General features: G+C 49.1%; 59 protein-coding genes and 5 pseudogenes (2 of these 64 cut by a window edge). 26 read left to right on the top strand and 38 right to left on the bottom strand.

Going from position 1 to position 56,520, the window contains the following annotated elements:
- From traM (HMPREF1534_RS02380) to HMPREF1534_RS02465, 19 genes are all read right to left on the bottom strand, one after another.
- On the bottom strand, positions 1-377 hold the 5' portion of the coding sequence (gene traM / locus HMPREF1534_RS02380) for a conjugative transposon protein TraM (RefSeq protein WP_018452180.1). 775 nt of this gene lie to the left of the window's left edge; 377 of the gene's 1,152 nt are visible here — the first part of the coding sequence; the start codon lies at positions 375-377; its stop codon lies beyond the left edge, outside the window.
- 7 nt (positions 378-384) lie between these two features.
- Positions 385-867, bottom strand: a complete 483-nt coding sequence (locus HMPREF1534_RS02385) for a DNA N-6-adenine-methyltransferase (RefSeq protein ID WP_005944225.1) — start codon at positions 865-867, stop codon at positions 385-387.
- Between the two features lie 10 nt (positions 868-877).
- Positions 878-1,258, bottom strand: coding sequence for a hypothetical protein (locus HMPREF1534_RS02390; RefSeq protein ID WP_004301338.1), 381 nt, complete (start codon positions 1,256-1,258; stop codon positions 878-880).
- Positions 1,259-1,270: 12 nt separating this feature from the next.
- Positions 1,271-1,885, bottom strand: coding sequence for a conjugative transposon protein TraK (gene traK, locus HMPREF1534_RS02395; protein ID WP_004301339.1), 615 nt, complete (start codon positions 1,883-1,885; stop codon positions 1,271-1,273).
- A 3-nt stretch (positions 1,886-1,888) separates the two neighbouring features.
- The gene (locus HMPREF1534_RS02400) at positions 1,889-2,284 is read right to left on the bottom strand and encodes a hypothetical protein (RefSeq protein ID WP_004301340.1); all 396 of its coding nucleotides are present in this window, start codon (positions 2,282-2,284) and stop codon (positions 1,889-1,891) included.
- 41 nt (positions 2,285-2,325) lie between these two features.
- Positions 2,326-3,459 carry a hypothetical protein gene (locus tag HMPREF1534_RS02405; RefSeq protein ID WP_004301341.1) on the bottom strand — a complete coding sequence of 378 codons (1,134 nt, stop codon included), beginning with the start codon at positions 3,457-3,459 and terminating at the stop codon, positions 2,326-2,328.
- 12 nt (positions 3,460-3,471) lie between these two features.
- Positions 3,472-4,239, bottom strand: coding sequence for a DUF5045 domain-containing protein (locus HMPREF1534_RS02410; protein ID WP_004301342.1), 768 nt, complete (start codon positions 4,237-4,239; stop codon positions 3,472-3,474).
- Between the two features lie 18 nt (positions 4,240-4,257).
- A complete protein-coding gene (locus HMPREF1534_RS02415) occupies positions 4,258-4,983 on the bottom strand; it encodes a hypothetical protein (protein ID WP_004301343.1) in 726 nt (241 codons plus the stop codon).
- On the bottom strand, positions 4,980-7,526 hold the full coding sequence (locus HMPREF1534_RS02420; RefSeq protein WP_004301344.1) for a coiled-coil domain-containing protein: 2,547 nt from the start codon (positions 7,524-7,526) through the stop codon (positions 4,980-4,982). The genes HMPREF1534_RS02415 and HMPREF1534_RS02420 overlap by 4 nt, the downstream gene beginning before the upstream one ends.
- 11 nt (positions 7,527-7,537) lie before the next feature.
- Positions 7,538-10,246, bottom strand: coding sequence for a TraG/VirB4 family ATPase (locus HMPREF1534_RS02425; protein WP_005944216.1), 2,709 nt, complete (start codon positions 10,244-10,246; stop codon positions 7,538-7,540).
- 111 nt (positions 10,247-10,357) lie between these two features.
- Positions 10,358-10,654 (bottom strand): hypothetical protein, encoded by a 297-nt coding sequence (locus tag HMPREF1534_RS02430; RefSeq protein WP_005944213.1) that lies wholly within the window; start codon positions 10,652-10,654, stop codon positions 10,358-10,360.
- A gap of 15 nt (positions 10,655-10,669) precedes the next feature.
- Positions 10,670-11,047 carry a DUF4134 domain-containing protein gene (locus HMPREF1534_RS02435; protein ID WP_004301347.1) on the bottom strand — a complete coding sequence of 126 codons (378 nt, stop codon included), beginning with the start codon at positions 11,045-11,047 and terminating at the stop codon, positions 10,670-10,672.
- A 54-nt stretch (positions 11,048-11,101) separates the two neighbouring features.
- Positions 11,102-11,428 carry a DUF4134 domain-containing protein gene (locus HMPREF1534_RS20095; RefSeq protein ID WP_004301348.1) on the bottom strand — a complete coding sequence of 109 codons (327 nt, stop codon included), beginning with the start codon at positions 11,426-11,428 and terminating at the stop codon, positions 11,102-11,104.
- Between the two features lies 1 nt (position 11,429).
- Positions 11,430-11,876 (bottom strand): hypothetical protein, encoded by a 447-nt coding sequence (locus HMPREF1534_RS02445; protein WP_018452175.1) that lies wholly within the window; start codon positions 11,874-11,876, stop codon positions 11,430-11,432.
- A gap of 244 nt (positions 11,877-12,120) precedes the next feature.
- Positions 12,121-13,008: a toprim domain-containing protein gene (locus HMPREF1534_RS02450; RefSeq protein ID WP_004301350.1), complete on the bottom strand. Its 888-nt coding sequence runs from the start codon at positions 13,006-13,008 to the stop codon at positions 12,121-12,123.
- Between the two features lie 103 nt (positions 13,009-13,111).
- Positions 13,112-14,212: an AAA family ATPase gene (locus HMPREF1534_RS02455; protein WP_004301351.1), complete on the bottom strand. Its 1,101-nt coding sequence runs from the start codon at positions 14,210-14,212 to the stop codon at positions 13,112-13,114.
- A complete protein-coding gene (locus tag HMPREF1534_RS02460) occupies positions 14,190-14,564 on the bottom strand; it encodes a helix-turn-helix domain-containing protein (protein ID WP_005944205.1) in 375 nt (124 codons plus the stop codon). Before HMPREF1534_RS02460 ends, HMPREF1534_RS02455 begins: the two co-directional genes overlap by 23 nt.
- A 200-nt stretch (positions 14,565-14,764) precedes the next feature.
- Complete coding sequence (locus HMPREF1534_RS0119305; RefSeq protein WP_004301353.1) at positions 14,765-15,469, bottom strand: hypothetical protein; 705 nt, start codon at positions 15,467-15,469, stop codon at positions 14,765-14,767.
- Positions 15,470-15,668: 199 nt separating this feature from the next.
- Positions 15,669-16,814, bottom strand: a complete 1,146-nt coding sequence (locus HMPREF1534_RS02465) for a site-specific integrase (protein ID WP_004301355.1) — start codon at positions 16,812-16,814, stop codon at positions 15,669-15,671.
- Positions 16,815-17,194: 380 nt separating this feature from the next.
- Here HMPREF1534_RS02465 and HMPREF1534_RS02470 point away from each other — a divergent pair, with 380 nt between their 5' ends.
- From HMPREF1534_RS02470 to HMPREF1534_RS02490, 5 genes are all read left to right on the top strand, one after another.
- Positions 17,195-17,608 carry a dihydrofolate reductase family protein gene (locus HMPREF1534_RS02470; RefSeq protein ID WP_005944197.1) on the top strand — a complete coding sequence of 138 codons (414 nt, stop codon included), beginning with the start codon at positions 17,195-17,197 and terminating at the stop codon, positions 17,606-17,608.
- A gap of 210 nt (positions 17,609-17,818) precedes the next feature.
- Entirely contained in the window at positions 17,819-18,436 is a 618-nt protein-coding gene (locus HMPREF1534_RS02475; protein WP_005944195.1) for an RteC domain-containing protein, read from the top strand.
- A 299-nt stretch (positions 18,437-18,735) separates the two neighbouring features.
- Entirely contained in the window at positions 18,736-19,866 is a 1,131-nt protein-coding gene (locus HMPREF1534_RS02480) for an ATP-binding protein (protein ID WP_005944193.1), read from the top strand.
- Positions 19,867-19,885: 19 nt separating this feature from the next.
- Complete coding sequence (locus tag HMPREF1534_RS02485; protein WP_005944191.1) at positions 19,886-21,667, top strand: ATP-dependent nuclease; 1,782 nt, start codon at positions 19,886-19,888, stop codon at positions 21,665-21,667.
- 4 nt (positions 21,668-21,671) lie between these two features.
- Complete coding sequence (locus HMPREF1534_RS02490) at positions 21,672-23,453, top strand: UvrD-helicase domain-containing protein (protein ID WP_005944188.1); 1,782 nt, start codon at positions 21,672-21,674, stop codon at positions 23,451-23,453.
- A gap of 144 nt (positions 23,454-23,597) precedes the next feature.
- Here the strand turns inward: HMPREF1534_RS02490 and mobC are convergent, their stop codons facing one another.
- The 3 genes from mobC to mobA are packed head-to-tail and all read right to left on the bottom strand — an operon-like array spanning position 23,598 to position 27,294.
- Positions 23,598-25,607: a conjugal transfer protein MobC gene (gene mobC, locus HMPREF1534_RS02495; protein ID WP_005944186.1), complete on the bottom strand. Its 2,010-nt coding sequence runs from the start codon at positions 25,605-25,607 to the stop codon at positions 23,598-23,600.
- A 32-nt stretch (positions 25,608-25,639) separates the two neighbouring features.
- The gene (gene mobB / locus HMPREF1534_RS02500) at positions 25,640-26,890 is read right to left on the bottom strand and encodes a conjugal transfer protein MobB (RefSeq protein ID WP_005944183.1); all 1,251 of its coding nucleotides are present in this window, start codon (positions 26,888-26,890) and stop codon (positions 25,640-25,642) included.
- On the bottom strand, positions 26,869-27,294 hold the full coding sequence (gene mobA / locus HMPREF1534_RS02505; protein ID WP_005944180.1) for a conjugal transfer protein MobA: 426 nt from the start codon (positions 27,292-27,294) through the stop codon (positions 26,869-26,871). The genes mobB and mobA overlap by 22 nt, the downstream gene beginning before the upstream one ends.
- 422 nt (positions 27,295-27,716) lie before the next feature.
- Between mobA and HMPREF1534_RS02510 the strand changes: the two genes are divergently transcribed.
- The 20 genes and pseudogenes from HMPREF1534_RS02510 to HMPREF1534_RS0119295 all read left to right on the top strand — a co-directional run bounded on the left by HMPREF1534_RS02510 (position 27,717) and on the right by HMPREF1534_RS0119295 (position 44,093).
- Positions 27,717-28,766 (top strand): ParA family protein, encoded by a 1,050-nt coding sequence (locus HMPREF1534_RS02510; RefSeq protein ID WP_008765477.1) that lies wholly within the window; start codon positions 27,717-27,719, stop codon positions 28,764-28,766.
- Between the two features lie 2 nt (positions 28,767-28,768).
- Positions 28,769-29,209, top strand: coding sequence for a DUF3408 domain-containing protein (locus HMPREF1534_RS02515; RefSeq protein ID WP_005944168.1), 441 nt, complete (start codon positions 28,769-28,771; stop codon positions 29,207-29,209).
- Positions 29,210-29,211: 2 nt separating this feature from the next.
- Entirely contained in the window at positions 29,212-29,559 is a 348-nt protein-coding gene (locus HMPREF1534_RS02520; protein ID WP_005944164.1) for a DUF3408 domain-containing protein, read from the top strand.
- A 21-nt stretch (positions 29,560-29,580) separates the two neighbouring features.
- Positions 29,581-30,309, top strand: a complete 729-nt coding sequence (locus tag HMPREF1534_RS02525) for a hypothetical protein (protein WP_005944161.1) — start codon at positions 29,581-29,583, stop codon at positions 30,307-30,309.
- A 202-nt stretch (positions 30,310-30,511) separates the two neighbouring features.
- Positions 30,512-30,823, top strand: a complete 312-nt coding sequence (locus HMPREF1534_RS02530; RefSeq protein WP_005944158.1) for a DUF4134 domain-containing protein — start codon at positions 30,512-30,514, stop codon at positions 30,821-30,823.
- A gap of 11 nt (positions 30,824-30,834) precedes the next feature.
- Positions 30,835-31,167 carry a DUF4133 domain-containing protein gene (locus HMPREF1534_RS20090; RefSeq protein ID WP_005944155.1) on the top strand — a complete coding sequence of 111 codons (333 nt, stop codon included), beginning with the start codon at positions 30,835-30,837 and terminating at the stop codon, positions 31,165-31,167.
- Positions 31,164-33,674 (top strand): TraG family conjugative transposon ATPase, encoded by a 2,511-nt coding sequence (locus HMPREF1534_RS02535; protein ID WP_005944152.1) that lies wholly within the window; start codon positions 31,164-31,166, stop codon positions 33,672-33,674. The genes HMPREF1534_RS20090 and HMPREF1534_RS02535 overlap by 4 nt, the downstream gene beginning before the upstream one ends.
- 29 nt (positions 33,675-33,703) lie before the next feature.
- Positions 33,704-34,084, top strand: coding sequence for a DUF3876 domain-containing protein (locus HMPREF1534_RS02540; protein ID WP_005944150.1), 381 nt, complete (start codon positions 33,704-33,706; stop codon positions 34,082-34,084).
- 23 nt (positions 34,085-34,107) lie between these two features.
- Positions 34,108-34,320, top strand: a pseudogene (locus HMPREF1534_RS20085) (DUF4141 domain-containing protein); the annotation flags it as partial.
- Positions 34,321-34,885: 565 nt separating this feature from the next.
- The gene (locus HMPREF1534_RS02545) at positions 34,886-36,691 is read left to right on the top strand and encodes a reverse transcriptase/maturase family protein (RefSeq protein WP_025066979.1); all 1,806 of its coding nucleotides are present in this window, start codon (positions 34,886-34,888) and stop codon (positions 36,689-36,691) included.
- Positions 36,692-36,806: 115 nt separating this feature from the next.
- Positions 36,807-37,220: pseudogene (locus HMPREF1534_RS02550) on the top strand (DUF4141 domain-containing protein); the annotation flags it as partial.
- A 3-nt stretch (positions 37,221-37,223) separates the two neighbouring features.
- Positions 37,224-38,228: a conjugative transposon protein TraJ gene (gene traJ / locus HMPREF1534_RS02555; protein ID WP_005944138.1), complete on the top strand. Its 1,005-nt coding sequence runs from the start codon at positions 37,224-37,226 to the stop codon at positions 38,226-38,228.
- 31 nt (positions 38,229-38,259) lie between these two features.
- Positions 38,260-38,883 carry a conjugative transposon protein TraK gene (gene traK / locus HMPREF1534_RS02560; protein WP_004308925.1) on the top strand — a complete coding sequence of 208 codons (624 nt, stop codon included), beginning with the start codon at positions 38,260-38,262 and terminating at the stop codon, positions 38,881-38,883.
- A gap of 6 nt (positions 38,884-38,889) precedes the next feature.
- On the top strand, positions 38,890-39,210 hold the full coding sequence (locus HMPREF1534_RS02565) for a TraL conjugative transposon family protein (RefSeq protein ID WP_005944136.1): 321 nt from the start codon (positions 38,890-38,892) through the stop codon (positions 39,208-39,210).
- A complete protein-coding gene (gene traM / locus HMPREF1534_RS02570) occupies positions 39,179-40,549 on the top strand; it encodes a conjugative transposon protein TraM (RefSeq protein ID WP_005944132.1) in 1,371 nt (456 codons plus the stop codon). Before HMPREF1534_RS02565 ends, traM (HMPREF1534_RS02570) begins: the two co-directional genes overlap by 32 nt.
- Before the next feature lie 44 nt (positions 40,550-40,593).
- Positions 40,594-41,580 (top strand): conjugative transposon protein TraN, encoded by a 987-nt coding sequence (traN, locus tag HMPREF1534_RS02575; RefSeq protein ID WP_005944129.1) that lies wholly within the window; start codon positions 40,594-40,596, stop codon positions 41,578-41,580.
- 2 nt (positions 41,581-41,582) lie between these two features.
- On the top strand, positions 41,583-42,158 hold the full coding sequence (locus HMPREF1534_RS02580) for a conjugal transfer protein TraO (RefSeq protein ID WP_005944127.1): 576 nt from the start codon (positions 41,583-41,585) through the stop codon (positions 42,156-42,158).
- 8 nt (positions 42,159-42,166) lie between these two features.
- Complete coding sequence (locus tag HMPREF1534_RS02585) at positions 42,167-43,069, top strand: toprim domain-containing protein (RefSeq protein WP_025066945.1); 903 nt, start codon at positions 42,167-42,169, stop codon at positions 43,067-43,069.
- Entirely contained in the window at positions 43,066-43,569 is a 504-nt protein-coding gene (locus HMPREF1534_RS02590) for a DUF3872 domain-containing protein (protein ID WP_005944124.1), read from the top strand. The genes HMPREF1534_RS02585 and HMPREF1534_RS02590 overlap by 4 nt, the downstream gene beginning before the upstream one ends.
- On the top strand, positions 43,566-44,093 hold the full coding sequence (locus HMPREF1534_RS0119295; protein ID WP_015532448.1) for a glycoside hydrolase family protein: 528 nt from the start codon (positions 43,566-43,568) through the stop codon (positions 44,091-44,093). Before HMPREF1534_RS02590 ends, HMPREF1534_RS0119295 begins: the two co-directional genes overlap by 4 nt.
- A 63-nt stretch (positions 44,094-44,156) precedes the next feature.
- On the opposite strand, the gene HMPREF1534_RS02595 is transcribed toward HMPREF1534_RS0119295, so the two are convergent.
- The 14 genes and pseudogenes from HMPREF1534_RS02595 to HMPREF1534_RS02655 form a co-directional block, all read right to left on the bottom strand.
- Positions 44,157-44,378, bottom strand: a complete 222-nt coding sequence (locus tag HMPREF1534_RS02595; protein ID WP_005944120.1) for a DUF7688 family protein — start codon at positions 44,376-44,378, stop codon at positions 44,157-44,159.
- A 117-nt stretch (positions 44,379-44,495) separates the two neighbouring features.
- On the bottom strand, positions 44,496-44,804 hold the full coding sequence (locus tag HMPREF1534_RS02600; protein ID WP_005944119.1) for a hypothetical protein: 309 nt from the start codon (positions 44,802-44,804) through the stop codon (positions 44,496-44,498).
- Positions 44,805-44,849: 45 nt separating this feature from the next.
- A complete protein-coding gene (locus HMPREF1534_RS02605; RefSeq protein ID WP_005944117.1) occupies positions 44,850-45,095 on the bottom strand; it encodes a DUF6956 domain-containing protein in 246 nt (81 codons plus the stop codon).
- A complete protein-coding gene (locus HMPREF1534_RS02610) occupies positions 45,092-45,325 on the bottom strand; it encodes a DUF3873 domain-containing protein (protein WP_005944115.1) in 234 nt (77 codons plus the stop codon). The genes HMPREF1534_RS02605 and HMPREF1534_RS02610 overlap by 4 nt, the downstream gene beginning before the upstream one ends.
- A 20-nt stretch (positions 45,326-45,345) precedes the next feature.
- Complete coding sequence (locus tag HMPREF1534_RS02615) at positions 45,346-45,603, bottom strand: hypothetical protein (protein ID WP_005944113.1); 258 nt, start codon at positions 45,601-45,603, stop codon at positions 45,346-45,348.
- A gap of 24 nt (positions 45,604-45,627) precedes the next feature.
- Positions 45,628-46,917 (bottom strand): PcfJ domain-containing protein, encoded by a 1,290-nt coding sequence (locus tag HMPREF1534_RS02620; protein WP_005944110.1) that lies wholly within the window; start codon positions 46,915-46,917, stop codon positions 45,628-45,630.
- A gap of 2 nt (positions 46,918-46,919) precedes the next feature.
- Entirely contained in the window at positions 46,920-47,342 is a 423-nt protein-coding gene (locus tag HMPREF1534_RS02625) for a PcfK-like family protein (RefSeq protein WP_005944107.1), read from the bottom strand.
- Between the two features lie 13 nt (positions 47,343-47,355).
- Positions 47,356-47,577, bottom strand: coding sequence for a hypothetical protein (locus tag HMPREF1534_RS02630; RefSeq protein WP_005944104.1), 222 nt, complete (start codon positions 47,575-47,577; stop codon positions 47,356-47,358).
- Positions 47,578-47,588: 11 nt separating this feature from the next.
- Positions 47,589-47,803, bottom strand: a pseudogene (locus tag HMPREF1534_RS20080) (hypothetical protein).
- A 162-nt stretch (positions 47,804-47,965) separates the two neighbouring features.
- A complete protein-coding gene (locus HMPREF1534_RS20500; RefSeq protein WP_015532445.1) occupies positions 47,966-48,418 on the bottom strand; it encodes a hypothetical protein in 453 nt (150 codons plus the stop codon).
- A gap of 392 nt (positions 48,419-48,810) precedes the next feature.
- Positions 48,811-49,359: pseudogene (locus tag HMPREF1534_RS02640) on the bottom strand (alpha-L-fucosidase); the annotation flags it as partial.
- 3 nt (positions 49,360-49,362) lie between these two features.
- On the bottom strand, positions 49,363-50,799 hold the full coding sequence (locus HMPREF1534_RS02645) for a sulfatase-like hydrolase/transferase (protein ID WP_005944094.1): 1,437 nt from the start codon (positions 50,797-50,799) through the stop codon (positions 49,363-49,365).
- Between the two features lie 87 nt (positions 50,800-50,886).
- Positions 50,887-51,756, bottom strand: a complete 870-nt coding sequence (locus HMPREF1534_RS02650; protein WP_005944092.1) for a sialate O-acetylesterase — start codon at positions 51,754-51,756, stop codon at positions 50,887-50,889.
- Between the two features lie 205 nt (positions 51,757-51,961).
- A pseudogene (locus HMPREF1534_RS02655) lies at positions 51,962-53,497 on the bottom strand (RagB/SusD family nutrient uptake outer membrane protein); the annotation flags it as partial.
- Positions 53,498-53,609: 112 nt separating this feature from the next.
- Here HMPREF1534_RS02655 and HMPREF1534_RS02660 point away from each other — a divergent pair.
- Positions 53,610-55,052 carry an IS4 family transposase gene (locus tag HMPREF1534_RS02660; RefSeq protein ID WP_005936442.1) on the top strand — a complete coding sequence of 481 codons (1,443 nt, stop codon included), beginning with the start codon at positions 53,610-53,612 and terminating at the stop codon, positions 55,050-55,052.
- Between the two features lie 4 nt (positions 55,053-55,056).
- On the opposite strand, the gene HMPREF1534_RS02665 is transcribed toward HMPREF1534_RS02660, so the two are convergent.
- The gene (locus HMPREF1534_RS02665) at positions 55,057-55,602 is read right to left on the bottom strand and encodes a RagB/SusD family nutrient uptake outer membrane protein (protein ID WP_005944088.1); all 546 of its coding nucleotides are present in this window, start codon (positions 55,600-55,602) and stop codon (positions 55,057-55,059) included.
- 12 nt (positions 55,603-55,614) lie between these two features.
- A protein-coding gene (locus HMPREF1534_RS02670) for a SusC/RagA family TonB-linked outer membrane protein (RefSeq protein WP_005944085.1) crosses the window boundary here: on the bottom strand, positions 55,615-56,520 show its end. The gene runs 2,262 nt beyond the window's last position; the window shows 906 of its 3,168 coding nt (coding positions 2,263-3,168); its start codon lies beyond the right edge, outside the window — the gene reads right to left on this strand; the stop codon is at positions 55,615-55,617.

Below are 56,520 nucleotides of genomic sequence, written 5' to 3'. Positions count from 1 at the left end.
GCCGCAGCCTTTTCCTGCTGTTGCTCATCGAGCAGGGCGATGTCGTCCACCGTGTATTGCGATTCATATTCTTCCTTGTTGTCATCGGGTTCATCTCGTTCTATGTTATCCACTGCGGAGTAATCCTGTATCTTACCCCATGATTTGGCCATGTTCTCGTACTTGCTGCCTATGCCGTCACCGCCTTTAAGCCGGGCATCCGGCAAATCGGGGTTCAAAAACTCCGTTGTCTGCAGCGTCTTGTCCGGAATCTCCGCCGTTTCGGTCTGAAACAGGTCGAAGATGAAGTACGATGCAACCAGAAGCGGGATATACAGGACAGCCGGAAGCATATACTTCGGCTCCCTGAAATTGATTTTATCAAATATCTTCATCATACATCTTTTAATTGAGTTGTACATACTTGCCTTCAATGCTGCAGTTTTTCAGCACTTCTGCGTTTTCCACTCCGAATGCGATCAGGATGCTGCCGCAACCGGGAGAATCGCCGCGTGTTCCGTCCGGGCGGTAAAACCGGATGCGGTGGCGCAGGAATTTCATGCCCGTCGCTTTCTCGAAAATGACGTCCTGAAACATTTTGGAATCGCAACGGTTGAACAACAGCGCGATGCCGTTGCCGTGTTCCGCCAACTTTCGGACAAACTGTTCGATAAGGGGACGCGAGTACGGAGGATTGAGCCATACACGCCCTTCCCATTTCAGGGACAATCCGTCCATGTCCCGGTCATACATGACCTCGGCGGTCGGCCACAACGGACGGACAGGGGCGCAAGGGTCAAGGTCGAACCTGCCTAACGCTTTCAGCACCTCCTTCGGGGTGTACCATTCGTCCGACGAGCGGACTGATTTTTCAAATCGTGTATTCATAAGCACTCCTTTATTGCGGTTCATATTTCTTGTTCTCGTTCCGATTTTCCCTTATTTCACCCCCTTGCAGCCTCTTGTGTCTTTCCCGCAGCACCGAATCCTGCATTTCCGTCGCCGTGCGTGTCGGCCGGCTGTTGCGGTATGCCATCGTAATGCGATAGATGTTCCAAGTGAACCCTCCGATAGCGAAACCGAAGACGATGACCAGAAAAAGTATCCGGTGCGCGTTGGCGAATCCCTGTACCTTGGCGGCAGCCTTGTCGATACGTGTCGCTTGGGCGAACTTTCGTCCGGCGGACACCTCCCGCTCGTAACGGTCTTTGTATTTCGGATCGTTCTTGTCCGGCATCTTTTCACCGAAGAGCATCCGCCTGAATCCCTTGATATTCATAAACTCCGTTGTTTAGTAGTTGATCTTCGTTTTCTGTTCGATGTCCTTGTTCAGCAGGGTACGCCAGTTCACGATAAGCAGCCCATGCGGATTGTTCTCTGTTCGGGGTACACGCTTGAGCTGTCCTGCCGTCACCAGTTCACGCATCAGGATATTGCTCCGTCGCTCGATGCGCTGCCGTCCGTAGTAGGTGAACTCCATCTTCTCCTTGTTGAAAGCCACGCTGTCGCAATAGATGGAGAACACCGAACTCGTACCCAAAATGTTGGAGTAGAAACCCTTTTCCTTGAGCGTGTTGTATTGTGCCAACCCCGTCTCATCGACTAAATACATCGCTTTTTCCATCGTATAGCGGATATATTTGTCATCCGGCGGTAACGTGAAAAAATAATGATGAAACATCTCCACATGGCTTTTGGCTTCCACATCAAGCGTTTCGTCCATTGTCGTGCGATTCACGAGGATAGGCACGTTGCCGTCCAGCACATACACCTTCTTCTGCGCATCCGAGACCATCGTCCGGGCTGTCCAGATGCTTGACAAGCTGATGATGACACATCCCACGAGAAAAGCGGTACAGATGATGCCCACCAGTCTGATTTTGTTTTCCAAATTCTTGATGACCATCGGTTATTCCCTTTTACCGTTCAACATCTGTACATATTCCGTGTGCAGCATGGGTATGACCGCATCCCGAAGTTCCGTCAAAAGATTCTCGAACTCCGCCGAGAATATCTCCACGTAATAGCCCTGCATCTCCACATGGACAAGCACCCACCAGATTCCTCTTTTGCGCTTACCAGCGTTCCGCTGCAGCAGGGCAAGACGCAGCTTGTACGTTAGGTACGTCACTAAGGGGGCGATGTACCGGTCGTCGTACTCGAAGGCTTCGTCCAGTTCTTCATACTGCGGGTCGATGCGGTGGTTCTCCGCCACCTCGCAAACCTCTTTTCTCGCTCGTTCCTGTGCAAAGGACATAAATTTCTCATCCTTGCACCAGCTTTTGATTTTCTCTTGCAATTTCATGTTGTTATGATTTTTATTGGGTTTATATTATCTTTTGCGGATTATCTCATGATGCCGCCCAACCCTCCGGTTGCCGTCATCTTCGCCTGCTGTGCCACGCCCTCGCCGAAGTTTCGGGTAGAGAATGCCGTGTCGCCCTCCGGTATCATCCATGCCGCCAAGTCCGGAACAAGGTTCAGGCACTTGAGAGCTACAATCGAAGCCGCCATCAGGTAGCCCGCCGAGAAGAACGAGTTCTGCAGGTAGGCGGCCATCGTCTGCTCGCTGGCGGTTATCGCCGTCAGGTTCTCGATTTGGATGCACAATACAATGTCAAAGAGCAGCAGCACGTAGAAGCCCACGAAGTAGAGCATCGCCCCGTAGAAATGCACCGTCAGATAGCGTGTCAGCCACTTCGCCCAAGCACCTTCCCATTTTGGCAGGATGCTGAACGCCCACTGTATCGGCCCGAAAATCGTCAGCATTCCCAACAGGATTTGTTGGCAGTAAATCGTAGCCCACCAACCGATTCGGAACACCACGAGGGCAATCAGCATGATAATTTTGTCTATCCCCACGATGACACCTGCCGTCAAAGACGTGAACCACAACTTCGCCGCATCCTTTTCCATGTTCGTCACTTCGTCCACACCGGTCTGCTCCATTGTCGCCTCTATCAGATTGGGATCGGATGTGCCTGTGTGGGCGACATCCGCCTGTGCCTGCAGGTTCGTGTACATCGTGTCACGCACATGGATGAGCTGCTGAACTTCCTCGAACCTGTCCGATATCTGTGAAGCTTCGGCTTCATACAGGTCATGGGTGTACGAACCTATGCAGTTAGGGATGTAGGACAGGAAATCGAGAAAACACCAGTTGTTCCGGCTCCCCGCCATACCCGTGTCCGCAGGCGGATACCACCAGCAGATGATAATCGACACGGCAAGCGGCCTAAACAGCTTCATCACGTCCAACGGCTCGTGCTTTACCATCATCTTGTAGGCGATACCTGCCGCCATGACGATGGAGAACAGTGCCGCGAGTGCCATGCACATCTGCAATATCCACCAAAAAGGTCCCTGCGCACCGGTAAAAGTCGCGTCAGTCAGAAACTCGTTGGTCTGAAAGATGACATCATCTATTTCCTCCTCCAACAGGTTGATGCCGAAATCCGAAAGTATATCTCCGTTTGCCATAGCCCTGTCTTTTTATTTCCCTCTGTTTACACTCTCGTTGTCATCTTCGCCGTTTCCGTTGCTGCCCGATTGCGAACCACGCACCGCAAGGCGTGATTCCTGCCACCGGCTCATGGCATTGCGGACAATACCGCCTTTATGCAGGGTACGGTTGTCCGTTGCGTTCAGCAGTGCATTCGTCACCGTTGCGTTCTGACGCTTGGCAAGGTAGCCCACTAAAATCTCGTTCTGCCGTGCCACATCCTCGTAAATGCGCAGATACTCCTTCTTTCGCTGGGCATTGGGCATATAGGCGTCTTTCGTGGCTTTGATGGCACACTGATAGACGTGGTAGTATTCCGTCCACCGTTCCTTGTCGGCCGGAGTGCCACCGGACAGGAGAATACGGTCGATGTTGCGCCGGAACCGCTCCATCTGTCCGCTGACCTTATCGCCCTCGGCAAGCCATGCGATGTCCACCTGCCGGTCGGCAACGTTCAACGCCTCGACCTTCGCCCGCTTGACCAAGGCCGAATCAATGGCTTCCGCTTCGTCCACCTGGTTGTAGAGATTGATACCGGCAAGCGTGCGGAACGAGAGCTTGTTTTTGGCCGCTGCCGACTTCTTGTATTTGTTGTGCAGCACGGAATAATAGAGGTCGGGCGAGAGTGCGCCCGTACCGGTCTCCATGACCGTTACCTGATTCTGCTTCGGCGAATCATGGTTGTACGTTACATACTGTGCGTGTACGGCTGTCGTTACGGTGACCGCCACCGCCATGAGTAATAGTTTTCTGTTCATATTCTTCTCTTTTTGTCGTTAATAATCCAGTCTTCCGGCTCCGCGCCAACGCCCGAAGGCGTCATCGAGAATCTCCCGCATGGTGCGGGAGCGATATACCTTTGCCTTCCAATAGCCGATACGCACCTGTATATACCGCCATGTCTCGAAATACGCACGGTTCAGATGCCGCTCGATGTTGTCCAATGAGCGGTTGATGGCCTCCAACACCATCAGCAGGTCGGAGGTCGAGCAGGCTGCCGCTCCGGTGGCATACAGCACGAGGTCGCTCACGGACTTGTAGAGCTGTTCCCCCTCACGGGCAATCGCCCTCAGCCCCCTCGCATTGATGGAGATAATCAGGGTATCTGCGGATTCGATGCGTCCCCGTTTCAATATCTTCGCATTGAAATCCTCCAACAATGATTTATAGTCGCCGATACGGTCGCTGACCGATGTGTAGGTATTCTTGACGTTCAGCACCGTGCGCAACGACTGGTACATGACGTCGATGACATCGAACGCACGGGTGTACCGGTCAAGGTCGATATTCAGCTCTTTATAGCCCCCGACTTCCTTACAGCTGTATTCGTGCAACAGTTTGTTGCTGTACTCCAAGGTACTGCGGGCCAACAACAGGCTGCGCTGCTTCTTGTGGTCGTTGATGTAGGCTTCGACGGAGACTATATCGAAAGTCCACTGCGCCTTGGCGATACCGGGCAGCAGGAAGAGCAGCAATGCGGCTATCCGTAAAATGCGTTTCATGGCCGCACCTCCTTTCCGCCGTTTCTGCCGCCATCGTTCCGAAACGTCCGTGCGCTCTCCACCCAGCGGTCATGGCATTCCTCCACGAGCGTCAGCCTGCGGCCTTCGTCCGTGTCCAGTCCGGGCAACACATCCTTCATCACGTCAAGGATGCTCCGCTTGTAGTGCATCATCTTTTCCAGCGATACCAAGTCGGCGTATATCCTTGTGATTCTGCTGTCCACCTCCCTCGCGATTTCGAGGCGGTCGCTCGACCACAGCAGATGGTACACGTCGCCGGACGGAGTTTCCTCCAGCGGTGTGCTGCGGGCGTATTCCGTCGTGATTTTGCAGGACGGGTGTTCACGGGCGATTTCGGCGATGCGGTCGTTCACTAATTTGGTTTTCTCCGCATCCGAAAGCCCCGGATCGAGTGTCAGCACATCGGCGACGTGCGTGTCCGTATAGACCGAGGTCAGTTCCCATTGGATTTGGATGATGGCACGGTGAATCTTGATGCCGAGAAAATATTTCGGCTTGCGGGCAATCGAGACCGTAGCCTTGAATGTGATGATGCCGTTGATGTTCGGCATTGTCGCCTTGCGCACATACGAATAGCCGTTCCACGATCCGCCGTCCTGCCATGTCAGGCCGTAGGCAGCCTTGCAGTCTTGCATGATAGCTGGAATGCGGTAATAGTCATCCGTCGCTACGCTGTTGTCGTCTGCGGCTTCCGACTTCGCCTGAGCATAGTCGGACTGTTTCTTCTTCCACTCCGCGAGTTCGCCTTTCAGACGGTCTATCCGTGTCTTGTTTGCATTATACTGCTGTCGGTAAGCCGCCGCATCCTCAATGCTCGCCGTACTGATTTTCTTCAGCAGGACAGCGTTCTCGTTTTCCAATGTCCCGATTTGCGCTTCAAGATTGGCCGCTTGGCTGTTTGCCTCGTTCAACAGCGCATCCAGTTCCGAAAGGTCGAGGTTGTTTTCCGTCACCGAGGTCTGCATGGCGCACTCCTTGGTGTGGGCATTCAACGAGCTGCCGCATTTACGGCACTTGTATTGTGTCGAGCCCTGTCCGAGCGTAACCCCGTCGGAACAGGTCACGCTGATGGTCACGCTCTCGCATCCCTTCAATTTGGCGGCGTCCGTTGCTTGGTAATAGTTCCGCGTACCGGAAGATATATAATAGGTGTAGCCGTCCTCGTTTTCGTTGAACTCCGCAAGTCGGACATTCAGTTGCGCCCGAAACGTATTCAAGTCCATCGAGTAGGAATCGAAGACTTCCTCATAGACAACTTCTTCCTTATTCCAGCTTTTGCTCACATGGATTTCGTATGCGTATGCCTTTTTGGTCTGCTTGTTTTTCTTGCTGATGATATAGGCACTCATCCAATAGTTGATGCTGTAGCTGAACCCGTCGTTCTGGTTGTTCAACTGCTGCACGCGGTTTCTTGACCAACCGGCATATCCTTCCGAGTTGGCAAGTACCTGTTCCCGTTGCGAGGCGTTGGGATAGAAATTCGGGTCGCTCGTGTTGAACCGCACCCATGCGCCCCCGTTCAGGATGCTGTTGTCGTCCGTCGGAGGATAGTAGTCGCACAGCGATACGCTCCCTTGGTCACGCCGGGCAATGTACCACCGCTGCGTGTAATAGTTCCCCATCGCTTCGTCCAGGTAGTCGGTCATCCATGCCGTGAGGTTGTAGTTGCTGAAGTTGAACAGACCGGCCACGTTGTCCGGACCACCCACCATGTCAATCAGCAAGCCGCCGATGTCATGTTCCGCCTGCTCGAATAGACTCCCGTAGTGTTCATACAGGTTGCCGATTTCTTCAACCTTTCCGCCCATCAGGTCATGGAACGAGCTGCTTTGCAACAGGGCGTCACCGAGATTGGCAATGCCTGCCGTTGCAAGGCCGACACCCGTGTTATAAAGGTTGTCGAGGTCGCTTTTCAGGTTCTCGTGCGTGAAGTTGCCCGGTATGTGGGCGAAGTTGTCCATCATCCGCTGCCAGTCGATGTTTCCCGTTTCGGAGAGCTTTAGCAAGGGGGCAATCTCCGGATTGATTTCGAGAAAGGCGATGTCCGAAAAGGTCAGCGTGCTGTTGGTCACCACGCTCTCGAACTGCATACACAGACTTTTGGTATCGTCGCAGACTTTCATCAGGTAACTGCCCCAATAGATAGCCGTTTGCGGCGAATGGAGCATCTGCTTCGCCACCACCCATATCTTGGGCATGATTTTCTCCGCCACCATCCGGTAGATGCGCCGGTAGTAGTAGTTCTCCGTGCGGCTGTTCCAGATGCCGAGGTCGCTCAGGGCTTTATGCTCCAAGAACTTGGCCGCGAATATCCCGGCGGTAGCGACCTCCGCTGCCGTGTAGTGCTTGAGGATGTCATCGACCTGCTCCCGGTAGTACCCTTCGGCGACCGCTTCCGTACCGAAGGCGGCCACCATCGCCGCAACGGTACGGGTGTCGTAGTTCACGCTGTAATACTGGGCGTGAACCGTCTGGCAGAGTGCGACCGAGGCGATGGTCAGGATAAGGAGTAGTCGTTTCATGGCTGCAATGCTTATTTGGATTCATACACGGGACGGAGGTTGAGCACACGCCCCGTCTCGTTTACTTTTTGTGCAAAAGGCAGGGACTTCCCGATACCGCTGGCATCCCAGTCCCGGCAATATGCCTCGATAGCTTCCTGGTGGCTGCACCGAAGTTCCTTCTTGTAAAGCTTCAGTGCCTCCTTTTCCGCCCGTTCGGTCGTGTAGGTCATGTAGCACTCGTGCGGCTCTTCCACGCCATACACGCCGCTGGTCGTCCCCCGGCGGATGAACACTTCGCGGAAGAAGCTGCGCCCATCCTTGTTCTCCAAGCGGTTGATGGTAAATATCTTCTTGCAATCCACCTCGGTCAGACCAAGAATCTTTCGGATTTCGTCAAAGCGTTCCTTGAACTTGCTTTGATCCAGCAGCATCACCACGTCCGAGTTGTTGATGATGGCCTCCTTCACGATTTCGCTGCCGATGATGTCCTGTATCTCCTGCGTCACCACGCCAACAGAAGCCCAAAATTTACGGGCGGTCTTGTACATGAACTTGATGTATTCCGCCATGAGCGGGCTGGCAATGGCCTTCCACGCTTCCTCGATGACAAGGACTTTACGGTTCTTCTTGATGCGCATTTTCTGCAGGAACACGTCCATGATAATCAGTGTGACAATGGGAAACAGTTTCTTATTTTCCTTGATTGCATCCACTTCAAAGACAATGAATGTCTCGTCAAACAGTGCCGAATCCACTGTCTCGTTGAGAATTTTCTCATACGCACCGCCCTTGTAGAACGGCTGCAGCATGGTCGAATAGGTCGAGTAGCTGATTGTCGTGATGTCGTTTTCGGTGCAGATCTGCTCCAGACGGTCGAATGAGTAGTCAAAGAATGAGTTGAAACTCAGCTCCGTCACTTTGAGGGCCGCCCGCCGTGCCTCAAGCACCTCTATCTGTTTGCGCACCATCTCATCCACCTCTCTGGGTGGTTTGTTTGGGTTCTTTCGGCTGGCCGCCGCAAACAGGTTTTTCAGCAGTACCTCCCGTTGCTCGTCGGTGTATCTTGTAAATCCGTTGAAATAGGCATCATAGTAGTCTATGATTATCTGCTCGACAATGCGGAACTCAATTTCGGGGATTTGGCTGTCCGACCCTTTCCAAATCATCAGGATAAGGTTCTTGAGGAAGTCTATCTTCTCGATGTTGTATTCCTCCCGGTTGATGCGAAACGGATTCATCGTGATAGGCCGTTCTTCGGTATAGCTGATATACTTGCCGCCCAGATACTCGCACAGTCCCTCGTATGAGTTTCCCGTATCGACCATGACCACATCCGTTCCCTGCTCATGGAGCTGGCGCACGACCGAGTTGATATGAAAGCTCTTGCCACTCCCAGAAGGCCCCAGACAAAAGAAATTCGAGTTGTCCGTCAGCTTGTTCTTTCCCTCTTTTCCCGTGATGTCAATAGCCACCGGCACACCCTGACGGTCGGTGTAGTAAATCTTCAGCGGTGTTTCCTCGCTGTGCAGCACGCGCTCCTTGTACATCAGGCACATCGCCGCATCGGAAAGGGTCAGGAAACGGTCGTATTCCTCATTGAGCGTGTAGCAGTTGCCCGGAAACGAACCGACGAACAGTTCCAGTTGGTTGTACGCCCGCTTGCTGATATGGATGCCCATGCGCCCGAATGCGTTTTCCAAGTGGTTCGTACACTTTTGCAGGTCTGCACCGGCAGATACGGCTACCACCATGTTGAAGTGCGTATATACCAGTTGCTTGCTTTCACGGGCAATGACCTCCTGCACACGCTTGATGTCCTCGACCGCCATCTGGTTGTTCGGGTTCGGAATACTCGCGTGGCGGTTCTTCTTTTTGTCGAGCATCGCCAGTTCCCGTTTTTGGTTGGGTAGGAAGATGACTTGGTTATAGACCACCGTCTCGGCGTCCGGTATGTTGTCCACCACCGAAGCCAGATCGACCGGCATTTCCGTGTTGTTCACCTCGATGTTCGTGTACGGACGTATCATCGAGGGCAGTGCGGCACAGTCCACGTCCACAAGGCTGTACACCTTGCAGCGTTTGTCGCCCATCGACACCGTTTCATCGTCCGCCTTGAAGTTCGTCATCGACACGGTGCGGTCTTTGAAGTTCATGGCGAAGTAGCGGTCGACATACTCGCTCGCCTCGGCTTTGTTCAGGAACCTGGCCTGTACGCCGCTGTCATGCAGTTGGTCATGCACCTTGCGGATTTTCACGAGGAAATCGCGCCACTTCTTGTTGTCGAACGAGAACAGGCGGCTCTTTTTCGCCTCCTGCGTGATGGTCAGGTAGCAAAGGCTGTCCGTGTAGGGACGCCCTTTGAAGTAGCGGAAATACGACGCCGACAGGAACTCCTGCCCGTCAGCCGGTTCGCTTGCAAACTGTTTCCTGACGAAGATATCCTGCTTGTGGATGGCGTACCCTTCGCCTAAGGTCTGCGCAAGGGCGGTGAACAGGTGCGTGAAGTCGTAGTAGCTATCTATGTCCGCCGAATATTTCTGTACCGGATTCTCTATCTTAAGTACGGCGGAATATTCGCCGGTCTTGGTGTACAGCACACCCACACCGTCCGTTTCCTCCGCTGAGAAATAGATGTCCTGAAAGATTCGCTTGCGCTTGCCGCCCGTACCGAACGCATAGACCGACAAGGCCATACCCGCGCACAAAGCGACAAAACATAAAATGATGTATAGGGTCATTTCGATATACGTGTAATTAAATAGGGGCAGGTTCGCCTTGCTTCAAGACAAACCCGCCCGCGTTCAACAATCAATAAAGCCATGCACATTGCCGTGATGGTTTTTCTTTCGTCAGATCTTGCGCGAGTGGGCATACACATACACACCCGGAGCGACCTTCTTGCTATGCAGTCCTTTCCGCTGTTTGAGAAGGATGAGCACGATACCGACCGATACGACGGTAGCCAGCACGACAAGCCCGGCAATGAAACCGAGCAGGCAGTAGGCGGCGACAAAGCCGACAATGGCTCCGCACGTCGTCACCGCCGCCCAATATATGTACCGGCCTTGGATGCCCAAAAACTCAAGAGGCCGTTGCAGTCCCTTGAACAGCGGATAGTCCGGATAGCGTTCGTCCTTGCTTTTCATACTTATCCTTGATGTTTAAGCGGCAATACCGAAGAACAGAGGCAACGCCTTGGCCGCCGCAATGAGGAAGATACATGCTCCCACGACCATCATAATCTTCTTCTTGACGTCCTGCTCCTCGTTGTTCATGGCGATATATACCGAGATTGCACCCACGATGGCCACAACGCCGGCAATGGCGTAGCACAATTTCACCATAATAGGCACATACTTGGCAATCTCATCGGCGACAGTGGATAATGCGCTCGTACCGGCGGAATAGTCGCCTGCGGAGTTCTGCGCTTTCGCCACCATGCCGGACAGCAGCATGAAGGAGAACATCATTACTTTGGTAGGGATTCCGTTGACGAATCCGAATGCCTTGCGGCACAGCTGTTTGGTTTTCTGAAACATACGTTTACTTTTTTAGTGAATATTTTATTTGTCTGCGACCTGATACAAGTAAGGTTATATGCGGTAGCCGAAGAAAGCCGGGAAAACATAGAATGCCCCGATCAGGAACAGGCACGCGCCGACAAGCGTCATTATCGACTTGGTGATGCCGTCCTCGCCCGTGTTCATCTTGATGTATATCTGACAAACGGACACGATGACGTAAACCCCGGCTATGGTGCAACAGATATACTGGACATAGAGCATCATCGTCACCACGAAGTCGTGCATCGTGGCCAACGCGTCCGCTCCCCAGCTATAGTTCACGCTGCCGCTTTTGGCAAAAGCCGTGTAGGGGAACGGGAGGCACAGCGCACATAGAATCTTTTTAGCTTTCGACATCTCACAACCGGTCTTGAATTGGGTTCCACTTTATTTCCGGTCGGTTGTCTAACCGTCCCTTGGAAATCATAGCCTTGTACATCTCCTCCGACGTGCGTGCGTCCGACAGGTAAGGCGTGGTCTCTTCCATCTGTTCCTCCGCCTCGGCCTTCAGCCGTTCCAGTTTCTCCTGCGCCGTTCCCGGTTTGTCCTTGATGTCCTCCTCAGGGGATGTTTCGGAAGAGGTAGCCGTACTTTCCGTCTCGTAGTTCTCGCTACCGATACTGAAGCCGCTCTCGCTTTCCGTGACAGCCACACTCTCTTCCTCTTCCGGTGCGCCGAGGTCGAAAACTTCCTCGTCCGGTTTGTCCGTCCCCTTTTTCCCGTAGAGGTCATGCGCTATGATGACGGCGTAGTAAATGATGTAGGCAACCGTCAGGACAATGGCAAAAATGAAATATGAGTTCATGTATTTAGTATGAATATTAAAAATTCGTATTAGTATGATTTTGCAAAGAAACGCACGAAATATAAAACCATAAAATAATTGAGCATTAAACATCTGTTTCGTTAATGAGATTTGTGTAAGTTTCAAAAATCGAACTATTAAATCGTACTATATTGCAGTCTCTATGGTGGGAAATGGAGAAATCGGGGCATAAAAAAAGCTCTCGTGGTGGAGAGCTTTAGGTGGCAAAAGAGAACATTGAATATCAGCGTTTCTTTCCGCGCAGGTAGTCGTTCAGGTCTTTGTATTCCGCATAGTGGCAAGATTCATCGCTGACACGTCCGCCATACATCCCGGCAATGGTCTCTGTGGTTCTCTGCCCGGCAAGGTCATTGTCGAGATAACAGTGAATGTCCGAATACTCCTGTAAACGTGCCAGCGTCTTTTTCAAATTGTTTACCGAGTTCATCACGAGGTAGTCGCATGGTATGGCAAGACAGACCGTCCGGTCGCCTGCCAGTTTCAGTGTCATATAAGAAAGAAAATCCATGAATCCCTCGAAGACACAGACGTTTTCCTGTGTCTCTTCTGTCAGATGTCTTATCAATGAGATGTCCTTGTTATTCAGGCATCCCTTGTAATAGGCGTTTCGCACCTCGTAACCGCCTGATATATTGCCGAATGCGAGAGCGAAGTAATGACGGCCTCGCAGTTCGTAATGCACCTCCTTGCAATACATACGGCTGATGTCCGCGTCGATAAGCCGGGATTGGAGGTAAGAGAACAGGGCGTGATGACGGAGTGGAATCACGATCACGTCTTTCATTTCAGCCTCCACCGGTCGGGGTGGAGCGGTCAGCATACGGGTTCTCGGTAGTGATGCGCCATTCACAAGCCTCTCTATATACGCCAGGGCCTCGCTCACGCAGTCCGTCCGGCAAATGTATTTTGCCAGTTCCACCAGGTCGCCACCGGTCGCCTCGCCGAAATCGTACCATTCATTGATGCGGTCATTCACTTTGAACGACGGGGTACGCTCGTTCCGTAACGGTGAGAGATACCAGTATTGTCCCGATTTTATGTGCTGCGTATGGTGACCGAGACGTGCCAGAAAATCCACGATACGCACTTGTTTTGCTTCTGCTATGGTCATGTCTTTTTTCTTTCACTTGGTTTCACGAAAATGGTTTAGTTTAGTTTTTTCCTATATATATAAATACTAAAGTAAACTAAATCATACAGGCCCGCGCCCGGCATCATTCTTCATCAAAAAGCATGGCCTCGGTAGGCGTCATGTCATAATAGAACAGCTTGTCCCGTTTGATGATGAGCTTGAGGTTGTCTATCAGGTATTGCATCAGTTTTATCATGACGCTCCGACCACGTTTGAACCCGATTGCCTCATAGGAGACCATCAGGCTTTGCAACAGGTTGTCGAATCCCCGGATAGGCTTTTCCCCGAAAGCGGCGGAGAGGGCTTCCCGGTGCTGTTCGATGCTCAGCTCCGTGAACCCCGTCCGAGCCTTGGGCTTCGGGGGCTCTCCGAACGAGTGTCCTTCCGCAATGACGGGCAGCCCAGTCTCGTTGATGGTGAACGCAAACGGCTTGAACTCCTTTTCCCGGATATGGAGCGCATGGACTTCGCTGATACCGGGATTCTCGTTGCTCTTGCTGATGACAAGCACGGTTTCCGCCTTGTTGCTCATTTCCGTACCAATGTGTCCCCGCACATTATTATCCCCTTTGTTCAAATGGAGTACACAATGGATATGCAGGTCGTACCTTGAAGACCATTCCATCATCCGGTTGATGACTTCCACCGATTCACCGGTGCTGTTGATGTCAAGCATCAGGTCGCGGATGCCGTCAATGATGACCAGCCCATAGCCTTTGTTCTGACGCAGCGCATAGTCGATGACCTCGACACGCACCGACGGCGAATATTCACGCAGGCAGAAGAAGTCGAGATTCTCCGGGTCGGTTGTCGTGGGCAGCCCGGCCAGCCGCAATATGCGCTCCAATACCGAGCGGCAATGGAAACGGCTCTGTTCCGTATCGACGTACAGAATCCGCTGTTTGCCTTCGGGCAGATGCGCACGGTAGTTCAACACTTGTTTCCCGGCCAATGAAGCGGCGACAAGCGCAGAGACATTAAACGTCTTCTTCGACTTTGCCTTTCCTGTCGATGCACTGAAATTGCCGAGCGTGGCAATCGTCGAGTTGTCTATCCAGATGATTTGCGGCGGGGTCTCATAAATGTCCGTTGCCTTGATTTGCGAGGCCAGAAGGATGTCCGACAGGCGGTGTTCATCCATTCCCATATCGGCTGAGCGGTCAGTCTTTCTTTCGTTTTCCATTGCGTCTCTTATTAAGGAACGGTTCTGTGGCGGCGGCTTCCGTCGCCATGCGCACGGCCTCGTTCACTGTAGGTTCATAATTCTGCAACAGCCATTCGTCCAATTCCTCCTTGGCGAAATAGACCATTTTACCGCGCGGTTTGTAGTGCGGTATCTCCTTGCTCGATGTGAGCTTGTACAGCATACTTTCAGAAACCCCGATATACATACAGGCTTCCTGAAACGTGAACACTCTCTTGGTCGTGAAGATGGTATTTTCCAGCAACGTGATACGCTCCAAGAGACTTTCGACCGGTTCCAATTTCTTTAGTACCGATTCGATGGCGGCGAGCCGTCCGCTCATCCGCTCCATGAATGTCATTCTATTCGGCATAATAACATGGTTTGATTTTTGACAATGGAGATGCAACCTCCGTTATGCAGCGCGCTAACGGAGGTCAAAGGTATGTCCGGTAAACGAAGATGCCGTGATTTGGGGAATGATACTATGCGCGTATCATTGCAACTCTCATGCTTTTACCTTTCACATACTTCGCTTCTTGTCACTTCCTGTCATTCTTTCAGCCGGTCAATGGTCTTTCGGATGCCGTATGCGACCGATGTCATGTTGTTCTTGATGGATGACAGCGCGGAAGACAGGGTCGATACCGAAACGGAACGTGTCCCGTCCTTGGACTGCAGGAATGCACCCTTGCCGAGAACATTCTGCCACCGGGACTGGATAAGCGAGTTTTCAAGAAGCGCGTCGAACAGGATTACCACACGGCGGATATTGTTCACTCGGATGGAAAAGCCTTTCTTACAGGCGAAAAGAGCCTCCATGTCTTCAATGCGTACAGAAACACAGAACAGATGATAAGTATTGGCACAAGCCACAATACTTTCCATCTGTTCCGGGGTAAAATCACAGCCAAAAGAAAGGGAGAGATCTGCCGGTCGGTCAATGTGGGGCGGACCGAGCGGAGGCAACGATTCCGAGGTATCATACATCCGTTTCAGCTTCATGCACTCGTCAAACGTGAAATTCGGCGTAGCAAAGCAAATCTGGACGAAACGGGCGTACTCGGTCAGCAGCCCCTTGACGATGTGGATGTTCATTTCGTGGCAGTTCCGGCAGGCCGCATGGTCGCAGTCTATGTACCGGTGTCCGTTTACGAAATCGTCCACATAACGGTGGTACTGTTTACCACCCGACACAACATCGTGGAGATAAACTGTTTTTGCTTCGGTTAGCAGGGCGAAAAGTTCATTCGCCACATCCTTCTCCGCAGCGAAGTGCTGCAGGTGTTGGCTCCCTCCAAAAAGAGAGAAGGCCGTCTTCAGGTCTTTTCATGTCGATTTACCTTTTTGAGTTTATAATATGTGATGAAAGCATTAACTTCGGTTGCGTTCACAACCGGAGCAATGCCATAAATTGATGTTTGTAAATTAGACATGAACCACATAGTGCCGTCAATTAGTGAAACAAACCGTTTACAAGATTCACTGCCTCGTCCTTCTTCTTGTTGATAATCTTGGCATACACCTGTGTCATTTTTACGTCGGCATGACCGAGCAACTTCGAGACGGTATATAAATCCGCGCCGAGCGTCAGCATCATGGTGGCGAATGTATGCCGGCTGGTGTGATAGGAGAACCGCTTGGAGATTCCGGCTGCTTTCGCCCAAGGTTTGAGCTGCATCCTGATTGTATTGGCGGACGGCAGGTCGAACACATTATCTTCCGATGATTTTCCCCCACGTTCCGGCATCCACTTCAACGCTTCAGGAGAGAGGGGCAGGTAAATAGGCTCTTTGGTCTTTTTCATGGACACGGCCAAACGGTACTGTCCCCGGTCAACGAACACGTCTTTCCATTTCAACTTGATTATATCGCTGATGCGCAATCCGCAGAAGCAGGAGAACAGATACGCGCATTTTACTATCTCGTATTCCTCGTGGGGCATAGGAGTGTCAATCAACGCCTGTACCTCTTCGATGGTCATGTACGACCGCATACTCTCCGGCTTACGGATTTTCTCCGACTTCTCAAGCTCGTTGAAAGGGTTGGCCTTCATCTTTTTCTTCCTGACGGCAGAGTTCAACGCACCGTTCAACGCACGGTAATAATTGTGAAGCGTGTAGTTTGATATGTCCTTGCCTTTCGGATGATATTCCGTCAACAGATAAGTGATGTAGCCCCGGCAGAAGTCCCCGTCAATCTGATCCAGTGTGACCATTTCTCCGGCATAGTCTTTCAGTATGCGCATGGCAATCTTGATTTGGTTGCCGTCTTTCTTGCCCGCACTCTCTTGGGCTTCCATGTAAACCTTCATCCAGTCCAACAGATAAGTCTTGTCCTTACGGAATACGATTCCTGCCTCATTGCTGGTCAGTTCGATAATACGTTTCGACTTGATGGCATTGGCGGCATCCATTGTCGCCTGATTCTGCCTACGGGCATTATTATCCGTCTCCGGGATAATATACATCTTGAGGTATTCATACGTCCGCTTTCCATCGCGGTATATATCCAGATATAGACTCTTGCTGCCATCGCTCAACGGCTTCATCCGAAGACGAATCGGCTCTTTGACTTTTGTATGATTCTTAACTCGTGCCATAGGGATTCCTTTCTCATTTTTCCTATTGCAAATATACGGATAAGTATCGAGATTAAGAAACAAATAAGAAACAAAATTGCACCAAATAAGAGCCAATTCACTGAAAGTACTGAAAACAACTGAAAATAAAAATAGGCTTATAAAACACTGATTTATAGCTTATTTATTATCACTTTATTGGGTGTTGTTTGCATTTTGTATATATACTGCGTAAATCTGGTAAATTGACACTACGGAGACGATTGCGTGATGCTTATGCTATGCCTACGCATAGCGTGCATTCACGTACTCTCCGTAAAAGGCTTTACCAGAGCCGTCGCTCGAAAGTAGTGTGATTTGCACGCTACTTTTTTGTCCTTGCCCAACGAAAGGAAACGATAATGGGTAAAGTACAGATTCTTGCCGTCCTCACGATGGACGGTTGTCAAAGCTCCGAGTTATGTTGCAAAGCGTATAAGGAACTGCGCCTTGAAGATTGCGGCATCAATAAGATAAGGGAAAACGCCCTTTATCATATCACACCGGATTATTCCATATCTATGCTTGACGAATGGCGGAAATCCACAACAGACATCTGCTATCTGGCAGAAGTCACTCCTGAAAAGGCGGACTACATCAACGGGCTGCTGCGTATGCGTGTGGTGGATGAAATCATACTTTACACGATTCCTTTCATTGCCGGAACGGGAAAGCGTTTCTTCCAGTCCGCCTTGCCACAGGGACAATGGACGCTGACCTCACAGAAGGTGTACCGCAACGGAGTGGTCCGCCATATCTATAAAGCGTGCGTTTGATGTCCGGAAAGTGGACGAATGTTCAGTAAATGAACACTTTAAGCTGAATACAATTCCTGTCGGATAAATAAATTGAGAAATTATCACACTGAAATCCAGCACCTTGCAGAGAGCGTGCCGGATTTTTTCTTTTATGTACACGCTTTTTGCCAATCATATTCATGTGCGCATACCGAAAAACAGAGTGTAAAATTTCAAAATTGACAGGACATGAATTATTTCTTATTGGCGGAAACCGAGTTCTTCCGCCGTATAAACGAAGCCGGGGACTGCAATATGGAAACGGCATACACGGCTTTCGCCACGCAAGTGATCGAACTATGCAGCGGCAATGTGGACACCAACCGCACCATCATTGCGCTGGCTTACATTGAAATCGAGTTGCAGCACCATCCCGTGCGCAATCTTCCCGAAGAAAAGAGGGAGGTTGCAGCCTACATCAGCAAGGCACTCTCTTTCGTGAGGAAGATGCAGAAGTTCCTTGCCGCTCCCCAAGTGCCACCACTAATCCCCATCCGTACATCCTCCGACAACACAACCGAAAATCCCGCCTCACCCCTGCAATGGACGGGCAACGCCATCGACCTCGTGGAACTTATCTACGGCATCAACGAGATGGGCTGCATCAACAACGGCAACATGCCGCTCAAACAGCTGGCCCCGCTTCTCTACAAGATTTTCGGGGTTGAATCAAAGGACTGCTACCGCTTCTATATAGACATCAAACGCCGGAAGAACGAAAGCCGCACCTATTTCCTTAACAGAATGCAGGAGAAACTGAACGAGAGAATGCTCCGCGACGAAGAAATGGAGCGCATGAGAAGATAAAAAATATCCATTATAAATAAAAAGACAGGATGCATGTATTCCTGTCTTTTTAGTTTATATTTGATTACATACTAATTAGTTCTATATGAAACCTTTCAATCCGATAAAGATAAACTGCAAAACATTATGTCTGGGAAATAATAGAACAATTAGTGCTATTAGCATTTATAATTACTACGAACGATGAAACAACTACTTTAAGATTGATCTATAAAAATCGCCACTTTGCAGTTTGTTTTTTGTGTAAAATTCGCCAATTAAAAAATTATGATTATCTTTGCACTATAATTCATAAAGGTATGGAAACAGTAAATAGAATACTTCAAGAGAAGATTACTGCACGAATCGCGCCAAATAAAGCAGTATTAATTTTTGGTGCCCGCCGTGTTGGTAAAACGGTAATGATGCGTAAAATTGTGGACAACTATTCAGGTAGGACTATGATGCTCAACGGTGAAGACTACGACACATTAGCACTTTTGGAGAATCGCTCAATTGCCAATTATCGACATTTGCTGGATGGTATTGATTTGCTGGCTATTGATGAGGCACAGAACATACCACAAATCGGTAGTATTCTGAAGTTGATAGTTGATGAAATACCGGGAATAAGCGTCTTGGCAAGTGGTTCTTCATCATTCGATTTACTGAATAAGACTGGTGAACCGTTGGTAGGTCGCAGTACGCAATTTTTACTTACTCCTTTTTCGCAACGGGAAATAGCACAAATAGAAACCCCTTTTGAAACTCGTCAGAATCTTGAAGCCCGTTTAATTTACGGTTCATATCCTGAAGTAGTAATGATGGAGAACTATGAACGTAAAACAGACTATTTACGCGATATTGTAGGTGCATACCTGCTTAAAGATATCTTAGCAATTGACGGCTTAAAAAATTCGAGCAAGATGCGCGATCTGCTTCGATTGATAGCTTTTCAGTTGGGCAGTGAAGTTTCTTACGATGAGTTAGGTAAACAGCTCAGCATGAGCAAAACAACAGTTGAAAAATATCTTGACCTCTTGGAGAAAGTATTCGTTATATATCGTCTTGGGGCTTACTCGCGCAATCTTCGCAAGGAGGTGACGAAAGCTGGGAAGTGGTATTTCTATGATAATGGCATTCGAAATGCTATTATAGGTGCTTTTTCACCATTGGCTATTCGGCAGGATGTTGGTGCATTGTGGGAGAACTATATCATCGGAGAGCGTCGTAAGGCGAATTTCAACGAAGGGCTGCATAAGGAGTTCTATTTTTGGCGTACTTACGATAAACAAGAGATTGATCTTATCGAAGAGAATCCTAATAATCTGACCGCATTGGAATTTAAATGGGGGAACAAGATGCCGACTGTTCCAAAAGTATTTCAAGAAGCATATCCACACGTAGAGTTTCATGTGGTGAACAGGGAAAATTATTTAGAATTTGTGTAATGTAAAAATTTATAAGAGTATGTATTTAAGCCGGTTGCATATTAGTAAGTTTAGAGTATTCGATGATATCACCTTGTATTTCAAGAATGGTATAAATATACTGATTGGAGAAAATAATTCGGGAAAAACCGCAATTATAGATGCCTTACGTATATGTCTCGGATGCGGTAAACCAGATAACTTTATTTATGTGCAAGACGGAGATTTACATGTTAATCCGGAAAATCCTTCAGAAATCAACACAGTCATACAATTTGACTTGATATTTGAATTTGGAGATGCGTCAATTGAAAGGGAATGTTTCTATGATTTCATATCACAAGATAAAGACAATCCTGACAAGCAAACGATACAGTTGCATTTGAAATTCATCCAAGAAAATAATGGGAAGAAAAAATATTTCAAACGAATAATATGGGGTGGAGACAACGAAGGGCAGCAAGTACCTTATGAATCTTTACAAGAAATCTTTTATACCTATTTAAGTCCACTAAGAGATGCCGTAAGTTGTCTGCGACCTTATTCATATGACAATAAAACATCGCAGTTATTCAACCAACTTACAAAATATGACAAAGGCAACGAAAGCATACCTCTGAATGAAGAAAAGAAAAAATCACTTGCAAAAAATCTATACCAAATCTTCGAGAATGATGCTTATGATTGGAAACATATTTTAACTACAGGAAAGAGCAAAGTTAATGAGCATCTTGAAGGTACAGGAATAACTCTAAAACATCCTGATATAGAAATGCGCTATGTAGGCCGAGAGTTCTCGGATGTTGTACGTGGTATCGAATTAAAATGTCCGGTTTATAAAACAGTCGAAGCCGGACAAGAACAGAAATACTTTACCCTATCTCAAAATGGTTTAGGTGAAAACAATCTTATTTTCACATCCGTTGTCTTAGGAGATCTTATCAACAGATGCGAAGACCATGCTTTGGAAATCTACAACGCTTTACTTGTGGAAGAGCCCGAAGCACACTTGCATCCACAGTATCAGAATACTTTCTTCGAGTATCTAAATGAATTACAAAGCAAAGGACTTCAAGTATTTGTAACATCGCACTCACCGACAATTACGGCTAAATCGGATGTCAATAATATTTCCATTTTGCAACGTAAACAAAGTATTATACAGTCATTTTCATTTGATGAATTATCGGAAGATGATTATCCGAAAGAAAGTAAACGACATTTGCGAAAATTCTTGGACACGACAAAAGCTCAATTATTTTTTGCTAACGGAGTGTTGTTGGTAGAAGGTGTCGCAGAAGCGATTATTATACCCATTCTCGCAAAGAAATTCTTGACCGAAAAAATCGACTTGTGTAAAAGTGGCATTGAATTAGTCAATATCGGAGGTGTCGCATTCAATCATTTTGGGTTATTATTTAACAATGATGATGAGAGAAAGCGACTATTGTCGAAATGTGCGATCATTACAGACAGCGATCCCAAAGACAATGGAGATATATCTGACAGAGCGCAAAAAGCAAAGGATTTAGAGAAACATAACCTGAAAGTATGTTTGGCTACACACACTCTTGAGCATGATTTATTCGAACAATCTGAGCGTAACAAAGCTATAATGCGAGATGTATATCGAAAAATACATGCTCAAACAGATGATTTAAGTGGTGATTTTAATGTCTCTACTTTAATGAAAAAACTCAAATCTAATAAAGATAAAGCGGAATTTGCATTACAACTTTGTGATAGATTAGAAACCGAAGTAGCGTTCGATGTACCTGATTATATAAAGGATGCTATTTTGTTCATAGCCCCTTCAGAATAAAAGTATGGATATTCAATTATCAGCACAACAACAAGCTGTTGTAGGTTGCAACGAGCCGAGAATTGTCGTGAAAGCCTGTCCGGGAAGTGGAAAGACTTTCTCTGTGGCTGCGCGTATGGCAAAACTTTTACGAGAGAATAATTTATCGAGACACCGAGGAATTGCAGCCATATCTTTTACCAACACTGCATGTGAGGTTATACAAAAAGAACTTAAAGAGACATTCGGTTGTCGAAATATAGGTTATCCTTCATTTATAGGGACGATTGATAGTTTTATAAATACTTACATATTTCTGCCTTATGCCCATTTAGTTATGGGATGTGATTGTCGTCCTGAAATAGTAGGAACCGCATTTAATAAATGGTTTGATTATGATCCGACCCAAACAAGATATATTAGGGGTAAGCACGGTGAACGAATAATTACATCTCGTGATACCAACTACTATTTCGATCTCATATCATTTGGGCTTAATGACCAATTATTGCGATTAGCCCCATATCAGTCATATCATTTCGGAAAAGCGGATTGGGATAATCCCAATAAGAAAGATGGTTCACCTAAAAAGATTATATCTGAATTGAAAGAGATGAAATGGAAACATTTCAATGCAGGCAAGTTCAATCAGGCAGATGCGATATATTTTACATTCAGAATATTAGATAAATATCCTTCAATAACACAAAATCTTGTCCGTAGATTTCCTATATTGATAATTGATGAAGCTCAAGACACAACAGAGTTGCAAATGGCTATAATTGATAAATTATCTCAATATGGAGCGGAATCTATTATGTTGATTGGGGATCCTGACCAAGCAATTTTTGAATGGAATACTGCCAGTCCACATTTATTTATGGAAAAATACAATAATCCAGATTGGCATTCATTGGATTTGTCGGAAAATAGACGTAGCTCCGAAAAAATATGTCAATTAGCTAATCGTTTCTCAGGAAATGAAATGTGTTCAATAGCAAGTGACAAGGATTACACAGACGAGCCATGTATTAAAGGGCATCTCGACACGCCGGAATCTGTCAATCAAATTACGAATCATTTCATCGAAAAATGCAATGAGATGGGATTGGATGAATCTGAATATGCAGTTGTATTTCGAGGACAAAAGTTTGGCGAAACAAACTTTGGATTAGTAAACAATGATAGCTCATCAAGACAGAATAGTCCGTGGATAAACGGACACTACGGCGTTAGAGATATTGTATATGGAAAATATTTGATTGATCATGGAAAATATACTGACGGACTATCTCTTATAGAAAAAGGTTGCTATAAAATAACAAAGCGAGTACGGTATGTTCCCGCAAGTACAATACGAAAAGAAATAGGGGAAGTAGGGTTTAGAAGACATAGAGCAGAAATGGTTGAGTTTATTCAAAAATTACCTTCAACGAATAATACACTGTCTAATTGGATTACGGAACTTCAACAAACGGGCATAAATCTAACTGTTGATTTGGGCAAGGCGAATGTCCGTATTGAATCGCTTTTTAGAACAGTAAATCATCTCTTTCGGCAAGAGCGACCTTACCTGAAAACAATTCATTCGGTAAAAGGCATGACATTGGAGGCTATTTTAGTATTTCTATCTAAAAAAGCTGTCAGCACGAACTATGCAACGATTTTGAATAATCCTGCAAAGTATTCTGTTGACAATAATGAAGAACTCCGCATTGTGTATGTTGCATGTACACGACCTAAAAAAATGTTATGGATAGCCGTTCCATCAGACGATATCGATTGTTGGAGAAATAAATTGTTCTAAGCAAAAACAGATGATGCGATATTGTTTGCCATCATCTGTTTTTTGCTTTATATTTAACTACTTGGTAATAATATGCTTATAACGGGGCAGAACAAGGTATCAAACTTGTCCCGCCCGTTTCCGTTACCGACTGCCTCCTGTCGGCTATTTCTGCTGCAACAGATGTTTCAGATTTTCGTCATTAGCGATGCGTTCCAACTCTTCCTGAACAATCTGTTTCACCTCCTCCTTGATGCGCCTGTAATTCGCCTGCACTGTTTCCTTCATGCAGTCTTTGCCATCCTCGTCCGTGAAGTCGGTAATGATGGGTATCGGCTTGTAGGCTTTCTCCTCGCGTTTCACCTTCTCGGCATCCACGACAATCTCACAGTGGAAAATCTTCTGCTCGATACGCTCGTTGAAGTTGTCGGACACCGAACCGACAAACATGCCCTGCGTCAATCCGGAAATCTTGCTCGGCGGGATAAGCGCGTCCATCTGCGTGTTGATGGATGTAGAAACGTCCTGCCGGTTGATAGAGATAGACTGCCGTTTTTGCAACACCTTTCCGAACCGCTCCGAAAGCGTCTTGGCGGTTTCGCCCACCACCTGACCGGAGAAGATATTTCCGACAGTATTCATCACGACTTTGGCTTCTTTATCGCCATAGTCACGCACCAACTGGCTGAAATCCTGAAATCCCAGACATACGGCAACCTTGTTGCTTCGTGCGGTGGCGATAAGGTTGTCCAGCCCCTTGAAATATATCGTCGGAAGCTCGTCGATGATAACTGACGACTTCAACATCCCTTTCTTGTTGATGAGCTTCACGATACGGGAATTATACAGACCGAGAGCCGCCCCGTAAATGTTCTGACGGTCCGGATTGTTGCCCACACAGAGGATTTTCGGCTCTTCGGGATTGTTGATGTCCAGCGTGAACTCGCTGTCCGACATCACCCAATAGAGCTGCGGGGAAATCATGCGTGACAGTGGAATTTTCGCCGATGCGATCTGCCCCATCAACTGCTCGGCAGCCCCTCCGAGCCATGCGTCCATGAACGGTGAGAGATAGTTCTCCAGTTCGGGATAAGAGGTCAGAATCGGGAAAATATCCTCATAGCGGCGGTTCAGGAACTCGATGGCATGGGGGAACGTGCAATACTTGCCGTTCTGAAAAATTTTAAGATACCAGATGATAGCCGCGAAAAGGATGATGGGCGATTCCACAAAGAAGTCGCCCTGCTTCTGCACCCAACTTTTATTTAAGTTGAGCATGATGGTGTACGCGCTCTCGTAAGCGTCCGTGATGTCCTCCATGAAGTCCGGGTGAATGGGATTGCAACGGTGCGAGCGTCGCGGGTCGTCGAAGTTTATCACATAAAACTTCGGCTTCACCTTGTACCCCTCCGGGTGGTTGAGCAGATGATTATAGGCAATCGTGGACAAGTCACTGAATTTGAAATCATAGACATACATCGAGAAGCCCTTCTCAATCTGCTGCTTGATGAAATTGTTTACTACCGCGTATGACTTTCCGCTGCCCGGCGTACCCAACACGATGGACGCACGAAACGGATTCACGACATTGATCCAGCCGTTGTTCCAACGTTTCCTGTAATAAAAGCGTGTGGGCAGATTGACCGAATACTCGCTTTCGATAAGCCGTGTTTCCTGCATGAAGCTCTCGTTCTCGTTGTTGAACACGTCATCCATGAGGTTATGCTTCAACAGGCGGCTCATCCACAGACCGCCCATCAGCAGGCATACATAGCCCGTGCCTACGGTCAGCACGTAAAGCCCCGTCACCGCTTCAACCGGCAGCGGCAATGCCAGTATCCACCAATTGAGGAAGAACAGCACGAACCCTGCGGCAAGTGCCGTCCAGATTCTTCCCCAAGTGATTTTCTCTCCCTTCACACCCTTTGTCCCCAGACAGGACAGGGCAAGCAGGAGAACGGCAAACAGTTTCGTGTAGAGGATGGAACGGAACAGCCCCGCCGTGCGGTCGAAGTTCATCAGGATTCTGTCCACCACGCCGATGTCCACGCCCCATAGCCGTATGGCTTCATAGCAGAACCAGTACACGTTCATGACCACTAAAATAATACTCACGGCACGCAGAAAATCCATGATTTTCGCCAATGCCCTCAAATCGTCTTCTTGTTGTGACATAGATTGAAAATTTTTGATTGTTGATACCTCGATTACATTCCCAAGCCCTTGCGCCTTTTCTTTTTCTTCTTGCGCTGCATCGCCCGGATAAAGGCTTCCTCCTCGGCATCCACTGCCGGACCTTCGGGAGTGAGCAGACCGACACCGCCCACCGTGTCCTCGTGGTCGGATGCGGTCTGTCTGCGCATATCCTCTCCTGTTTCCACCGGAACGGACAGCGGAATCGGCGGCTGTCCGGCATAAGGCAGCGTGAAGTGTTCCTGCAAGGCGTTGGCGGAAAGCTCCTTGCCCATGCGCGAGCCATTCAGCACGCAGCCCGTGCGGTGGTCGATGAACGTGGCTCCGTAGATGCGTCCTTCCTCCGTATAGCGCAGCACGGTGTCGATACCCTTCTCCCTGAGCCGCGAAACGAACTTCTCCTTGTCATACGTGCCTTCAAGCACGGAAAGGACGGCGCGTTTTGTCATGTCGGCGAGTTTCCGGTCCTTAATCTCCTGCTTGGAACGGGCAAACTTCTTCTGCACGGCTTCATAGCCGGCGGACTTCCCGAAAAGCGAGGACTTGAACGGGTTGCCCGTCTTATTCCCGGCATCATCGGTGACGGAATAGACCAGCCCGTGATACTCGCGTCCGCGCACGTTTCCCCGCGCTTCCTCCACCGTCATATTATATAAGGAAAGGAGGGCGCGGTATTCACCCATCGTCTGGAAACGGTACTGTCCGTTCAGAGCCTTGACGGTATTCCCGATCTGCCTCTTCACGTCGCCCGCCGAAGCGTCCACCTTGCGCAGCGGGTTCTCTATCCGTTGATTCTTACGTTCCGCCGGGTGCAGCCCGTACTTTTGTTCCAGTTCCCGCCGGATGCGGTCGCTGCGACGGAAAAGGAAATCCTGATTGAGCCGCCTGCCTTTCTCATCCACATTGATTGTCACGATATGCAGATGGTGGCGGTCTATGTCCTCGTGCTTGACAACAAGGTACGGCTGGTTGCCGTAGCCGAGTTTCTCCAGATACTCGCGTGCGATGTCCTGCAATTCCGTGTCGGTCAGCACGTCGTCGGGATGCGGGTTGAGAGAGATATGGAGTACCGGTTTCTCCACCCTCGTATGCTCCGGCATACAGGCAAGAAAGCCCTCCATCGCCTTGCGTATGTCCACCGTCCCCGTGCCGTCATTGTAGATGCGGTTGGTGGTGAGCAGACGCCCTTTCGCCTCGTTGATCTTTTCCCCGTTGTAGGCAAGCGCGCCGTACAACGACTTTCCTACACTGATTTTTGCGACCATTTCGCCTCCATTTCCCTTGAAAGTTCCACAATCTGACGGCTCAGTTTCACGAGTTCGACGGTCTGTTGCTCCAGCTTGTAGAGCAACGCCATCGCCTTTTTCTCGGAAAAATGCAGCCTGAGTTCCTTCACGACTTGGTTGTAGTTCGTGCCTACCGCGCGGAACTGCGCATGGAAATCGGACAGTCTGGTGTAGTAATCCACCAGCGTCCTGTCCACTTTCAGCACCCTGAACGGCTGCCCGAAGAAGTGCGCCTTGATGAAAACCGACTTGGCGTAAACGCCCGACTTCTCGAACATGGCGAGGAAACGGTTGTGTTCCTCCTCGTTGAAACGGACGGTGTAGCGGAACACCGCCGGATCAAGTTTGGGATTTCTCCCGGTCTTGTTTCTTTTCTCTTTCATATAAACTTTGGATTTAGCGGATGGACGGCATAAGCCGCCGCTTCTTGGCACAGACACCGCAGGTTTGAAAGGCTTCCCGACTTCGGAGAGGAAGCCCGCCCCCTGCAAGGGCAAGTGCTTTTCGTGGCTGCTCAAAACGTTTTGAGCGGCTGAAAAGACATCTTGCTATGTTCAGACGAACATAAAAATCCGTCGGGGACGGATTGGGGGAATACCTTTCAAACTCCGGGCTGCGCCACCTGCGGCGAACCCTGCCGTTCGGGTGCAAAGTTACGCCCTTAAAGCGGTATCGGACAGAGGCTTGCCCCGGACAATCAGTGCCAACCGGCGCAACATGCCGCCACTTGCCGGGGAAGTGGTGCGGATTCAAAAATATCCTTGTTTATTTGCAGCATGATTCAAGAAACGAACGATTTGAAGATATGAAAAATGAGGCTTTCAAATACCCGGCAAACCGCTTCGGCGGCTATTTGCCAGACCGGATACCCGAACCTTCGGATGCCCGGCTTTCCAATGACGCGGTGATTCACGGATTCAATGACTTCATGACGCAATGTCGTCATTCACCAGTTATCCGAATCCCTGCCTCACCGTTGAAGCGGATACGTGACGAACCGGACAGGCGGAGATTCGCGGACGCGGATATACATGTCACCGATTCCGTATCGGAGCAGGAAAACAATTCATCAACCATTAAAACCAACAGAACCATGAGTAATGAAACATTCGTTGCATTCGCAACACAGAAAGGGGGCATCGGCAAATCCACCGTCACGGCACTTGCCGCCAACTACCTCCACAACGTGAAAGGACACAATGTCGCCGTCATAGACTGCGACGCCCCGCAGCACAGCATACACGGGTTGCGTGAGCGTGAAACGGGACTTATCGGCGGGAGCCTCTATTTCAAGGCACTCGCGTGTGACCACTTCCGCAAGATAAGGAAGAACGCCTACCCGGTCATCGCAAGCGACGCCCTTAACGCCCTCGATGATGCCGAAAGGATGCTTGCCGAAGAAAAGGTGAAACCCGACGTCGTGTTCTTCGACATGCCGGGAACCCTGAAAAGCAACGGCGTGGTCAAGACCCTCTCGCAGATGGACTACATCTTCGCGCCCATGAGTGCCGACCGTTTTGTCGTGGAAAGCACCCTGCAATTCGCCGTGATGTTCCGCGACAACCTCATGACGACGGGACAGGCGAAAACAAAAGGGCTGTACCTCTTCTGGACGATGGTGGACGGCAGGGAGAAGAACGGGCTTTACGACCTGTATGGGGATGTGATAGCCGAGATGGGGCTGCCGGTGCTGTCCACCCGCCTGCCCGACAGCAAGAAGTTCCGGCGCGACCTCTCGGAAGAGCGCAAGAGCGTGTTCCGCTCTACCATCTTCCCGATGGATGCGTCCCTGCTGAAAGGGAGCGGCATCCGTGAGTTCTCGGAAGAGATAAGCCGTATCATCAGACCTCAATAATCATGGGCAGCAGGAAAGTGAACACCGAAGGCATTGACGAGGAACTGTTGATAGCCTCCATCGGCAGACGCAGGCAGGACGGGACCCTGTACCACGCGCAGGAGCCGCCCGCACCTGCTCCCGAAGAAGAAAGCGTCCCTGAAACGGAACCGCCGCCCGTGCAATACACGGCAAAGGAAAAACCGCAGAGGGACACCGTCCGCCGCAAACGGCAGGAGGACGACTATTCCGGGCTGTTCCTCCGCCGCAACGAGATAAAGACGCGCCAGTGCGTCTATATCAGCCGCGACGTCCACAGCAAGATTCTCAAAATCGTGAACGACATCGCCGGGCGTGAAATCTCGGTAGGCGGCTACGTGGACACCGTGCTGCGCCAACATCTGGAACAGCACAAGGAGAAAATAAACGAACTGTACAAGAAACAACGTGAAGACTTGATTTGAATATGGAAAAGAACCAGAAAAACAGAAGTCCGCAGCATGACGGCGGCGGTATGCTTGCCCAAGTGCAGGCGAGTGTGGAAATCCTGTCCCCCGTGCCGTTATGCGGCAAATGCGGTGAGAAGGACTATGAACGGCTGTTCATCCGTGAAGCCGAAGTGAAGGCACGCGAGGGAAAGATGGCGTATGTGCGCCCGGAGTACCACGACCGCATCATGCGCATCACCCGTGTGATCGGGCATGACCGGCTGTCGCTGTCCGCCTACATCGACCATGTGCTTACGCACCACTTCAACCAGTGCGAGGAGGCGATAAAAAGCCTTTACGCCCGGAATTACGACGCAGTATTTTAACCCTCAAAAAAGAGAACGTGCATGAGTGAAACAATAAGCATGACTGATATTCTGCTGACCGTATCGGTCGGCTGCAACCTGTGGTTCCTGTTCCTGCTCCTTTATGACAGGATCATGGAAACCAGACTTGTCCGCTTCCTCAGAAGCATAGCCGGAGTGTGGCGGTCGTTGGGCGGCACGGCGGCAAAGCCCGAAGCGGTAAGGGAAATACCGCCCGCAGACACCCCGGACATCATCGGCAAGAGCCGTTTCAGGATGGCATCGACCCGGACAACCGCTGCCATACCGACGCAAGAAGCCGCCACTTCGGAAAAAGGCATTGAGCTGACGGAGGAAGAGGCTACTTTTGACGACGGAAACACGGAAACCGTGTCCCGTCCCGCCCAAATCCCGGAGGATAAACTCGACGAAACCTTCACGAGCCTCACGCCTTCGGAACTGGAGTTCGGGGAGGACGAGCCGGAGGAAGAAACGCCCGACGCGCCGAGGGCATCCGGAAGCAGCTTCGACGAGATAGACGATGCGGTCAGAACCGCCAAGAACCCGGAAGCGACAACGACGGAACGGGAGCGGGCGGCAAAGGTCTTCACCGACATGGAAGGGACGGAGCTGTACGAGAAGCTGATGACCGGCTCGTCTGAAATGAGCATCCGCATCAAGGGGCTTATCGAAATCCGGCTGAAGAAACCGAAAAAGGATTTTGTCGTCCCGGACAATATTGAGGACTTCGACATCCGCAACTATGTATAACGACTAAAAAAGAATGAAAATGAAAACGTAAGACGGCATCACCCACGCGCACGGCGGTACAAGGTACAGCCGGTCCGCAACGGACACACCCAAGTCCGTAGAAACAAACGGGCAACCCACTAAACCAAAGAAAAGTAACCGAGTATCAACCGCCCGACAAAGGACCATCCACCCTTTTGACGGCACAAAACAAGAACAGTTTATGAACAAGAACAACAGACAGAAACTTATCCTCTCAGCGGCACTTCTGGTTGCCGTAACCGCCTCCGCCTTCGCGCAGGGGAACGGCATCGCGGGCATCAACGAAGCCACCTCTATGGTGAGTTCGTACTTCGACCCCGGCACGAAACTCATCTACGCCATCGGCGCGGTAGTCGGGCTTATCGGGGGCGTGAAAGTGTACGGGAAATTCTCGTCCGGCGATCCCGATACCTCCAAAACAGCGGCAAGCTGGTTCGGAGCGTGCATCTTCCTGATTGTCGCCGCCACCATCCTGCGCTCATTCTTCCTTTAATAAACCAATGTATGGCTGAATACCCGATAAACAAGGGTATCGGCCGTCCGGTAGAATTCAAGGGCTTGAAGGCTCAGTACCTCTTCATCTTCTGCGGAGGTCTGCTGGCTCTCTTCGTCCTGTTCGTCATCCTCTACATGGTCGGCATCGACCAGTGGGTATGTATCGGCTTCGGCGTGGCATCGTCTTCCGTCCTCGTGTGGCAGACCTTCGCACTGAACGCCCGGTACGGCGAACACGGACTGATGAAATTAGGGGCAACAAGGAGCCATCCCCGATACCTTATCAACCGGCGGCGGATCACCCGATTATTCAAACGGAAACGAAAGGAAGAAACGACATGAGGAATACATCCAAAATGACAACACTGGAAAACAAGTTCCCGCTATTAGCGGTGGAGCAAGGCTGCATCATCTCCAAAGACGCCGACATCACGGTGGCTTTCGAGGTGGAGCTGCCGGAGCTTTACACCGTGACGGGCGCGGAGTACGAGGCGATACACGGCTGCTGGTGCAAGGCGATCAAGGTGCTGCCGGACTTCTCCGTTGTCCACAAGCAGGACTGGTTCATCAAGGAGAAGTACAGACCGGAGTTGCAAAAGGAGGACATGAGTTTCCTCTCACGGAGCTTCGAGCGTCACTTCAACGAGCGACCGTACCTGAAGCACACGTGCTACCTCTACCTAACCAAGACGACGAAGGAGCGTAACCGGATGCAGAGCAATTTCAGCACGCTGTGCCGGGGGCATATCATCCCGAAGGAGCTGGACAAGGAAACCGCCGCGAAGTTCATGGAGGCTGCGGAACAGTTCGAGCGCATCATCAACGACAGCGGCTTTGTCAGGCTGCGCCGCCTCTCCACCGACGAGATTGTGGGGACGGAAGGCAAAACCGGACTGATAGAGCGTTATTTCTCGCTCATGCCCGAAGGCGATGCCACGTTGCAGGACATAGACCTCTCGGCACGGGAGATGCGCATCGGCGACAACCGCCTGTGCCTGCACACCCTGTCCGACGCGGAAGACCTGCCCGGCACGGTGGCTACCGACACCCGGTATGAGAAACTCTCCACCGACCGCTCGGACTGCCGCCTCTCCTTTGCATCCCCGGTGGGGCTGCTGCTCTCCTGCAACCACATCTACAACCAGTACGTGATTATCGACAACAGCGAGGAGAACCTTCAAAAATTCGAGAAGTCCGCGAGGAATATGCAGTCGTTATCCCGATACAGCCGGAGCAACAGCATCAACCGCGAGTGGATAGACCGATACTTGAACGAGGCGCACTCCTACGGTCTGACCTCGGTGCGGGCGCACTTCAACGTCATGGTGTGGAGCGACGACGCGGAAGAGCTGAAGCACATAAAGAACGACGTGGGCAGCCAGCTGGCAAGCATGGAGTGCGTGCCGCGCCACAACACCATCGACTGCCCGACACTCTATTGGGCGGCGATGCCCGGCAATGCTGCGGACTTTCCGGCGGAAGAGAGTTTCCACACCTTCATTGAACAGGCGGTGTGCCTCTTCACGGAGGAAACCAACTACCGCAGCTCGCTCTCGCCCTTCGGCATCAAGATGGTGGACAGGCTCACGGGAAAACCGCTGCACCTCGACATCAGTGACCTGCCGATGAAGCGGGGCATCACCACGAACAGGAACAAGTTCGTATTAGGTCCTTCGGGTAGCGGCAAGTCGTTCTTCATGAACCATTTGGTGCGCCAATATTACGAGCAGGGCGCGCATGTGGTATTGGTGGACACGGGAAACTCCTATCAGGGATTGTGCGAGATGATACGGCGCAAGACGGGCGGCACGGACGGCGTGTATTTCACCTACACGGAGGAGAAGCCCATCAGCTTCAACCCGTTCTACACCGACGACTACGTGTTTGACGTGGAGAAGAAGGACAGCATCAAGACGCTGCTGCTGACGCTCTGGAAGTCGGAGGACGACAAGGTGACGAAAACCGAAAGCGGGGAATTGGGCAGTGCCGTGAGTGCCTACATCGAGCGCATCAGGGCAGACCGGAGCATCGTGCCGTCGTTCAACACTTTCTACGAGTACATGCGCGACGACTACCGCAGGGAACTGGCGGAGCGTGACATCAAGGTGGAGAAGGAGGACTTCAACATCGACAACATGCTCACCACCATGCGGCAGTATTACCGGGGCGGACGCTACGACTTCCTGCTCAACTCGGCGGAGAACATCGACCTGCTGGGCAAACGGTTCATCGTCTTCGAGATTGATTCCATCAAGGACAACCGCGAACTGTTCCCGGTAGTGACCATCATCATCATGGAAGCCTTCATCAACAAGATGCGGCGTCTGAAAGGTGTGAGAAAGCAGCTTATCGTGGAAGAGGCTTGGAAGGCTCTCTCTTCGGCAAATATGGCTGACTACCTGCGCTATATGTACAAGACGGTGCGCAAGTATTTCGGTGAGGCAATCGTGGTGACGCAGGAGGTGGACGACATCATTTCCTCACCCGTTGTCAAGGAGAGCATCATCAACAACTCGGACTGTAAAATCCTGCTCGACCAGCGCAAGTACATGAACAAGTTCGACCAGATTCAGGCGTTGCTCGGACTGACGGAGAAGGAGAAGTCGCAGATACTCTCCATCAACATGGCGAACAACCCCTCACGGCTCTACAAGGAGGTGTGGATAGGCTTGGGCGGCACGCAGTCGGCGGTCTATGCCACCGAGGTGAGCGCGGAGGAATATCTGGCGTACACCACCGAGGAAACGGAAAAGGTGGAGGTGTACCGTCTGGCGGAGCAATTGGGCGGCGACATCGAAGCCGCCATCCGGCAGCTTGCCGAAAGGCGGAGAAACAAGAACAATCAATAAACCAATCATCAACAAAAAAAGAAAAGCGTATGAGCATATCAAAAATTAAAATGCTGCAAGTCAGCAAGTGTTTAATCGGACTGGCGGTCATGGTGCTGCAATCCTGCGACGTGGCGGAGAACCGCCGCGACTTGCTGTGCGGGAAATGGGAAAGCGTGGAGGGCAAGCCCGACGTGCTTATCTACAAGGAGGGCGAAGCCTACAAGGTGACGGTATTCAAACGGAGCGGCATCCGCCGCAGGCTGAAACCGGAAACCTATCTCTTGCAGGAGGAGAACGGCAACCTGTTCATGAACACCGGCTTCCGCATCGACGTGGCGTATAACGAAGCCACCGACGTGCTGACCTTCTCACCCAACGGGGACTACGTGCGTGTGAAGCCGCAGCCGGAAACTCCGGCAGAAAAATAAGAACCGCTAAAATCCAAAGAAACATGAGAACAAGAATAACATTCGTCATCTGCCTGTGCCTGCTTTTCGCGGGCAGGGCTTCCGCCCAATGGGTCGTGAGCGATCCGGGCAATCTGGCGCAAGGCATCATCAACGCCTCGAAGAACATCATCCACACCTCGAAGACCGCCACGAACATGGTGAACAACTTTCAGGAAACGGTGAAAATATACGAGCAGGGCAAGAAGTATTACGACGGTGCGCCCGTATAGGCGATATAATAAATATAGCATTGGCAAGCTATTAGGTAAGTGTTCCAATATTTACCTATCATCACCAGCTTATCTGCCCACGAAAGGACGGCAGGGAGTATAGCACGCTGGAAAGCCATAAGTCAATTAGTTATCAAATTGCAACTGAATGGTGAGATGAAACAGATAGATACGAGGATAAAATCCAAACTGATTGAATGATAGTCCAAGTGAACCCAGTATGTTTTATAGTGAAAGATAACTTAACTCGCTATACCGTAATACCTCTGTTGCGAGCGTCGTGTAGTAGAGGCAGGAACAAATTACGGCACAACCGCAGTAAGCGGTAACGGGCGGAAGTCATATCCGATAATCTATCATAGCCATGTTATTATATCGTAAACGGGGATTGCCTAAATCGGAACGCCGCAAGGCTATTAGGTACAGACCTATGAAAATCCGACAAGGCAACGGAGCTTCCGTAGTAGTCTGAGCAGGGGAAAGCCCTGTACATGGCGAAGGGAAGCAGCTAATAATTTTAATGCAAATAACGGAAAATGTGAGAGACATTATGAGAAGTCCAGAGTATGTATTAAACAGTCTAACGGAACACAGTGAAAATTTGAATTACAAGTTCGAACGCTTGTACCGTATCTTTTTCAATGAGGAAATGTATTACGTTGCCTACCAACGCATATATGCGAAACCGGGCAATATGACAGCAGGTGCAGATGGGAAAACCATTGACCAAATGAGCCTGAACCGAATTGAACAACTGATAACATCGTTGAAAGATGAGAGTTATCAGCCCCAACCCTCAAAACGGGTGTATATCCCAAAGAAAAATGGGAAAATGCGTCCATTAGGTGTACCAGCTTTTAACGATAAATTATTGCAGGAAGTGGTCAGAATGATATTGGAAGCCATCTATGAAAGACAGTTTGAAAAAACGTCGCATGGCTTCCGACCCCTAAGAAGCTGCCACACTGCCTTGTCTGATATTCAGAAGACATTTTCGGGCGTGAAATGGTTCGTAGAAGGTGATATTAAGGGATTTTTCGACAATATCAATCATGAGATACTGATAGGTATTCTGAAAGAACGTATCGCTGACGAAAGATTTATTCGCTTGATTAGAAAATTTCTGAATGCAGGATATATCGAAGACTGGAACTTTCATAACTCCTACAGCGGAACACCGCAAGGCGGAATTGTCAGCCCTATCTTGGCAAACATATACCTTGATAAGTTGGATAAATTCATGAAGGAATACACTGAAAAATTTGATAAGGGGAAAGAACGGAAAAGAACCAAACAGGCAGTATCACTTGAAGGCAAACGACACCGTATTCTGAAAAAGTTGAAAGTGGTAAAAGACAAAAATGAAAGGTCAGAATTGATAAGACAATATAAGGCTTATCAAAAAGAAGGTTTGCAGTATTCTGATGGTGACGAAATGGATATGAACTACAGAAAACTCAAATACGTGAGATATGCGGATGATTTTCTAATTGGAATCATTGGCAGTAAACAAGATGCTATCATCATCAAAGAGGACATAAAGAACTTCCTCTATGAAAAGTTGGCTCTTACACTGTCCGATGAGAAAACACTTATCACCCATGCTGAAAACGCTGCAAAATTTCTCGGATATGAGATTTTTGTAAGGAAATCCAATGACACCAAAAGAAGCAAATACGGAGTACTAAGACGTGTCTTCAATAAGAGGATACAATTGGCACTTGGAAAGGATACGTTTAAGAAAAAGTTGCTCGAATATCGTGTTTTAGAAATAAAGATACACAACGGCAAGGAGTATTGGAAAGCAAAATCCCGTCCCAAACTTTCAAACAACAATGACTTTGAGATACTTGACAGGTACAACAAGGAAATAAAGGGCATTTACAATTACTATTGTTTGGCTAATAATTGTAGTAGTCTGTCAAAACTTGGGTATATCATGAAATATAGTATGTACAAAACATTTGCGCAGAAATATCGGACAACGATGTCGCAAATCCGAAAAAAGTACACCAAGAATGGACTTTTTTCAGTTAGATACTATTTAAAGAACGGTACTGCCAAAGACTTGACCTTTTATCATGGTGGGTTCAAAAAGAAAAATCCAATGAACATTAAGGATTTAGACAACTTGCCCAAATTCACATATCATCCTACAAACACAAGTCTTATAGATAGGCTGAAAGCGGAAAAATGTGAATTATGTGGAGTAGTCGATAAGTTAGTGATGCACCATGTGAGAAAATTAAAAAATCTTCAAGGGAAAACTACCTGCGAAAAACAAATGATGGCTCGCAAACGAAAGACTATTGCCATATGTGGTAAGTGTTACAAAAAACTCAGTAACAATGAATAGATTGATATTATTAGTAGAAAGCCGGATACGCGGAGACGTGTACGTCCGGTTTGGGGGCGAGCTTCCGAAAACCCACCGTAGTAATACGGCAGGGCGTTGGATGCTTAGCCTACCCCTCAAATCGGTGAACAATCTGGTCAAGGACGCCCGCAAGGTGCAGCAGACCATCCTGATGGTGGGCGACATCACGGACATCTACGTGACCAGCTTCCAGAAGATGCTGCGCGACGACAACTTCACGGTGGAGGAACTCGGAGCCATCGCCTTCGGGTACACGAAGCTGCTGGAGGAATCCAACGACGTGCTGACGGAGCTGAAGAACGTGGTGAACATCACCACGCTCTCCATGACGGACAAGGAGCGCATGGACGTGGTGGAACGCTGCCACTCCAAGATGAAACGTTACCGCAACCTCGTGAGCTACTACACCAACAAGAACATCAGCGTGAGCTACCTGCGTGCGAAGAAGAAAAACGACCTTGACCGCATCATGGGGCTGTACGGCAGTATGAACGAAAGATACTGGTAGCCTATGGAGTTCGACAACCTTCACCAGATTCTCCGCTCGCTCTACGAGCAGATGATGCCGCTGTGCGCCGACATGGCGGGCGTGGCGAAAGGCATCGCCGGGCTGGGCGCGCTCTTCTATGTCGCCTACCGGGTATGGCAGTCGCTGGCGAGAGCCGAACCGATAGACGTCTTCCCGATGCTCCGTCCCTTTGCCGTCGGTCTGTGCATCATGTTCTTCCCTACGGTGGTGCTTGGCACGATAAACAGCGTCCTCTCGCCCGTCGTGCAGGGTACGGCGAAACTGCTCGAAACGCAGACTTTGGACATGAACAAGTACCGTGAGCAGAAGGACAGGCTGGAATACGAGGCGATGGTGCGCAATCCCGAAACCGCCTACCTCGTGTCCAACGAGGAGTTTGACAAGCAACTGGAGGAATTGGGCTGGTCGCCCTCCGACATGGTGACGATGGCGGGGATGTATATCGACCGGGGGATGTACAAGATGAAGAAGGGCATCCGCGACTTCTTCCGCGAGATACTGGAACTGATGTTCCAAGCCGCCGCCCTCGTGATAGACACCATCCGCACGTTCTTCCTCGTGGTGCTGGCGATACTCGGTCCGATAGCCTTCGCCATATCGGTGTGGGACGGCTTCCAAAGCACGCTCACGCAGTGGATATGCCGCTACATTCAGGTCTATCTGTGGCTGCCCGTGTCGGACATATTCAGCACCATACTCGCCAAGATTCAGGTGTTGATGCTCCAGAGCGACATCGAGCGCATGCAGACCGACCCCAACTTCTCGCTGGATTCCAGCGACGGGGTGTATATCGTGTTCATGATAATCGGCATCATCGGCTACTTCACCATTCCGACGGTGGCGGGCTGGATCATTCAAGCCGGGGGCATGGGCGGCTACGGGCGCAACGTGAACCAGATGGCGGGACGCGCCGGAAGCATGGCGGGCAGCGTGGCGGGTGCTACCGCAGGCAACATGGTCGGACGTGCCGGGAAACTGCTGAAATAATCAATGTGCAATTATAAACGGAAAAAGTAAAATGGAATTCAAGTCACTCAAAAACATCGAATCATCGTTCAGGCAGATACGCCTGTTCGGTATCGTCTTCCTCTCGCTGTGCGCCGTGATAACGGTATGGAGCGTGTGGAGTTCCTACCGCTTCGCGGAGCGGCAGCGTGAAAAGATCTATGTGCTGGATAACGGCAAGTCGCTGATGCTGGCACTCTCGCAGGACCTCTCGCAGAACCGTCCGGCGGAAGCGAGGGAGCATGTGCGCCGCTTCCACGAGCTGTTTTTCACGCTCTCGCCCGAAAAGAGCGCGATAGAACACAACGTGAAGCGTGCGTTGCTGCTGGCGGACAAGAGCGTGTACAACTACTATTCGGACTTCGCCGAGAAAGGGTACTACAACCGCATCATCGCCGGTAACATCAACCAAGTGCTGAAAGTGGACAGTGTGGTGTGCGACTTCAACGGCTATCCCTACCGTGCCGTGACCTACGCCACGCAGAAGATCATCCGGCAGAGCAACGTCACAGAGCGCAGCCTCGTGACCACTTGTCGCCTCTTGAACTCGTCTCGTTCGGACGACAACCCCAACGGGTTCACCATCGAGGGATTCACCATCATCGAGAACAAGGATTTACAAACCATCAAAAGGTAAACGGATATGAAGAAAATCAAGAAATCATTTTGGGGCGCATATTGGAAACTCCATGACAAAAAGAAAATGCTGGTGGCAAGGCTCAGGGGCTATCTGGACGGTTTGCCGCCGAAGACACGCAGGCGCATCGTGCTGGCAATGCTCGCCGCATTCGCCACGCTTGCCCTCTACACTTTCGGTAAAGCCGTCTATGACATCGGCAGGAATGACGGTAGCCGGATGGTGACAGACCATGCCGGACAGGTGGAACTGTCCGTACAGCAAAAAACGGAAAATCACTTAATACCTTATTTATATGGAACAGACAAAGAACGAAACGAAGATTGAGAACAAGACGGAGAGCAAGCCCGAAAACAAGACGGCTCCCGGCAACGACAAGCCGAAGAAGGAGCGCAAGCCGCTGACCGAAGCCCAACGGCTGAAACGTCAGAAAATGATAGTGCTTCCCGCTATGGTGCTGGTATTCATCGGGGCGATGTGGCTGATATTCGCCCCGTCCTCCGGCAAGGAGCAGGAACCGGGAACAAGCGGCTACAACATCGAGATGCCCGACGCGGACAAGGAGAACCGCCGGATTATCGGTGACAAGGCGAAAGCCTACGAGCAGGGGGCAATGGAGGAACGGCAGGAGAACCGCAGCCGCGCCATGCAGCAGTTGGGCGACCTGTTCGACCGCGAAACGGCGGCAGCGGATGGGGACAGCGACTTCGACCTTGCCAATCCCGGCGGAACGGAAGAGGCGGTGAAGCCCGCGCCGAAAACCATCCAGTCCTCGGCAGCTGCCTACCGTGACCTCAATGCCACACTCGGCAACTTCTACGAGCAGCCGAAGAACGACAATGCGGAGATGGACGAACTGCTGGAACGCATCGCCACGCTCGAATCCGAACTGGAAAGCGGAAAAGAGAGAAGCTCCACGATGGACGAGCAGGTGGCACTCATGGAAAAATCCTACGAGCTGGCGGCGAAGTACATGGGCGGTCAGAACGGCACGCAGGCGGCGGGACAGACCACAGAGCCGTCCCCCGTGCAGAAAGCCGGAAAGAATACGGCAAAACCCGTCAGGCAGGTGACGCATCAGGTGGTGTCCTCGCTCGGACAGCCCGTGAGCAATGCCGAATTTGTCGCTTCCTTCTCGCAGGAACGCAACCGCAGTTTCAACACGGCGGTGGGCATTACAACCGTATCGGACAGGAACACCATACCGGCATGTGTCTATGGGGCGCAGAGCGTGACGGACGGGCAGGCGGTCAGGTTGCGCTTGCTGGAGCCGATGGCGGTAGCAGACCGGATCATTCCCCGTAATGCGGTGGTGGTCGGCGCAGCCAAGATTCAGGGCGAACGGCTCGCTATCGAAATCACCTCGCTGGAACACGACGGTACGGTTATCCCGGTGGAGTTGGAGGTCTATGACACGGACGGACAGCCCGGCATATTCATCCCCAACTCGATGGAGATGAACGCTGTCCGGGAGGTTGCCGCCAACATGGGCGGCTCGCTGGGGAGCAGCATCAACATCTCCACCAATGCCGGGGCGCAGCTCGCCTCCGACTTGGGCAAGGGGCTGATACAAGGCACGAGCCAGTATATAGCCAAGAAGATGCGCACCGTCAAAGTGCATCTGAAAGCCGGGTACAGGGTCATGCTCTATCAAGGAGTGAATTAAGGAAATAATCAAATTTTTATTTACCACTAAAAATCCAAAGTAAAATGAAAAAAGTAATCATGATGTTTGCCCTCGCTATGGGCATCGCAACTGCCAACGCGCAGGAAAACGTAACCGTTGGGCAAAGCAACGGAAGTGACCAACCGACCTTGACAAAGGAGGTCTATCCGCAGAAGGAGGCGGACGGCGACCTGTATCACGGTCTGACGAGAAAGCTGGGCTTTGACCGCATGGTTCCCCCGCACGGCTTGGAAGTGACCTACGACAAGACCGTGCATGTCATCTTCCCGGCGGAGGTGCGCTATGTCGATTTAGGCTCGCCCGACCTGATCGCGGGCAAAGCCGACGGAGCGGAGAACGTCATCCGTGTGAAGGCAACCGTGAGGAACTTCCCGAACGAAACCAACATGTCTGTCATCACGGAGGACGGGAGTTTCTACACCTTCAACGTGAAGTACGCCGCCGAGCCGCTGCTGCTCAATGTGGAGATGTGCGACTTCATCCATGACGGCGAGGCGGTGAACCGCCCGAACAACGCGCAGGAAATCTACCTGAAAGAGCTGGGCAGCGAAAGCCCGATGCTGGTGCGCCTTATCATGAAGTCCATCCACAAGCAGAACAAACGTGAGGTGAAGCATATCGGCTGCAAGCGTTTCGGCATCCAGTACCTTCTGAAAGGCATATACACGCACAACGGGCTTCTGTATTTCCACACGGAAATCAGGAACCAGAGCAACGTGCCTTTCGATGTGGACTACATCACATGGAAAATCGTGGACAAGAAGGTGGCGAAGCGTACCGCCGTGCAGGAGCGTGTCATCCTGCCGCTCCGCGCACAGAACTACGCCACGTTCGTGCCGGGCAAAAAAAGCGAGCGCACGGTCTTCACGATGGCGAAGTTCACCATCCCCGACGGCAAGTGCCTCGTGGTGGAGCTGAACGAGAAGAACGGAGGTCGCCACCAGTCTTTCGTGATCGAAAATGAGGATTTGGTACGTGCAAACACGATTAACGAACTCCAAGTGCGCTGACCATGAGAAAGCACATCGCAATAATCATCGCGTCGCTTGCACTCTTCACGGGGCAGGCGCACGCCCAGCGATGCCTGCCGAAGATGCAGGGTATCGAGGTCAGGGCGAATCTGGCAGACGGCTTCAAACCCGGCGGTAACGACGGCGGGTACAGTTTCGGGGCGGCTCTCTCCACCTACACGAAGAAGGGTAATAAATGGGTGTTCGGAGGTGAGTATATTCTGAAGAACAACCCCTACAAGGACACTTCCATACCTGTGGCGCAGTTCACGGCGGAAGGCGGCTACTATTTCAAGATACTTTCCGATGCCCGTAAAATCGTGTTCGTCTATGCGGGGGCTTCGGCTCTCGCCGGGTATGAATCGGTGAATTGGGGCGAAAAGGTGCTGCATGACGGCTCGACACTGCATGACCGGGACGCCTTCGTCTATGGCGGTGCGCTGACGCTGGACGTGGAGTTTTACGTGGCTGACCGTATCGCCCTGCTCGCCAACCTCCGGGAGCGTTGCCTGTGGGGTGGCGACACGAAGAAATTTCATACGCAGTGGGGCATGGGTATAAAGTTCATCATCAACTGATGCGCCGCATGGAACGGACGGATATAGACACTATGAGGCAAATATCCCTCGCGGACTTTCTCGCACGGTTGGGACATGAGCCTGTCCGAAGGAGCGGAAACGAGCTGTGGTATCATGCGCCATACCGCAATGAGCGCACGCCCTCTTTCCGCGTGAACGTGGCGAAACGGCTCTGGTACGACTTCGGCTTGGGCAAGGGCGGTGACATCTTCACGCTTGCCGGGGAGTTTGCCCGAAGCGGTGACTTCATGGCGCAGGCGGGATTCATAGCGGAAACTGTGCGTATGCCATTTGTCTCAGCGAAAAAGCCGTTGTACCTGCCGGAACCGTCCGAACCTGCCTTTGAGGGAGTGGAAGCCGTCCCGCTGCTCCGCTCACCACTGACGGACTATCTGGCGGAACGGGGCATCCCTTATGCCGTTGCATCCCGCCACTGCTGCCGCCTGAACTATGGCGTGCGTGGAAAGCGGTATTTCACAGTTGGCTTCCCGAACGTGGCTGGTGGCTACGAAATCCGGAGCCGCTATTTTAAGGGTTGCATACCACCCAAAGATGTGTCACTGATAAAACCGGAAGATACCGCCTCTGACGTATGCAGCGTGTTCGAGGGTTTCATGGACTTTCTGTCCGCTGACACACTCGGCATAGGCGGCAATGGCGACAGCCTTGTGCTGAACTCCGTCGCCAACGTAGGCAAGGCGGTGAAACACTTGGACGGGTACGGGCGCATCGACTGCTTCCTCGACCGTGACGAATCCGGGCGGAGGACGCTGGAAGTCCTCAAAGGACACTACGGCGGACGTGTCTGTGACCGTTCCGCACTCTATGACGGTTGCAAGGACTTGAACGAGTATCTGCAACGGACAGCAAAAAAAGAAATGAACAATAACTTAAAAATCAAAGGACAATGAACATACTGAACAACAAGAACAAGAGAACATCCATCTTCAAGGCGTTGGCACTCTGCCTGTTCGCCGCCGTGTCGCTCACGCTCGCATCGTGTGACGATGACATGGACATCCAGCAATCCTATCCGTTCACGGTGGAAACGATGCCCGTACCCAACAAGGTGACAAAGGGGCAGACGGTGGAAATCCGCTGTGAGCTGAAAAAGACAGGCGAATTTGCCAACACGCTCTACACCATCCGGTATTTCCAGTTCGAGGGGGAAGGCACGCTGAAGATGGACAATGGCATCACTTTCCTGCCCAATGACCGCTACCTGCTCGAAAACGAGAAGTTCCGGCTGTACTATACGGCTGAGGGCGACGAGGCGCACAACTTCATCGTGGTGGTGGAGGACAATTTCAAAAATTCCTACGAATTGGAATTTAACTTCAACAACCGGAACGTGAAGGACGACATTCAGACCGTCATCCCCATCGGCAATTACAAACCTCTGCCAAGATGATGCGTGTATTCATGGCTATCCTCTGTTCGCTACTGGCGGTCTGTTCCGTGTCCGCACGGGACAGCCGTCAGAAGGGGACGGACGGGCAGGCGGCAATCTACCGCCTGCCGCCTTTCGAGCGGGCGGTTCGGTGTACGAAGTATTTCGAGGGCTGGCATTCGGAGAAACACCACCCATACGTGGGCTGGGGGCATCAGGTGCAGCCGGGGGAAAGGTATTCGGCACGCACCATGACGAAGCGGCAGGCGGACGCGCTCCTGCGGAAAGACTTGCGGAAGTTCTGCGCCATGTTCCGCAAGTTCGGGCGTGACAGTCTGCTCCTTGCCACGCTCGCCTACAATGTCGGTCCATACCGGCTTTTGGGGAGCGGAAAGATACCCAAAAGCACGCTGATCCGAAAATTGGAGGCGGGCGACAGGAACATTTACCGGGAATATATCGCTTTCTGCAACTACAAGGGTAAACGGCACGCCATGCTGCTCAAACGGAGAAAGGCGGAGTTTGCACTGCTGTACATTCCGTAACATGGCAAATGCCTGACAAATGAAAATCCGATGAAGCCGCAACTTCATCGGATTTTCCGCTTTTCATACATTCGGGATTTTTCCCTTGCCGATTACTTCACCGTCCCTGCAATGCTCTATGATGCCGGGCGAAAATCCCATCTCCCCGATTGCGATGTGCCGGATATACTCTGCATATTTCTGACCTTGAAAATTCTTCCCCGTGAGGTTTTTGAAAATCATCTTTATGCTTATTCCGTCATCGCTGTGCAAGATGATTTTTCCGTTTTGTCTGATTTCTTCCATGATTGAAACTTGTTTTTGTGAATACTATCGTAGATTGGGACAGCGGTTTCTTTGCTACTTTCTTTGTCCGCCATCATGCTCACCGAAAGAAAGTAGGGCGGCTTTTGCCGCCGCCACTTAAAAACGGGTGTAGAGTCCCGTTACCATCGTGAACATTTCTTCCAGCATATCGCAGTATATGCCCTCGTGCGTTTCGATGTCCTTCGTCTTGCACTCGAATGTCTTTTTACTGAACGTTTTGCGGTAGAAACGCATATTGTAAAGGTCTAAGCCGGCATCGTAGATGATGTCAAGACGGTTTGCGCTCGTCTTGTTCCTCGCAAGGCTCATGCGTAAGCCGTTGCCCATGTCTGTAAAATCCTTGCTTCCCGTCATGGCGACAAAGCGTCTGCCGCCTATCTGCTGTAAAATCGTCTTTGCTATCATGCTTTTCTTGGTTTTAGGTTGGCGGTGCGGACACCGCCAACTTGTTTAACATTCTGTTATCTCGGCAATGGGGGTGTTTCGTTTCAGCCATTCCATCAGGCACTCCATATTGTACTCGCTTGTGATGACTGCCGTATGGCTGTTGATGGCGGTAAACCTGCTGCTCTCGTAGTCGTCTATCCACCCTTTTAGGGTATCAACTCCCCACGCTTCGGCATCGTCAAAGATGCCGTCCAATACTTTGATAGGCTGGCTGAACTTCACTATCAGCGTTTGATAGGCTGCTTTCATCGGTTGTCCTCCTTTTCTTCCTTTTCCGTGAGCCACTTGTCCCGTGCGGCTCGGCACTCGTCCAATGTGGGTTTGACACAAGAGAACAACTCTCCGTCTGTGGGGTGGCGGTAGTCGTACTGCACAAGTGTCCGCTTGCGTCTGCCGATACCTAATTGGAAACGCTCGTATTTCTCCGTACCAGCTTCCGTGCAGGTGCTTATTCCGTTGATGGTCATTCGTGTTGCCATAATCGTTGATTTTAGGGTGGTTAAAAATGTACTGACAGAATTCTGTTCTTCATCACCATTTCGGGGTCACTCGTATAGCGTTGGTGCAGGTAGAAATGGTGGGAGCCGAAGCCGTAAAGGAAAAACCTGTCAAGTTCGTGCTTCTCGGCAAAGTCCTTTACACTCCGTCTTAACTGCTCCTCACTCGTTGCAAGAGTGAGGAGGTTTACAAATTCAAGGAACATCGTGGGGATTTTATCGTCCCACAGACAAATCATGCTTTCAATTCTTACTTCCATACTATTGGGTATTATAGGTTGATACTATGCCGCTTCCATCCGCTGGCGGATAAGGTTCACGTTGCTGTTCACAAGGTTTACAATGCGGTCGTGGTACTCGGTATTGGAATTGTGCAAGCCACGACTTTGCACCACCTCCAATGTCTTCAAGGAAACCTCCACCGTTTCTATGCGCTTGCCGTCAATGGTGGCGGATAGGATAAGGGAGTTCTTTTCAAGGAAATAGGAGTTGGAAAACACGCAATGGTGCAGTTCCGTCCCTTCCGCTGCAAACTCCGCCACGCTCTCCAACACACGCACCTGCAAAGTGCCGTCCGTAAAGGCAATGCCGAAGAATATGCCTTTGAGTTTGCGGTATGCCTTCTCGTGTTTCTTCGCTTGGCGGATGCGTTCCTCCAACTTCTTGCGCTCTATCTCCTTGTTGCGCTTGTGCATAAGTCTGTCGTGTTCGGCTTTGAGGTCGGAGGGACAGACGTACTTCGGGCTGTTCGTGTCCTTGCCGAAATGACGCAGGAGGTCTATGGTGTCACGCCACATGGAGCCGTCCGAAATGGTGTAACCGTTACGGATACATATCTTTATGGATGCCCAATACCTCTCTATGTCAAAGGAACTGCGGATGTAGTGGCGCAACATGGGATATTGCCCTGCCTTCAACAGCGTTTCGGCTCGGCTGTCGGAAAGGATAGCCGTGAAAAGGTCGTAAGGCAGTATGTTGTGGTATTCGCCATTGAAGCCGTTGCGTTTCAGTTCGGGTATGAAACGCTGTCGGGGATAGGTGCAGACGGGGTTTATATCGTATGCACGGAGTTTGTTGTTCTTGCGTACCTCCATGTCGCTGTATTCCGCCCATAGGTCGTAGTAAAGTATGGACATTCCTCGCAGTCGGGCGACAGTGACGGTTGTGCCTTTGGGCGAAATCCACCTTTGCACCACTTCATAAATGGAATACTCGGCTGCCTGCCCTGCCTTGTATCGGGATTTGACGAAGAAGAAGCGTATCACTTGGTACTGCTTGCAGGTGGTGATGATGCAGAAATACTCGTTCTCGCTGAACACGCTCTTTCGGGTGCGCAACGCTTCCAGCTTCATGCCGCAATGGGGGCAGGTGCATCCGCAAACGGTGTCCGCAAGGTCGTGTTCACTCCTCCACGAATGTCCACACTCGGTGCAGATGTTCGTGCCGTCCGCCCTCTTGATGGCGTAATGCTTGAAGCAATGACGGAAAGCGTATGCCCTCTGTGTGGCGGTCAATTTGGGCAGTCGCTCGCTTAATCGTGCGACTTCCTGCTGTATGGGTGTTCTCGGTTTCATAATCAGAAATTGAATAGGTTGGGTTGTTGTACTTCTTGTGCGGTCGCTTTGGTGGCGGTTCTCGGCTTGCTGCGGTTCTGCAACTTGCGGAGTTCTTCTTCTTGGTATCTGCGGACTGCGTTCTGCCGTGCTTCCGCCTTTTCCTCCGCCGTGAGTTCCACAACATGGTTCACCGCCACGTGGCACTGAATGGGCTTGCCTACCTCTATCTCGTTCTCGTCATAGTAGTGGACGGCTTGCCCGAATATCTCCCCGTCCGTGAAGCCGTTGCAACCGCTCCGCTGCACGTAGTTGAGAATGTAGGTGACGCAATCGTCTATGTTCTTAGCAGGGTTGCGGTAGTTCTTCGCAAAGAGCGCATCTTCCGCTGCACGCTGCTCCAGATACATCTGTATCGTTCTCTTGAAATGTTCTGTTCCTTTCATATCGCTGTCGTTTTTAGATTGTCTGTTTCAGTATCTCTCTCCAATAGGTCGGCTCTACCTCGCTCAGAAGGAAGTCTGTAAAATCCCTCCGTGCGTCCTTGTTCAGTTCTCGGTAGAGTTCACGGAACACGGATATGTTGCCGTTGATGTACGTTTCCACCATGTACACGAAGATGTTGTCCACCTCGTAGTATCTGCATTGCTGCGCTACCGTTTTGCTGCTTCTCTTTGCCATGTCGGTAGGGGTTAAAGGGTGAATAACCAAAGGATGAAACCGAAGAAGGCGATAGTGGAAAGGATAGCCACGATTACGCCTATCGCCACTCGGAACACTCCGTTTACAATCTCTCTAATGATGCCCAAAGGATGCCGAACACCCCGAAGGCGGTGCGCACCATTAAGCCGCATATCGCAAACCCTATGTACTGCGCCATTTGTCTGAAATTTGCCGTTGCCGTCATATCTTCGCTGTTTTTGATTTTTTATTTTTTTAATGCGGATTCAAGAGCTGAGGGAGTTGAGTTTCAAACTATCTTATCTGCCTCTCGTTTATCCGACATTTTTTTTATGCGTCTTTCTGTCGCATCGGTCGTTTTCGTTTCGGGTGCTTGAAAAGGTAGGGATTAGGGAATGCAAGGTTTTTCGGGAAAAATACTACCCGCAGGGCTGGAGATTTTTTCCGAAAACAGGAGGCTTGACCTTGCATTCCCGTCCAATCCCGGAATTACCTTTGCGCCCAGAACGGAAATGACTGCCTGATGCGGCTCACTGAAAGACGCGAAAATGGAGGTAAACGGAAGTGGAGGCAGATTAGACAGGAAAACTTCAAAAGAGAAATCCGTGAAAAAGGGAAAACGCCAAAAAGGAAAAGGGACATAGCCGGAAGCGTGGAACCGGGTAAACCACCGGCAAGGAAGTATGATTTTATATGTCTGTCCGAGCGTGTCCGGTCTGACGGATAAAATCATTCTTCCCGGTTTGCCTGCCGTGCATGACGGCTTGTTCCATTTATGGATCGGGCGGTCAGACACGGCTTTCCGCTTACGGCTCAAAGGAACAGCGGAAAAAGAAATCATCTGCGAACCCGTAAAAGCACCTCTTTGGCATAAGCACAAAAGAAATGGGCCTTGCATCATCAGTCTAAACTGTTGTTTAGGCGTGAGGCAAAGCCCTTTTCGCCGCTTATGCGGCAGTCGGCATACGTCCGTTCAAAATCCTTTTGGGCGATGGTGTACCGACGGATAAAACCGCTTTTACGGAAAAACTTGTATGAGAAGAAAAAAATTAGGGAGATTCATTTCAAAATCTCCCGTTTTATTGTTACTTTTGCATACGAAGAGTTCTTTGAAGGTTACGCAATGCGCAGAAGGATGATGCAGTAGATAACTAACTAAATCGTAACCTATTACTATCATGAGCAATTAACCTACGCTCATTTCCAATAAATTACACTCTTTTCGTAACTTACTTCCACCATTTTCTCGCAGAAGCGTTTATACCACGCCTGTCGGTTGGCGGCAAATTCTCCGTCACCGGCTACCTTGAAATTATGGATACCCAGAAGTGAATTCCACCGGATGCCTACATAGATGCCCGGCTGGATACCATACTTACGGCAGGAGTTGACAAAGTCGCGGACAATGTCTCCTTTGCCGTCACGCCATTTTACAGCTTTCAGGCAGTATGGGTTTACGTCACTTTGCCACAATCCGAAGCCGGTTTCATGCGTGGCTGTGAGTACGGCGAATTTGCAGCCTGCGGCTTTGGCTGCCTGAATCCATTGGTCAGTATCCAGTTGGGTAGGATTAAATATATTATAATCTTCAATGGGGCTGATACGGTTATTGCCTTGTCCGTAGCGGATGCCGTCGAATACGTGGAGGTCATAATGAAATACGGCTCCCATTTCCGCTTCGTGCCATTTCAATTGATGCGGTTTGGGTACAATGATTTCCGGTTGTGCAACACTCAGTACACAGTTCATAAGGAAGAGAAGGAATGTATATAGTATCTTCATGGGTTATAAATAATTTAAAAATGGATCTTCTGTTTTTTGCAGCCATGTTTTTAATTGGCTTTTCAGTCGGTTTACCAGTTTGGGATGCTGCATAGCTATATTATTCATTTGATAAGGGTCTGATCTCCTGTCGAATAGAATAATCTTATCTACCTTTCCATCGGTTGCATGGATAGTAAACGTATGTGTGTCGGTGCGTAATCCCCGGTAGCCTGTTGCCGGATTGGATGACTGTATGTAATAATAGGGTTGGACAATGCGGTTGTTTTCTTTTCCGCAGAGGAGAACGGAAGCGAGGTTGAATGTTTGTACTTCTTCCGGTATTTGTTGCTGAAAGCCCATGATGGAAAGCAGGGTCGGATACAAGTCGGCAAAAGCTATCATGGTTGTTCGGTCGGTTTTCGGCTTTATTTTTTCCGGCCATGAGATAAGGACGGGAATTCGCATGGATTCCTCATAAAAGATATCTTTTCCGGCTTGTTCATGAGCCCCCATGCAGATGCCGTGGTCAGAAGTGAATACTACAATAGTATTTTTAAATAAACCCAAACGTTTCAATTCGTTGATTATCCGACCTATATTTTCATCGACTCCGGTCATGCAGGCATAGTAATTGCGGATATTGTTTCGGAAATAGTCACCCATTTCAGTGCCTTTGGCGGGAATGTCGGGACGGTTGGCACATAATGCCTCTACATTCAGGTTTTTATACATCTCCTTGTATCGGTCGGGCACCAACTCGTAACCGGTGTGTGGAGGGTTCATGGATACGACTAAGGCAAATGGCTGCGTTTTATCTATATGTCCGTTGAGGTACTCAATCGCTTTGTCGGCTTCATACTCCGGTCCCCATTGATTGACATAATAAAAACTGTCCCGGGGAGTGTCAGTGTCCCAGTACATGGGTTTTAAATGGTAGTCGTAAGTGCCATAAGCGGTCCAATAGTCAAAACCGTGCCGGCGTTCTTTTGGACACCATTCGTTCCAAGCAACTGCACCATGGTTGTTGTAAGTATCTATGTACGGTTCATAAGGAGCATCCAGATGCCATTTGCCGATATATCCTGTTTGGTATCCATTGGCTTTAAGTATATCACTCCAGCAGCGTGCATCTTGTGGAAGTTCTACTCCATAAGGAGCGTTGGCAGAATTGCAATTGCCTGTTACTTTGTTCTTATGCGGATACATGCCTGTCATCAACATGCCTCGTGCCGGTGAAGATACGGGATAGCTGCTGACAGCATTGGTGAAATTCACTCCTTCACGGGCCAGTTGGTCCAGGCAAGGTGTTTTGACAGGTTCTTTTCCGAGACAACCTAAAGCATCTCCTCTCCATTGATCTGCCATGATGAAGACCAGGTTAGGTTTTTCTTGAGCTTGAATCTGGAATACTGGACACAAAGGGAATGCCAGCAAGAATATATTAAGTCTTTTCTTCATAATCTGCAAAGGGTTAATAGAGGTTTCATCATTCCTGACTGATTGTGTTTTATTGTGTAATTGTCAAAAACTTAATTTAAAAAGCTCTTATTTTAAGCGTTGATAAATAGCATCAGCAAAACGTTCGCCTAATGTTAGAATGCCATATGTTCCTAAATGTACATCATCTTTAGGCGCTGGAGTTTGATAGTCATTAGATAGCATTTGTAAATCGTCTGCTGGAATTAATAATGTATTATTAACGGAGAACTCAGAGTTTGAGTTCTCGGAAACAGCAATTTGGGCTTTCCTTACCAGCTCACGTCCTGTAAAGCGGGCAGCGGCTATGGGCATGACAGTTCCATATACAAATAACATGTTTTCGCTATTAAATTCTTTTCGTATTTGTTCTATAAAATTCTTTAGGTTTGAACTATATTGGCGAGACTGTTCCATTCCGGCTATATCACGTGCATCTGCTTCTCCTTGTTGCCAAACCATAGCCCTAATAATAGGGTGATATCCTTGTTGTTTCAAACTGGTGATAGCATCTTTTACAGTCTTTATAAATTTTATGTATTCTTCGCCACGAATATTTTTCGGACGGTTTCCTGGATTCCATTGTTGATATAGATTGGAACCTGATAAAGCGTGCTTTATCAATGCAATTTGGCGCTTGGGATATAAAGACTGTAACTTTGTACCTAAACTTAATTCTATGCCGAATTTATTTTTTGTTTCAGAAGCTTGGCATAAAGGACTCCATTGCTCACTGCCTTCTCCTTTGTTGAGGAAACGAGAATAATAGATTCGGACTGTTGTGTCAATTTTAAAAGAGGCTGGGATGTTTCTAACATAAGCTTGTCCTGTCGCATTTGATTGCCCACCTATTAGGTAGACATCTATTTCTTTTGGCTGTGCTAAGATAGGTAAGATGATTCCTAAAGTAAACAAGAATAGTAATATTAATCTTTTCATAACATATTTTTTAACCTAAAATGTTTCGTAAAAATGGTAATAAGAGGAAAATAAAACAAGGTTATTACATCATAGCTTATTGCTAAACTAATTTGTTTTCGGAATAAAGATATTCATATAATGTGAATATGTTATGGGAAGGTAGGAAAACTTTTCGGAAACTTTCCTTTTCCTTCCCATAAATGCTTGTTATTGTTTTGAAAACTTATTCACCTTCAGGTAAAGTTCCATCATTTCTGCTCCATCCGGGATTCTGATAAATGGTAGAACTTTCATATTCGTTAGAACCCGGAACAGCGGTAGTCAGGCGGAATTGCTTGTTACTAATAGGATACAGATATTTGCTTGTATTCCAATTTAGTCCACTGAAACCAATATTAGCAGCATTTTTACGATAAGGTAATAAATATTTTCCTTCTGCATATGGGTCGGATTTTGCTGAAATATTGGCTGTCTTGTCTGTTACGCCATATTCTAAAAGTGTTATTTTGGCAATTGGGGTTGCAGCATCTTCGGCTTGAGGATTTGTGTACAGCTGATACATGCTATCCCAAAAATTAAATCCTTGCACATGCACATCTTTTACTTGATCCAAAGCACGCCAACGTTTTAAGTCTGCCATACGGAACCCTTCTGATACCAATTCGATACGTCGTTCACGACGGATATTGTACAGAGTTGTATTAATTTGTTGACCGGCAGAATAACTTCCCCAATCTTGCTTTTCTTTACTGATGTCTGTATTGTTTATGGTCTTTTGATAGTCTGTACTCATACCGGCACGTGTACGAAGAGCTTTCCAGTATTTATCGCAGTTGCCACCTAGATTTCCGTTTAATTCGTAATAAGCTTCTATATAATTCAGGTAGGCCTCTGCTGCACGGAAGATGGGACATCCTGTATAGGACTCTTTTGTTGATTGCATATCTCCGGATGTGTTCAATCCTTTGCGCAGACAATATCCGGTCGGATTACTATTTTCTTTTTGGGCCTCGAAAATTTCAGGGCGGTAAAAGTAGCCATATCCATCACTCTTCTTTATCCAAGTAGCGAAATTGGGATCGTCGGATAACAGATCTCCGGTTTTTAAAATCGTCTGTCCCATGCGTCCGTCTCTGTCGGTAAAGATATGTTCGTATGTATCGTCTCCTTGATAACTGGTACTGGCATAAATAGGTAGGCCGTCAGCCATCAGATAAGAATCTACCATGGAGCGCGTATAACCTGTGTTACCTCCGCCATTGCGTTGTAAATAGCTTACGACAAAGTGGAAAGAAGTGGCATCTGAGTTGACACTATATTTACGCCATAATAAAATTTCATCTATTCCGCTTAAATCAATAGAATTAAATAGTGCGGCATAATTGTTGTGCAAGCTATGTCCTTGAGCTACGATATCAGCTGCTTCTATTGCTTGCTGTAGGAAATATTTAATTTCAGCATCGATATCAAAGCTGAAATCTTTTAAATAATCCATTGAAGCACCAGGCCATCCGGGACCACCGGGAACAAATGCGCTTCCTTTATGATATTTTTCCCATGTTGCTTCAAATAGGGCTGTACGGCTTTTTACTAATGCAGCGCAGTCTTTGTTTAATCGGTTACTTACGGGAGCGTTGGGGAGCATATATTCATAGGCTTTATCTAAATCAGATAAGATAAAGCGTGCAACTTCATTCCGTGGACGCCGTTTGGAAGCTTCACGTATGGCATCGTAATCATCCGGTAATATTTCAGTCACTCAAGTTTCGCAAGTACTCAAATAATGTAATAAAAAAAGGCTAAAGAGTTTGATAATTCAATGATTATCACTATATTAATGTCGCCAAACAAACATATAGCACCCTTTAGCCATGAACAAAAATAGACATATTATCGGTGAACTCCAAGAGTTTTTTGCAAACAATGACTCCAGCAAGGCAATAAACAGCATATCAACCATTATGAACAGCATAAGGATACAAAGCAAAGTTATCGGGTCAGTTAAGAATCCGAATTGCAAATTCACCTGTCTTCAGGTGTTACAACTGCTTGTTCTGTTCCCGTTCTTTTCAATTAAGAATGCTGCCAACTATTCGTCTTCTGCCCTGGGTAAGATATTTGTCTGCCACAAAGATATGTTCTATCGTTTCATGAACGACGGCAACATCAATTGGCGACGTATAATCTACTCGGTTTTCAGGCAGTTGTATTCACGTGTGAAACGCAGAACGACATTGAAGTCGGACATCAGATGCGTCATCATCGATGATACAGACCTTCCGAAGACCGGATTCAAGACCGAGAAGATTGGCAAGGTATTCTCTCATACCCAAATGAAGCCTATACTTGGATTCAAGGCAATGTTCCTCTGCTTTACGGATGGTGTATCCCAGTTTCTCCTTGACTTTTCTCTCCATGGAGAGGAGGGAAAACGAAGCGATAAGCCACAGGGGTTATTCAAGAAACAGACGGAGGCTCGCTATTGTAAGGAACACTCAGGGGATGAGCGTATTGCCAGGCGTAGCGCTGAGTATTTTGCAAGTAAGATTGAGACGGCCATCAGCATGCTCAAGCGCTCAATCATAGAGGGTGTACGTTTCGATTATCTTCTTGTTGACAGTTGGTTTACCTGCTCTGAACTTTTGAAGTTCGTGGTCTCAAGGCACTTTGGATGCCACCTTATCGGAATGATAAAGATGGGCAAGACAAAGTATGAGACAGATCTTGGAAACAAGACAGCGCCTGAACTTATCAAGGCTCTCCAAAAATCCAAGAACGTAAAGTATAGCCGCTCAATCGGTTACTACACAGCAACTGTCTCTGCTAAAATCTCCAGCATTAAGGTCTGCCTGTTCTTCTACAGAAGAGGCAAGAACGGCAATTGGAATGCTCTGCTTACCTCGGATTTGAAACTTGATGCGAAAGAAGCCTTCAGACTTTACTCAAGAAGATGGGTTATCGAAGTGGCTCACAAAGAGATGAAGCAAAATCTTAAACTCGGAAAGAACCAGTGCAGAGACTTCGCCGGACAGATTGCAGGCATATCATTGTGCGTACTGCAATACAATATTCTCAGTTATGTCAAACGCTATGAGTCATACGAAACTATCGGAGGACTCTTTGCTGAAATTTCAAAGAACTCTGTTGAACTTTCAGTAGCAGAAAAAATCTGGCTGCTGATTGTAGAAGTTATAAACGTCATTGCCGAGGTACTTAACTGTGATGCAATGGTTCTGACTGAACAAGTAATATCAAACGATAAACAAATCAAAGCTGTGAAGCAGGCTTTCGACAGGCTGACACCAGCCGCCTGAGGAGCTACACTTTACTTGCGAAACTTAAGTCAGTCAGAATGGGGAAATCACCCAAATTCTGCAATGCTGTGAGATAAATATAGGCACGGAAGAAATATACTTCGCCAATATAGTGTCTGATATTGGCATCATTACCGGATATTTCTCCGTTTTCATAGCGTTCGGTTACAGTTTGGATAAAATAATTGGTCGCACGTATCTTACGGAAATATTTATGCCATAAGTCGTCATCGCCGACATGGTATTGTCCTTTTACGAAGAGTTTGCTTGGTGAGTCGGCAGTCTGATTGTCGGTTCCATTATCTTTTTGGAACAGACCTAAATTATAAGTAGCAGAACCATGGGATGGGAGAATATTGCCATATTCTCCATTATTTTCGTTTTCACTGTCATTGTAAAATTTAGCAGCGTAAGCAGCCAGGTCTGTTTCAGAATAAAGATAAACATTAGTGCTGACGGAAGTGATAGGTTCACAATCCAGATAGTCATTGCATGAAGTCGTAAGAGTACTTGCAGCGGCTATGAATGTATATAATAGAATCTTTTTCATATGTTTTGTTATTTAGAATGTTGCATTTAGTCCAAAAGATATAGTTGTTTGCAGTGGATAAGTTTTGCCGGAGTTTCCATCAGAATAATTTGAATAAGTTGTCTCTGGGTCAAAACCGCTAGGTAGACTGGTGATAGTCAATACATTCTCGGCACTGACATATACACGTAATTTCTGCATATGTAGTTTGTTGATGATTTGTGTCGGGAAAGTATACCCTAGTTGGATATTTTTTAAACGGGCATAGGCACCGTTTTGCAAGTAACGCGTTTGTACTTTTTGATTCATATCTTTGCTCATATACATTTTGGGAAAATAAGCATTGGTATTGGGACCAAATACAGAAGTTGTATTTTCTGGGCGATAATAATCCAAATGCTCTTTTAAGCCGGTTGATTGCCATTCTCCTCCTGAGATTCCCCAAAACATGGGACCATCCAGCCATAAATCGCGTTTTGCGACTCCTTGCCAGAACATACTAAAGTCGATACCTTTCCATTCAACTCCTAAATCTAAGCCAAATCTGAAACGTGGGGTGGAGTTACCAATAATTTTGCGGTCTCCCGGATCGTCTACTGTATTAGCTCCTTCGTTGATTACTTTATCTCCATTAAGGTCTTCGAACATAATATCACCTTCTCCCCAGCCTGAGCCCCATGAAGGGTTGTTATCTTTTGTCCATTCGTCCATTTCCGATTGGCTTTTAGCTATTCCATGAGTTACATATCCCCAAATGGCTCCTAATTCCTGATCTTTATAATAGGTGCTGAGTGATTTGGATTTGTTGGGATACTTGTCGACAAATGAGCGGGAATCTGCCATGTTGAAGCCTATATTATAATTAACTTGTCCTATTCTGTCACGCCAACTGGCGGCTACTTCCCATCCTTTGGTGCGTAAGTCTGTGTTATTGCTTGC

It is taken from the genome of Phocaeicola massiliensis B84634 = Timone 84634 = DSM 17679 = JCM 13223 (assembly GCF_000382445.1).
In the GTDB taxonomy this organism is placed as follows: Bacteria; Bacteroidota; Bacteroidia; order Bacteroidales; family Bacteroidaceae; genus Phocaeicola; species Phocaeicola massiliensis.
Note: the sequence above shows the minus strand (reverse complement) of the source record. Positions and strands in the feature narration are given on the sequence as shown.

What these genes read in the sequence shown, in the direction of transcription:
- HMPREF1534_RS02385 (WP_005944225.1), bottom strand. Translation starts at nt 867, where the DNA reads ATGAATACACGATTTGAAAAATCAGTCCGCTCGTCGGACGAATGGTAC.
- HMPREF1534_RS02390 (WP_004301338.1), bottom strand. Translation starts at nt 1,258, where the DNA reads ATGAATATCAAGGGATTCAGGCGGATGCTCTTCGGTGAAAAGATGCCG.
- traK (WP_004301339.1), bottom strand. Translation starts at nt 1,885, where the DNA reads ATGGTCATCAAGAATTTGGAAAACAAAATCAGACTGGTGGGCATCATC.
- HMPREF1534_RS02400 (WP_004301340.1), bottom strand. Translation starts at nt 2,284, where the DNA reads ATGAAATTGCAAGAGAAAATCAAAAGCTGGTGCAAGGATGAGAAATTT.
- HMPREF1534_RS02405 (WP_004301341.1), bottom strand. Translation starts at nt 3,459, where the DNA reads ATGGCAAACGGAGATATACTTTCGGATTTCGGCATCAACCTGTTGGAG.
- HMPREF1534_RS02410 (WP_004301342.1), bottom strand. Translation starts at nt 4,239, where the DNA reads ATGAACAGAAAACTATTACTCATGGCGGTGGCGGTCACCGTAACGACA.
- HMPREF1534_RS02415 (WP_004301343.1), bottom strand. Translation starts at nt 4,983, where the DNA reads ATGAAACGCATTTTACGGATAGCCGCATTGCTGCTCTTCCTGCTGCCC.
- HMPREF1534_RS02420 (WP_004301344.1), bottom strand. Translation starts at nt 7,526, where the DNA reads ATGAAACGACTACTCCTTATCCTGACCATCGCCTCGGTCGCACTCTGC.
- HMPREF1534_RS02425 (WP_005944216.1), bottom strand. Translation starts at nt 10,246, where the DNA reads ATGACCCTATACATCATTTTATGTTTTGTCGCTTTGTGCGCGGGTATG.
- HMPREF1534_RS02430 (WP_005944213.1), bottom strand. Translation starts at nt 10,654, where the DNA reads ATGAAAAGCAAGGACGAACGCTATCCGGACTATCCGCTGTTCAAGGGA.
- HMPREF1534_RS02435 (WP_004301347.1), bottom strand. Translation starts at nt 11,047, where the DNA reads ATGTTTCAGAAAACCAAACAGCTGTGCCGCAAGGCATTCGGATTCGTC.
- HMPREF1534_RS20095 (WP_004301348.1), bottom strand. Translation starts at nt 11,428, where the DNA reads ATGTCGAAAGCTAAAAAGATTCTATGTGCGCTGTGCCTCCCGTTCCCC.
- HMPREF1534_RS02445 (WP_018452175.1), bottom strand. Translation starts at nt 11,876, where the DNA reads ATGAACTCATATTTCATTTTTGCCATTGTCCTGACGGTTGCCTACATC.
- HMPREF1534_RS02450 (WP_004301350.1), bottom strand. Translation starts at nt 13,008, where the DNA reads ATGACCATAGCAGAAGCAAAACAAGTGCGTATCGTGGATTTTCTGGCA.
- HMPREF1534_RS02455 (WP_004301351.1), bottom strand. Translation starts at nt 14,212, where the DNA reads ATGGAAAACGAAAGAAAGACTGACCGCTCAGCCGATATGGGAATGGAT.
- HMPREF1534_RS02460 (WP_005944205.1), bottom strand. Translation starts at nt 14,564, where the DNA reads ATGGAGCGGATGAGCGGACGGCTCGCCGCCATCGAATCGGTACTAAAG.
- HMPREF1534_RS02465 (WP_004301355.1), bottom strand. Translation starts at nt 16,814, where the DNA reads ATGGCACGAGTTAAGAATCATACAAAAGTCAAAGAGCCGATTCGTCTT.
- HMPREF1534_RS02470 (WP_005944197.1), top strand. Translation starts at nt 17,195, where the DNA reads ATGGGTAAAGTACAGATTCTTGCCGTCCTCACGATGGACGGTTGTCAA.
- HMPREF1534_RS02475 (WP_005944195.1), top strand. Translation starts at nt 17,819, where the DNA reads ATGAATTATTTCTTATTGGCGGAAACCGAGTTCTTCCGCCGTATAAAC.
- HMPREF1534_RS02480 (WP_005944193.1), top strand. Translation starts at nt 18,736, where the DNA reads ATGGAAACAGTAAATAGAATACTTCAAGAGAAGATTACTGCACGAATC.
- HMPREF1534_RS02485 (WP_005944191.1), top strand. Translation starts at nt 19,886, where the DNA reads ATGTATTTAAGCCGGTTGCATATTAGTAAGTTTAGAGTATTCGATGAT.
- HMPREF1534_RS02490 (WP_005944188.1), top strand. Translation starts at nt 21,672, where the DNA reads ATGGATATTCAATTATCAGCACAACAACAAGCTGTTGTAGGTTGCAAC.
- mobC (WP_005944186.1), bottom strand. Translation starts at nt 25,607, where the DNA reads ATGTCACAACAAGAAGACGATTTGAGGGCATTGGCGAAAATCATGGAT.
- mobB (WP_005944183.1), bottom strand. Translation starts at nt 26,890, where the DNA reads ATGGTCGCAAAAATCAGTGTAGGAAAGTCGTTGTACGGCGCGCTTGCC.
- mobA (WP_005944180.1), bottom strand. Translation starts at nt 27,294, where the DNA reads ATGAAAGAGAAAAGAAACAAGACCGGGAGAAATCCCAAACTTGATCCG.
- HMPREF1534_RS02510 (WP_008765477.1), top strand. Translation starts at nt 27,717, where the DNA reads ATGAAAAATGAGGCTTTCAAATACCCGGCAAACCGCTTCGGCGGCTAT.
- HMPREF1534_RS02515 (WP_005944168.1), top strand. Translation starts at nt 28,769, where the DNA reads ATGGGCAGCAGGAAAGTGAACACCGAAGGCATTGACGAGGAACTGTTG.
- HMPREF1534_RS02520 (WP_005944164.1), top strand. Translation starts at nt 29,212, where the DNA reads ATGGAAAAGAACCAGAAAAACAGAAGTCCGCAGCATGACGGCGGCGGT.
- HMPREF1534_RS02525 (WP_005944161.1), top strand. Translation starts at nt 29,581, where the DNA reads ATGAGTGAAACAATAAGCATGACTGATATTCTGCTGACCGTATCGGTC.
- HMPREF1534_RS02530 (WP_005944158.1), top strand. Translation starts at nt 30,512, where the DNA reads ATGAACAAGAACAACAGACAGAAACTTATCCTCTCAGCGGCACTTCTG.
- HMPREF1534_RS20090 (WP_005944155.1), top strand. Translation starts at nt 30,835, where the DNA reads ATGGCTGAATACCCGATAAACAAGGGTATCGGCCGTCCGGTAGAATTC.
- HMPREF1534_RS02535 (WP_005944152.1), top strand. Translation starts at nt 31,164, where the DNA reads ATGAGGAATACATCCAAAATGACAACACTGGAAAACAAGTTCCCGCTA.
- HMPREF1534_RS02540 (WP_005944150.1), top strand. Translation starts at nt 33,704, where the DNA reads ATGAGCATATCAAAAATTAAAATGCTGCAAGTCAGCAAGTGTTTAATC.
- HMPREF1534_RS02545 (WP_025066979.1), top strand. Translation starts at nt 34,886, where the DNA reads ATGAGAAGTCCAGAGTATGTATTAAACAGTCTAACGGAACACAGTGAA.
- traJ (WP_005944138.1), top strand. Translation starts at nt 37,224, where the DNA reads ATGGAGTTCGACAACCTTCACCAGATTCTCCGCTCGCTCTACGAGCAG.
- traK (WP_004308925.1), top strand. Translation starts at nt 38,260, where the DNA reads ATGGAATTCAAGTCACTCAAAAACATCGAATCATCGTTCAGGCAGATA.
- HMPREF1534_RS02565 (WP_005944136.1), top strand. Translation starts at nt 38,890, where the DNA reads ATGAAGAAAATCAAGAAATCATTTTGGGGCGCATATTGGAAACTCCAT.
- traM (WP_005944132.1), top strand. Translation starts at nt 39,179, where the DNA reads ATGGAACAGACAAAGAACGAAACGAAGATTGAGAACAAGACGGAGAGC.
- traN (WP_005944129.1), top strand. Translation starts at nt 40,594, where the DNA reads ATGAAAAAAGTAATCATGATGTTTGCCCTCGCTATGGGCATCGCAACT.
- HMPREF1534_RS02580 (WP_005944127.1), top strand. Translation starts at nt 41,583, where the DNA reads ATGAGAAAGCACATCGCAATAATCATCGCGTCGCTTGCACTCTTCACG.
- HMPREF1534_RS02585 (WP_025066945.1), top strand. Translation starts at nt 42,167, where the DNA reads ATGGAACGGACGGATATAGACACTATGAGGCAAATATCCCTCGCGGAC.
- HMPREF1534_RS02590 (WP_005944124.1), top strand. Translation starts at nt 43,066, where the DNA reads ATGAACATACTGAACAACAAGAACAAGAGAACATCCATCTTCAAGGCG.
- HMPREF1534_RS0119295 (WP_015532448.1), top strand. Translation starts at nt 43,566, where the DNA reads ATGATGCGTGTATTCATGGCTATCCTCTGTTCGCTACTGGCGGTCTGT.
- HMPREF1534_RS02595 (WP_005944120.1), bottom strand. Translation starts at nt 44,378, where the DNA reads ATGGAAGAAATCAGACAAAACGGAAAAATCATCTTGCACAGCGATGAC.
- HMPREF1534_RS02600 (WP_005944119.1), bottom strand. Translation starts at nt 44,804, where the DNA reads ATGATAGCAAAGACGATTTTACAGCAGATAGGCGGCAGACGCTTTGTC.
- HMPREF1534_RS02605 (WP_005944117.1), bottom strand. Translation starts at nt 45,095, where the DNA reads ATGAAAGCAGCCTATCAAACGCTGATAGTGAAGTTCAGCCAGCCTATC.
- HMPREF1534_RS02610 (WP_005944115.1), bottom strand. Translation starts at nt 45,325, where the DNA reads ATGGCAACACGAATGACCATCAACGGAATAAGCACCTGCACGGAAGCT.
- HMPREF1534_RS02615 (WP_005944113.1), bottom strand. Translation starts at nt 45,603, where the DNA reads ATGGAAGTAAGAATTGAAAGCATGATTTGTCTGTGGGACGATAAAATC.
- HMPREF1534_RS02620 (WP_005944110.1), bottom strand. Translation starts at nt 46,917, where the DNA reads ATGAAACCGAGAACACCCATACAGCAGGAAGTCGCACGATTAAGCGAG.
- HMPREF1534_RS02625 (WP_005944107.1), bottom strand. Translation starts at nt 47,342, where the DNA reads ATGAAAGGAACAGAACATTTCAAGAGAACGATACAGATGTATCTGGAG.
- HMPREF1534_RS02630 (WP_005944104.1), bottom strand. Translation starts at nt 47,577, where the DNA reads ATGGCAAAGAGAAGCAGCAAAACGGTAGCGCAGCAATGCAGATACTAC.
- HMPREF1534_RS20500 (WP_015532445.1), bottom strand. Translation starts at nt 48,418, where the DNA reads ATGATTTCTTTTTCCGCTGTTCCTTTGAGCCGTAAGCGGAAAGCCGTG.
- HMPREF1534_RS02645 (WP_005944094.1), bottom strand. Translation starts at nt 50,799, where the DNA reads ATGAAGAAAAGACTTAATATATTCTTGCTGGCATTCCCTTTGTGTCCA.
- HMPREF1534_RS02650 (WP_005944092.1), bottom strand. Translation starts at nt 51,756, where the DNA reads ATGAAAAGATTAATATTACTATTCTTGTTTACTTTAGGAATCATCTTA.
- HMPREF1534_RS02660 (WP_005936442.1), top strand. Translation starts at nt 53,610, where the DNA reads ATGAACAAAAATAGACATATTATCGGTGAACTCCAAGAGTTTTTTGCA.
- HMPREF1534_RS02665 (WP_005944088.1), bottom strand. Translation starts at nt 55,602, where the DNA reads ATGAAAAAGATTCTATTATATACATTCATAGCCGCTGCAAGTACTCTT.